The organism is Flavobacterium sp., assembly GCF_025352015.1.
Taxonomy (GTDB): domain Bacteria; phylum Bacteroidota; class Bacteroidia; order Flavobacteriales; family Flavobacteriaceae; genus Flavobacterium.
In genome coordinates, this window is record NZ_JANXUG010000097.1 from 1 (window position 1) to 52,714 (window position 52,714).

Sequence of the window (52,714 nt, forward strand, 5' to 3'; positions counted from 1 at the left end):
ACTTTCTGTGATTACATTTAACACAATGAAAGCCGTCTCTCCACTTTATTTCTGCCAAATAGCCTAAACAATCTAAATCAGTTTTGAATCTGTCTGTAAATTCTAAAATACTTTCTCCTGTAAACTTTTCCATTTTTAAAGGCACAAAAAAATATTAGTAATTATCAGAACACCTCAATATTTTTTTACACAAAGAGTTTTGGAATATGGTCAAATCAATGACTGGAGATTAATAAAAGAATTGTATAGAATGGAGGCAATAAAAGAAGCTTCGTTAAATGCAAGAAGTTTAGACGCAGTAACACTTTCGTTTGTATCAGCAATTTTTAATATAAAAATAACCGAATTTAGATGTTACAAACACAGACAGTTGTTCCCGACCTTATGGAACTCTTAAAAAAAATAATGACGGAAGAACGTTTCTCGAGTTATTATTTGGTTGGTGGTACTTCATTGGCATTACAAATAGGTCATAGAAATTCGATAAATATTGACTTATTTGGCGATAAAAATATTGATTTTGAGCTGTTTATTTCTATTTTAAATCAAATGGGTAAAACTATAGTTTCTAAAAATTCTACTAATATTTTAAAAGCAGAGGTCGATAACGTTAAGGTAGATTTTGTTAATTATCGCTATCCATTATTAGCAAAGCCATTAACAATTGATGGAATAAGAATGGTTTCCAAAATAGACATTGCTGCAATGAAACTTAATGCTATTGCAGGGCGTGGCTCTAAAAAAGACTTTATTGATTTATATTTTTTATTAAAAGATTTTACACTACAAGAAATGCTTGATTTTTACAATAAAAAATATTTTGACGGTTCACTATTTATGGTTCAAAAAAGTTTATCCTATTTTAAAGAAGCTAATTTGCAACCAGAACCTAAAATGTTTCTGAAATTTTATTGGGACAAATGCAAGGGAAAAATAATTGAGGAAGTTATAAAACTTCAATAAAAAAACCCAAAATCTAAATTATTAAAATAGAAAATGGGTTTTGTACGATTATAAAATAAAACTATTTTTTAGCTTCTTCTTCTTCTTTTTTTGAATTAGCAACAGCATCATCTTCTCCTTTTGAGGCTTTTTTAAATTCGTTCACCCCTGAACCTAAACCTTTCATTAATTCTGGAATTTTTTTTCCTCCAAAAAACAATAAAATAACAATGACAATAACTATAAGCTCTGTTGGTCCTAATCTTCCCATAATATATAAATTTATGCTTTCGCAGATTATTTTAAAAACTAATACAAAGGTAAACAGAAAACAAGTTCCTTTTGAATTTTGTGCCTAGAAATATAAGTTAAACATCGTTTGTGGTAAAAAAGATAAACACAACTTATTTTCTATATTTGTAACACATTACAAAAAAACATGTCTGAAAAACGACTTAAACGAAAAAGAATCAAAAAAAAACTTTTTACAAAAAACCGCTTGGTTATTTTGAACGAAGACACCTTTGAAGAAGTATTTTCACTACGATTAACCTTGATGAATGTATTTGTAGTAGCCACTATTGGAGCATTGCTAATTATTTTTATTACTACTTATATCATCGCTTTTACTCCCCTACGCGAGTTTATTCCGGGTTATTCATCCACAAAATTAAAAAAAGATGCTACTGAATTGGCACTCAAATCGAATGCTTTGACAAATGATTTGAAGAAAAATGATGCCTATATTCAATCTATAAAAAAAGTACTAACTGGCGATTTGGACTATGCAAAAATCAATAAAGATTCTATCATTGGTAAGACTTCTATAAAAGTTTGCGACAGCGAGTTGCAACCTTCACAAGCTGACTTAAAATTGAGAGCAGAAGTAGAAAGAGAAGACAAATACAATCTTTTTGAAAAAGCAAAACCCAAAGTTACCGTGGTACTTTTTGCTCCTGTAAAGGGAATTATAACTTCAAAATTTAGTCCCAAAGAAAAACACTATGCCGTGGATATTGCTTTGGCAAAAAACACACCTATAAAATCTATTATGAGTGGTAAAGTGATTTTTGCCGATTGGACTTCCAACACCGGAAACGTAGTTATCATAAGGCACAACAACGGGTTCATTTCGGTGTATAAACATGCATCATCTGTAACGGTCTCGCAAGGAGATGCTGTTAAAACGGGTGAAGTAATTGCTCTAGCAGGCACAACAGGTCAAGAATCGACTGGCGTGCATTTGCACTTTGAGTTATGGAAAGATGGGTATCCAATTGATCCTAGTATTTTTATTGAATTTGAATAATATGTCTGTAAAATCAATCGCTGCCAAAATATTCGCTACTATAATTCACAAAAAAACGCAGCGTTGGGTTCAAAATCCCATTGAAACACAGCAGAAAGTTTTTCAAAATCTTATAGCTTCAGCTAAAGAAACACAATTTGGTAAAGATCATAATTTTGCTGCGATAAAATCCTTTAAAGATTTCGCCGAGCAAGTCCCAATAAGAGATTACGAAGCACTACGACCGTATGTTGACCGCGTTGTCAAAGGCGAAGAAAACATTCTCTGGAAAGGAAAACCGATTTATTTCGCCAAAACTTCGGGCACAACTTCGGGTGCCAAATACATTCCCTTAACCCAAGAATCGATGCCGTTTCATATAGAAGCTGCGCGAAATGCTATTTTGAATTATATCTATGAAACAGGAAAGACAGATTTTGTAAATGGCAAAATGATTTTCCTGCAAGGAAGTCCAGTTTTAGATGAAAAAAACGGGATTAAACATGGACGACTTTCTGGAATTGTAGCCCATTTTGTTCCGAAATATTTGCAGAAAAACCGAATGCCAAGCTGGGAAACCAATTGTATTGAAGATTGGGAAACCAAAGTGGATGCGATTGTCGGGGAAACTTTCAACGAAAACATGACCGTCATTTCGGGAATTCCGTCTTGGGTTCAGATGTATTTTGAAAAATTGGAACAAAAAGGAAACAAAGCTGTTGGCGAGATTTTCAAAAACTTCAATTTGTTTATTTACGGCGGCGTTAATTATGAACCGTATCGCTCTAAATTCGAAAATATAATCGGAAGAAAAGTAGATTCCATTGAATTGTTTCCCGCGTCCGAAGGTTTTTTTGCCTACCAAGATTCACAGAAAGAAAACGGAATGTTGCTACTCTTGAATTCGGGTATTTTCTATGAATTTGTTAAATCGGACGAATTCTTTACCGATAATCCAAAACGCTATACCATTGGCGAAGTTGAATTGAATGTCAATTATGTTTTAATTATTTCTACTAATGCCGGACTTTGGGCTTACAATATTGGCGATACGGTTCAGTTTACAAGTTTGAAACCCTATCGCGTCATTGTTTCGGGCCGAATTAAACATTATATTTCTGCTTTTGGTGAGCATGTCATTGGTAAAGAAGTTGAATGTGCTTTGAAAGTAGCTATGCAGAATTCTAATATTCGTGTAAACGAATTTACTGTTGCGCCACAAATAGCACCAATTGTAGGATTGCCGTTTCACGAATGGTTTATAGAGTTTGAAAACGAACCTGAAAATCTAGAAGAATTTGCCATTAAAATCGACAACGAAATGCGCATACAAAATAGTTACTACGATGATTTGATTGTTGGCAAAGTATTGAAAAAACTAGTCATTTCAAAAGTTTCAAAAAAAGGTTTTCAGGATTATATGAAATCAATAGAGAAATTGGGAGGACAAAATAAAATTCCGAGATTGAGTAACGATAGAAAAATTGCTGATTTGTTAAAAAGAACAGAAAAAAGATGAAAGAAAACAGATTGTTATGGTTGATGTTGTTGATGATTTCTGCTGCTTCAGCTCAAATTAAAGGAATTGTAATTGATGAAAATAACAAACCAATTCCCTATGTAAATATTGGGGTTGAAAATGAAAATGTTGGAACTACTTCTGAAGAAAACGGTACGTTTTTTTTAAATGTTGCCAAAACAAAATCCCTTGTTTTTTCTGCATTAGGTTACGAAAAAAAAACCATTAATGGTACCGAATCGCAAAAAGTAATTTTAAAAGAAGCTGCTTTTAAGTTGGATGAAGTTGTAATTGCCAAACGTTTTGAAACGCGGGAATTGGAAATAGGAAAAGTGAAGATTGAAACCTATCAAGCGTTTGACAACGGACCACGAATTGATGCTAAATTTTTCCCCTATATTTTAAAATATAAAAAGACAAAATTTATCAAAAAAGTAGCAATTTTGACCGATTGTCAAATAGAAAATGCGACTATTAAAATTCATTTTTATTCGGTTTCAGACAATGGTTTTCCTGGGAAGGAACTGCAGGTAAAAGATTTTTTGGTTTCGGTAAAAAAAGGAGTGAAAAAAACTTTTTATGATGTAACCGATTTGAATTTAAGAATGCCCAAAACAGGCATTTTTATTGGTTACGAAAAACTGATAATTGAAAAAAATAAACTTGAAAAAACCATTATTGATTCAAATACCAACACAACGATACTGCAAAAAACGTATTATCCGTTTATGCTTTATAATTATGTGCATAGAGAATTTATTTTTACCTTTTATGGCGGAAAATGGAACAAACAGACTAAACAAGACATAAATAATCCGTCAGATAAAATGATGGTTTATGAACCGGCAATAAACCTAATTCTAACCAATTAACGACAAAAAAACTATATTTGCAGGTTAGAAAAACAATTTAATGAAAGAAATTAAAAACATTTCGCGCTCAAGAGCGCAAGAATCGTCGGCTGCTATCGAACGATTGTACATTACCATGAGGCATTTATTCAACAGAGGTTTCTACAAACCAATGGGTGTTTCTGGAGAAACTTTAAGAGAAGCCTTGCTATCGCTTCGACCAGAAATTTACGGAAGTATTGCCGAAGAAAAAGTGGAGCTAAGCGGTTTGCTATATGTAATTGAACGACTTCCGGGTGGCATTGAAGAATGTCGTTTTATCAACTTAACTTCAGATGAAGGCTATTCAAAATCACAATTTAAACCGATTGTTCCGCCTAAAAGGAGAAGAAATTGTTATCGAATTGATGACGAGCAAATGAATGTTGAAATTACACGTGGCCGTTCTGACATTTATGATATTTTGACACACTTGACTTTTATTTTTATAGAATCCCATAAGATAAAAAATAGAGTTTTATTAGACGAAATTGAAGTTGAAGTAACCCGTGATTGGGAAAAATTGGGTGAAACTGTTTTACAAAACAAGAAACTTACTTTAGTAGAAAAAGAAATCGCAATATCGCACGCGGCGAATGTTTTAGGAAGAAGTTTTTCGGAAGTATTGGATATTTACGAAGATTTTGCCACCAAAGAAAAACCAGATCGTTTCCTTCATGTTATTTATTGGCTTGGAAAATTAGCCATTGAGGAAGTCGTTGAAAACAACAAAAGGACGATTACGTTCAGCCCAATTTTGAGAGAAAGATTAGGGCATCATATACACGGAGAAATTTGGGCGAACAATATTAAAGAAGTATTGAAAGCCAACAACCTGCTCGAAAGACCTATTCATGTAATTAGTGCCAACATGCACAGTGTGATGAATTCGATTTTTGCGACTACTGTTTTGAAAACTAAATTCAAAGACAAATCAGATTTCTTTATTTATGAAGAATTGAGTAAATCGGGTGCCAATGATGTTCGTAATAAAGTAGAAGATGTTGCGTTAAAGCAAGGAATGATTTCACTTCCGGATGATGCTTCAGGAACGAATATTGATGTTCAGATATTTGATACAGCAAAAATTGATTGGGCAAAAACCAGTTTTCCAAATGCGAAAGTTGGTAAGGAGAGTCCAGTGTTAATCGTAATGGATTATGCATTTGGCGAACAGGCATTTGAAACCATTGACGAATTATTGAAACCTTATAAAGAAGGAAAAAATAGAACTTTCATGAATGTTGAATCGGTTTCGATAATGGGAAAAGCTGGAATCCTCGAAGGTGGAAAGGGCGATATTATGATTCCATCAGCACATATCAATGAAGGAACAGCAGATAATTATCCTTTTGAAAACGAATTGACAGAGGAAATGTTTGAAGGAAACGGAATTTCGGTTTGTACTGGGCCAATGGTTACCGTTTTGGGAACTTCGCTTCAGAATAAAGATTTATTGAAGTTCTTCCACGAATCAACCTGGGAAGTTATTGGATTAGAAATGGAAGGTGCTTATTATCAAAAAGCTATTCAATCGGCATCAAAAATCAGAAAAAGTATTCCGCAAAATGTGAAAGTCAGGTATGCTTATTATGCTTCGGATAATCCGTTGGAAACAGGGAGCACATTGGCTTCTGGAGGTTTAGGAACCACGGGAGTGAAGCCTACCTATTTGATTACTATTAAAATATTAGAACAAATTTTTAACATTAAATAATTATTTTTTATGAACACAACACCTCAAAATAATACTGATAATCAAGAGATTGATTTGTCAAAAATTTCAAAAAAAATAGGAGGTTTTTTTGAGAACATTTCAACTAGTATTTTTAAGGGATTTTTGTTCTTTAAAAGAAATATTCTTTGGGTTGGGATTTTGATTATTCTTGGAGTTGGTATCGGATTGTATCTTGACAAAACCACGAAAGTATATGATAATGAAATTATTGTATCACCCAATTTTGGGTCTGTCGATTATTTATATGCAAAGATAGATCTAATAAGTTCTAAAATTAATGACAACGACACGGTTTTTCTAAAAAAAGTAGTAGGGATAGAGCAACCTAAAAAACTTAAAAAAATTGCTATACAACCAATAACTGATGTGTATAAATTTATTGATAATAAAGCGCAAAACTTTGAACTTATAAAATTAATGGCAGAAGATGGCGATATTAAAAAAATAGTCAACGAGTCATTAACTAGTAAAAACTATCCGTATCACTTGATTTCTTTTACGACTGATAAGGAAACATCAAACGAAAAAACAGTACAGCCCTTATTGAAATACCTCAATAATTCTGACTATTACGCTTTGATTCAAAAAGAATATGTCAATAATATTAAAATAAAAATGACAGCAAACGATACCATTATTGCACAAATAAACGGACTTTTAAATGCTTTTTCATCCACAACAAACGGTTCTCAAAAAAGCGATAAATTGGTTTATTATAATGAAAATTCGCAACTAAACGAAGTTATAAAAACCAAAGACGGTTTAGTTAACGAACAGGGATCTCACCGAATAGAACTTGTTAATTTAGACAAAATAATAAAAGACAACAGTGCTACATTAAACATAAAAAACACGCAAGTAGTGAACGGTAAAATGAAAATAGTCCTGCCGTTTTTATTTTTATTTTTATTTGTAATGGCTGGATACTTGAACTCATTCTATAAAAATCAAATGGCAAAATTGAAAAAGTAGATTATGAAAGGAATTATTTTAGCTGGCGGATCAGGAACAAGATTGCACCCATTAACGTTAGCAGTAAGCAAACAGTTGATGCCTATTTATGATAAACCAATGATTTATTACCCATTGTCAACATTGATGATGTCTGGAATCAAAGAAATTTTAATTATATCAACACCGCACGATTTACCGTTATTTAGACAATTGCTGGGCGACGGAAAAAGTTTAGGATGCCGGTTTGAATATGCTGTTCAAGAACATCCCAATGGGCTTGCAGAAGCATTTATTATTGGAAAGGAATTTATTGAAAACGATAAAGTAGCTTTAGTTCTTGGAGACAATATTTTTTATGGCACTGGACTTTCGGAATTATTGTTAGCCAATAACAATCCTGATGGCGGAATTATTTATGCCTATCATGTTCATGATCCAGAGCGTTATGGAGTGGTCGATTTTGATACCAACGGAAAAGTACTTTCAATAGAAGAAAAACCCGAAAAACCAAAATCAAATTTTGCAGTACCTGGAATTTATTTTTATGACAATGATGTTGTCCAAATCGCAGCGAATATAAAGCCAAGTCATCGTGGAGAGATAGAAATCACCGATGTTAACAAAGAATATTTAAGACGAGGCAAACTCAAGGTTAGTATTCTAGACAGAGGAACCGCTTGGTTAGACACGGGAACATTTCAATCACTGATGCAAGCAGGACAATTTGTTCAGGTGATCGAAGAACGTCAAGGATTGAAAATCGGCGCCATAGAAGAAGCTGCTTTTAGAATGGGATTTATAGATGCAAAACAGTTAGAGAAATTAGCTCAACCTTTGTTAAAAAGCGGTTATGGCAAACATTTAATAAGTTTGATTTAATCTTATGAATTTTATTGCCACCAAATTAGAGGGATGTTTCATCATTGAGCCTAAAGTCATTCTTGATGATCGCGGTTATTTTATGGAGAGCTTTAACGAAAACACTTTTCAAAAAGGAGTACATCAACCAGTTCATTTTGTTCAGGATAATCAATCGTTTTCCTCAAAAGGAGTTTTAAGAGGATTGCATTATCAAACAGGAGCATATGCACAGGCCAAGTTGGTAAGGGTATTACAAGGGGAAGTTTTAGACGTTGCAGTGGATATAAGGCCTGATTCAAAGACATTTGGGCAGTTTGAAGCCGTACTTTTATCGGGAGAAAATCAAATACAATTTTTTGTGCCACGAGGTTTTGCTCATGGTTTTTTAGTATTGAGTGAAACAGCTACTTTTTTTTATAAATGCGATAATTTTTATAATAAAGAATCAGAAGGCGGCATTATTTATAATGATAAAACCATCAATATTGATTGGGGTTTTCCAACCGATGATTTAATCATTTCTGAAAAAGATAAAGTGCAACCCACAATTGAAAATGCCAAAAAAGCATGGTAGTTTTAATCACGGGAGCTAATGGACAATTAGGGCAAAGTTTGCAATTTATTGCGTCAAATTATCCTGAACTTCATTTTGTTTTTTGCGCTTCTGCTGATTTGGATATAACCAATTTAGAAAATTGTCAGACAGTTTTTTCTAAAATAAATCCTAATTATTGTATTAATGCCGCCGCCTACACTGCTGTTGATAAAGCCGAAAACGATCCAGAAAAAGCCCGTTTAATCAATGTAGTTGGTGCTAAAAACCTAGCTGAAATTTGTAAAAAACATTCAACTATTTTAATGCACATTTCCACTGATTTTGTTTTTGATGGCAGTTTGTCACCCCGAGTGCAGTCGAGGGGCTACACCGAAGTAGATTTACCGAACCCAACAGGCATTTACGGACATACAAAATTAGACGGTGAAAAAGCAATTCAAGCTACATTTGATAACTATTATATTATCCGTACCTCATGGGTTTATTCACAATTTGGAAATAATTTCATGAAAACAATGTTGCGTATTGCCTCTGAAAGAGATTCAATTTCTGTAGTGAATGACCAAATAGGAACACCAACAAACGCGGTCGATTTAGCAGAGGTTTTAATTAAAATAATCTGTCATCCCGAGAGCAGTCGAGGGACAACTTCCAACTTTGGCATTTACAACTTCAGCAACGAAGGGCAATGTAGCTGGTATGATTTTGCTAGAAAGATTTTTGAAATCAATAATATAACTATAAATTTACAAGCCATTCCTACTTCAAGTTTTCCGACACCAGCCAAAAGACCGAAATACAGTGTTTTAGATAAGACCAAAATCAAGAATATATTTGGAATTACAATTAAAAATTGGGAAGAGAGCTTAAAGCCATATATTTTTCGGTTATAACAGAAAAAAAACAGTAGAATTTTCTGTTACGGTAGAAGATTTACTATTTTTGTAAAAAAACAAGATGATTGTTCGACAGACAATAGAAAACATTAGAAGAGAATTTTTTCAACAGAAAGCTATAATTTTATTGGGCGCTAGACAAGTCGGAAAAAGCACCTTGTTAAGGTCTATTTTTAAAGACCAAGTCAGCGTTTTGTGGTTAGATGCTGAAAATCCGGATGTTCATAATGTTTTTGAAAACGCATCAGCAACACGATTGAAAACCTTTTTTGAAGACAATAAATTTGTAGTAATTGATGAGGCTCAAAAAATAGAAAATATTGGTAGTAAGTTAAAATTAATAATCGATCATTTACCAGAAATTCAAGTAATTGCAACAGGTTCGAGTGCATTTGAACTCCGAAATAAATTAAATGAACCACTAACGGGAAGAAAATTTGAGCATAAACTTTTTCCACTTTCTTTTATAGAAATGAAAACGGAAATAGGTTTGCTGGAAGAAATTAGAATGTTGCCGCACCGAATGGTTTATGGTTATTATCCAGAAGTAGTGACAACAAAAAACGGCGAAGAAAAAATACTCCGACTCCTTTCGGATAGTTATTTATACAAAGACATCTTACTGTTTAACGGAATTAGGAAACCCGAAAAAATGCAACAATTGCTGAAGGCATTAGCTTGGCAAATAGGGAGCGAAGTAAACTATAACGAATTAGGAAAATTAATAGGATTAAAAAGTGAAACCGTAGAAGAATATATTCGTTTACTAGAGCAATCATTTGTAATTTATAGATTGAATTCATTTCATTCTAATCAAAGAAAAGAAATGAAAAAAGGCAAAAAAGTATATTTTAACGATTTAGGAATTCGAAATGCAATTATCAACGACTTTTCACCTTTTGAAACCAGAAAAGACAAAGGAAATTTATTTGAAAATTTTATTGTAAATGAATTTATAAAGCAAAATGAATACCAAGAAAAGTTTGAAAAAATGTATTTTTGGCGCACCCATGAGCAGCAAGAAATAGATTTAATCATAGAAAAAAACGGACAATTAAAAGCATTTGAAATAAAATGGAATTCAAAAGCAAAAGCACGATTGAGTCAAACTTTTGCAAGACAATATCCAAATCACACTTTCGAGGTTATCAATTCAGATAATTTTTTCGAGTTTATTAAATAAACAATAAGCACTAGCCAATGGATAAAACCAAAATCAAGAGTACTTTTGGGCTTGAAATTAAAAGTTGGGAAGAGAGTTTAAAAAAGGCATTATAAATGAAAAGCACAAAAAAAATTTATTGTTTAACTCCGATTTATAATGATTGGGAAAGTTTTAATATACTTTTAACCCACTTAGAAAAGCTACAATCTGAAAATGCTACGGAATATAATTTTTCTGTTATTGCTGTTAATGATGGTTCTACAGAAGAACATTTACTATCAAAAAATAAGGCAGGAATTGACATAACCATTATTAATGTAAAAATCAATATTGGTCACCAAAGAGCCATTGCAGTTGGGTTACAATACATTCATAACGAAATAGCAGACTATGATTATGTCGTGGTAATGGACAGCGATGGCGAAGATAAACCTGAACATATCATTTCGTTATTATCTAAAACTAACGCTTCCGGTAAAGAGAAAATAATTTTTGCACAAAGAAATAAAAGGCAGGAATCTGCAGGTTTTAAAATAGGATATTATTTTTATAAAAAGTTATTTAGTTACTTAACTGGACAAAAAATAAGCTTTGGAAACTTTAGTTCAATTCCGAAAGGACTTTTAGGGAAAGTCGTTCATCAAAATAATATTTGGAATCACTATTCGGGCGGAATCATCCAATCAAAAATCCCATATGATATGGTTCTTTTAGATAGAGGGAAACGATATAAAGGCGTTTCTAAAATGAATTTCAACAGTTTAATTCTTCACGGATTGAGTTCGATAGCTGTTTATTTTGATCAGATTTCGATAAAAATCTTAAAGTTATCTTTAACCGGAATCGTTTTGTGCTTTTTATCGGTAACTTATATCCTAATTGAAAAACTGTTCACAGATTATGCAATTCCGGGTTGGGCATCGAGCTTAACGCTAATTATTTCAGGAATTATTCTTCAGTTATTTTCGGTCACATTAATCGTATTGTTATTGCAGTTAAGCACCAGAAAGAACATTATTGCACCAAACACAAAAATATATTTAGATTTCATTGAAAATATAGAAAAAAACCAAGCTTTATGAAAATAATAAAGGTACTGAAAGAGAATTATCTACTTGTTCTTATCCTGGCTTTAGGAGCTTTCTTAAGGTTTTATAAATTGGATTTTCAAAGTATTTGGTTGGATGAAACTCATACTATGATTGAGGGAAATCCGAATATATCATATAAAGAATTTTATGATATAATGGTATTTCGCGAACAAATGCCGTATTTCTATTTTCTTTGTGTAAAAGCATTTAGTTTTATTTTTGGACATACCACTTATATCGTAAGACTTCTGTCGGCAATTTTTGGATTGATTTCGATACATGCTATTTACCTTCTTGGAAGAGAAATTTATAACAAAAAAACAGGGCTTATTTCAGCCGCTTTATTGTCGGTAAATTATTTTCATCTGACTTATTCTCAAGAAGCAAGACCATATATTTTATTATCATTATTTGTTATCTTATCCTTTTACAGATTAGTTGTTTTTATCAAAAACGCAAATATCAAAAACGCAATTCTTTATGCTCTTTTTGCAAATCTGATGATAAACACACATTTTTTTGGTTTGTTTATTTTGGTTTCTCAAAGTTTAATTATCCTTTTTTTCCTTTTCGATCTTCCTAAAGAAGAAAGATTTAAATTTTTTAAGCTTTCAGCATTATCCGGAATCATAACGTTGCTTCTTTGGTATCCTTCTTTAAAAATATTTTTATTAGTTACAGAAATAAAATCATTCTGGATATTGCCTCCAGCACTCGACGTTTACACCCAGATGTTCAAAGAATTTTTCGGAAATTCAGAAGCAGTTCTTATGCTTGTATTTTTAGCAACTACATTCTATTTCATTAGATTGTTTGGTCAAAAGAAAGAGCCAACAACGTCAATTAAAGAAAACAAGATGTTATTTAGCTTTGTTATAATAGCAACATGGATTTTCATTACTTCATTTATTCCATTGGTTAGATCCTATTTGGATATACCAATGATTATTAGCAGATATTTTATAGGTGTTTTACCAGCAGTAATTTTAATCATTGCTATTGGGATGAGTAGCATTAATAGTAGTTTGGTTCGAAGAATAATCGTTTTGCTTTTAATAATCGTTTCATTGACAGACATTGTTGTTATCAAAGATTACTATAACAAAACTACCAAAACGCAATTCAGAGAGATTGCAGAAATTATTATAAAACGAAATAAAAACAAAGAAAAAGTGGTTTCTTCTTTTGGATGGAATATGAGTTATTTTTTTAATCAAGACCCTACAAGTACACCATTGCTCAATAGTCCATCAGAAAAAAACATTACTGTTGACAGTTCGTTACAAAACTATATCATGTTGATGAAAGATAAAACAATTCCAATGGAATCCTTTTGGTATATGGACGGAAATTCAAAGCCATATAAATTAACACCAGAAGAGGAAGCGTTTTTAAATGACAATTTCACGCTTGAAAGTAGCATAGAAAAGGTTGACGCCTGGACAAAACATTATGTATCAAAAACAATTCAAAACAACGACAACCAAAATGTAGCTTTCGGCATTAAAAATTTCCAGCCATCAAACCTTGATCAAAATGGAAACATGCTTATGTTTGAAAACGGCACAATCAAATCGCCGGCGCTTTATTTGGAAACAGGAAGCTATGTTTTAAAAATCAATGCAAACAGCTTACCTGAAAAGCCTCTAAATGGAGAAAATGCACATATAATAATTAAGATTGGCGACAAAGAAATCGGCAACTATTATTTGAGTGAACTTCCGGAAAAGAAAGAAAAAATTATATCTTTTGAAAACACGGTGAATCAGCACTGCAAAGTAACATTGACATATGACAACGATTTATCCGTTTATAATTTAGACAGAAATCTTATAATTTATAATATTCAAATTAAAAAAAAAAATTTGTAAAATACTCTTTATTAACTAATTTTGCCAAATAATTTTAAAACTTAAACATGAAAACAAAACTTTTTATAATAGCTTCTCTTTTGTTGCTTTTGAACACATCTTGCAAGAATAAAGAAGAAAACAAAGAAGCAACAGATAAAGAAACAACAGCTGCTCCAGCAAAACAAAATTTTAGTGTTGAAGTTGATGTTGCTGCTTCAAAAAAGGATGACTTCACGCTATATTATACAGAAGATAACACAATAAGCTTCAAAGGAGAAATGGCAGTTTGGCATGGTGTTGAAGGAAATAATAAAAGAGAAAAAGTAGTTTTCGATTTATCAGGAGAAAAAATCCCAACAGATATCCGTTTAGATTTTGGAATGAATAAAGAGCAGGAATCAGTTACTGTATACGGAGTTAAAGTTGCATTCTACGGAAACGAATTATACATAAAAGGTTCTGACTTTTTCAAATATTTTATCGAAAGCAAAGATTTTAAAACAGAATTCGGAGGAGATGGTTCTTTAAAAATCCTAAAAAACGGACCGGAGTATAAAACACCATTCTATTATCCGAGACAAGAGCTAGTAGATGCTCTTAAAAAGTTAACAACTACAAAGAACTAGTTATAAACGCTCAATATAACAAGGCTACAAATAGATTTAGTTCTGTTTGTAGCTTTTTATTTTATCCAATTTCTATGCTTAAATCAATAGCAGGATTAATCAAAAATTCAAAGCAATTCAATAACCTTATTATATACGGTATTGGGCAAGGGTTTAATTTAATTACACCCTTACTTGTTGTGCCTTATATCGTGTCTATATGTGGAGAAGAAGGTTATGGGAAGATAGGGGTTGGGATGGCACTTGCTTTTTTTATCATGGTTTTTATTGATTATGGTTCCGAGATTGTTGGCGTAAAAGATGTAGCAGTTAACAGAGAAGATAGAGATAAATTAGAAGGCATTTTTATTACAACCTATACAGCCAAGTTCATTTTACTTTTGGCAATTTTAGTTATCGTTTTTGTTTTATTCTATTTTATTCCTTATTTCAATAAAGAAAAAACACTTTTCCTTTTAAGCTTATCAATGGTAATTGGTCAATTCATTAATCCAACCTGGTTTTTGCAGGGCATTGAAAATTTTAAATGGATAACAATCCTAAACATACTTTCAAAAATAATTTATCTCGTGGGGATTTTTCTATTTTTAAAAAAACCAGAAGATTATGTTTACAGTAATCTTATTTGGGGAATAGGAATGATTGCTGCCAATGGCATTTCTTGGTTTTACATTGTTTATAAATACTCGTTTTCATTTTTGGATCTTAAAAAAGACGAAGTTACAAAATTGATAAAACACAACTTCTCTATTTTTTCATCACAAATATTTGTTTCGCTCCAAATGTATTCGCCCATTGTTTTAATTAGTTTTTTTGGTGGTAATAGTATGGCTGGGCAATACAAAATAGTAGATCAAATCATTGTGATTTTTAAAACCTATCTTTTGTTATTTTTCAATTTTGTTTATCCCAGAGTTTGTTATCTTTTAGACAAAAGCAAAAAAGAAGCGCTTCATTTTTGGAAAATATACAATGGGTTGAATGGTGTTTTTATTATCATCTCAATGATAATAATTGCTTTATTTTCAACAAAAATTGTCACCTTTTTTAATCCAAAAGAGATTATTGAAATAAGCAATTTGTTAAAAATAGCGATTTTAATTCCCATACTTCAAAGTGTTTCTATTCCATTGAAGCAATTGGTTTTGGGTTCCAACAAACAAAGAGAATATGTAAAGATAGTTATGATAATTACAATAATAAGTCTTTCAATTATTGTTGTAATCACTCCTTTTTATCACGTTTTCGGAATATTATTTGCCTTAATCATAACCGAAATTATTACTGCGCTACTTTTTTATAGCATTATTAAAAAAGACCTATTTGTTCGCACAAGTTAAAAACTATTGTATTTTTGAAACTTGTAGAAAATTTGTTTTTGAATGATTAAAAGACTTTTCCAAAAAATGCTTATTAAAACTGGAAAAACCTATCAGATAGATGATAGAATTCCCAGCAAGTTGCTATATTCTGTTTTCTATAATCGCGCCATAATGATGGTTAGAGGTTATTTAAAAACAGGGAGAAGAGTGTTTGTAGGCAATAATACCAAAATACTAAATTCTAGTAACATCATTTTTGGCAAAACCGTTACTATTGGCAAACAATGCTTATTGGATGGATTCTCATCAGAAAAAATAATTTTGGGTGATTGTGTAAAAATTGGAGCTTACTCTACATTAACTTCTACTAGTCATTTCTCAAAATATGGAAAGGGTTTAAAAATTGGAAACAATTCAGCAGTTGGACAATTTACAGAGTTTGGAGCAGCGGGTGGAATTGAAATAGGAAACGATGTGATAATGGGTTCTTATGTTAGTTTTCATTCGGAAAATCATAATTTTTTAGACGCCTCACAACTTATAAGATTGCAAGGAGTTACTTCAAAAGGGATAAAACTTGGAAACAATATTTGGGTTGGTGCAAAAGTTACTTTTCTTGATGGTTGTGTAATAGGTAATAATTCAGTAGTTGCAGCAGGTGCCGTTGTAAATGGTGTTTTTCTAGATAATGAAGTTATTGGAGGTGTGCCAGCCAAAGTTTTAAAAAACATAGAATAATGGCAACAGTAATTAAAAAAGTATACTTATATCAACTCCTGTTTGCATTTTGTTTAATAACTCCTTACTTTAATAATTTCGAATTAACCTTTGCTGTTTGGTCTATTTCAGCACTAATTACTGTTCAAAAGAACTATTCGTTAAGTATTTTAAAACAAGTATCTTGCTTTATGGCTATTCTTTTTATATCCATAATTGTTATGTTCAATAAAGAGCACCATTTTTATTTCATAATAAGAGATTTTACCTATTTAATAAAACCAGTTTTAGGATTGTTAATAGGATATCAATTATGTAAAAAATTCCCTCAAAAGGCTTTTCAAACCATTATTTACATATCATTATTTATAGCCGCTTATCATTTTTATTTAATATTCTCCGGCATTTTATTCTTTAAAGCGTTAACAGTAAATGATATTCGTTTTCGTGCAGGATATTTTAGTGATTTTGAAGTTTATGCGTTAATAATACTGTTATTCCATAAAAAATTTGAATTAAATTTGAATAGAAAAAAAATCTTATTCTACTCCATTTTCATTGGGTTTTCAACATTCATGTATTTGGCGCGAACCAATTTCATACAGTTTATTATTTTATTTTTAGCACTCAAGGGATATTTTGAAGTGAACAGAAGGCTGATTATCGTATTGCTCTCAATAATTATAGTAAGCGCCATAGGTTATTCAGCGATACTCTATATAAATCCGAAAAGAAATGGAGCAGGGATTGAGGCTTTTTTATATAAAATAAAAGTGGCACCAATAGAGCCTTTCAAAACAAAAATTAATAGGGAGAATTGGAAAGATCTTAATGATAATTATCGTTCTTATGAAAATATTATGACGGTAAGGCAAGTCTCAAGAGACGGATTTTATTCGATTATTTTTGGTCAAGGACTTGGTTCTCAAGTAGACTTGAAACAAAAAATTTGGCTTGGTGACATGAAATTAAGATATATTTCTATACTTCATAATGGCTTTATGACCGTTTTTCTTAAATCAGGTTTATTAGGTGTTTTTTTTGTGATAATTTCAATTTTTCTTTTGTTTAAAAAGCAAAAAACGGACATCCCAATAGTTAAACAAATCAATTATTTGATGATAGGCTCTGGTTTGTTTTTAATAGCTTCCTATTGGGTTTTTATGGGTTATTATTTTATTGCTGATACGAAAGCGATTTTTTTAGGATTTTTAATTTGTTATAGAGAATTGGCTCTAAAAGACAATATCAAACTTTTGCAAAATGACTAATATCCTTTTTATCCATCAATCAGCAGATTTATATGGTTCAGACAAAACCCTGTTATTGCTGCTTACAAAACTAGATAAATCGAGATTTAATCCAGTTGTAGTTATTCCGCTTGATGGTCCTTTAAGAAAAGAATTAGAAAAAGAAAATATAAAAGTCATTATTGCGCCTGTTTTAAAACTTTATCGTAAAATGTTTACCCCGAAAAACATTTTACTTTTCTTTAAACAAATAAAAAAAGCAGTATCAATTTTAGATGAACTCAACTCGCAGTATAACTTTGATATTATTTACTCAAATACTTTAGCAGTTTTATTAGGAATGGTATATGCCAAGAAAAGAAAAATAAAACATATTTGGCATGTACATGAAATTATAGTCCATCCCAAAAAAATTGCATCTCTATTTCCAAAGCTCTTGAATAAATATGCAGATGTTGTAGTTTGCAATTCACAAGCAACAATGGATAATTTAGTTAAAAGACAAAAAGAATTAGTGAACAAAACGCTAATAATCCACAATGGTTTAAAGCCCTTAAATGATGATTATATAAAAATTAATAGAGAAGATTTAGGATTTGAAAAAGATGATTTTATCATCACCTTGATAGGAAGAATTAATAGACTAAAAGGTCATAAATGGTTGTTAAACACATTTATTAATAATTTGCAACAGGATAAAAGCATCAAACTCTTATTTGTAGGCTCTCCGGTGAGTGATCAAGAGTATTATCTTCATGAAATAGAAGAATTAGTACAAGAAAATAAGCTAGAGAATACTGTAAAAATAGTAGGATTTAAAAAAGATTTAAGACCCATTTTAAATCTATCTGATATGCTTGCAGTTCCTTCAACAGAAGCGGAATCTTTCGGTTTAGTGGCTTTAGAAGCGATGCTTGCAAAAAAACCAGTTGTTGGTTCTAATCATGGTGGACTCACAGAAATAATTGTTCACAATGAAACAGGTTTTTTAGTTGAACCAAATAATGAAAGTGAACTCGCTTTAGCCATTCAAAAACTTTTAGGCAACAAAGAAATGAGAAATCTTTTTGGCAGTAATGGATATGAAAGAGCCATAAAAGAATTTTCAGAAGAAAAATACATAAGTAGTTTTGAGCGTTTATTTAAATAGAATATAAATCAAAACTATTCCTTCCATTCATGTCAAATTTCGCTACTTTTGCCATTCGGAAAAGAATTTAAGGAATGAAAATAGCCCTACTAGGAACTCGTGGTGTGCCCAATTATTACGGAGGATTTGAGCAGTTTGCTGAATTTTTTTCGGTGTATCTTGTCCAAAAGGGACACGAAGTATATTGCTACAATTCTCATAATCATCCGCATCAAGAAACTACTTTTCATGGCGTAAACATCATTCATCAATATGATCCAGAATACAAATATGGGACCTTTGGTCAGTTTATTTATGATTACAACTGCATTATAAATTCTCGAAAGCGCAATTTTGACATCATTCTGCAATTAGGATACACCAGTAATTCTGTTTGGCATTTTTTACTACCAAAAAAATCCATAATCATCACCAATATGGATGGTTTGGAGTGGAAACGAACCAAGTATTCTAAACCAGTACAACAGTTTCTGAAGTTTGCTGAAAAATTAGCGGCAAAGAACAGCGACTTTTTAATTTCTGATTCCTTGGGAATTCAAGAATTTCTTAAAGCAAAATATAAAAAAGAATCAAGTTATATTGCTTATGGCGCTTTTCCTTTCTTAACTCCAAATGAAGCAATTTTAAAGGAATATAATCTTGAAAAAGAACACTATAACATGATTATGGCGCGCTTTGAACCAGAAAACAATTTGGATATGGTGCTAGAAGGCGTTGCAATGAATGAAGATAAAACGCCCATTTTAGTTATTGGTAAACACCAAACAAAGTATGGCGACTATTTGAAAAACAAATTCAAAGAAAATTCCAATATATGTTTTATAGGAGGACTTTATAATCTGGAACACCTCAATAATCTTAGGTATTTTTCTAATCTCTACTTCCACGGTCATTCCGTAGGCGGAACAAATCCTTCATTATTAGAAGCCATGGCTTCAAGTGCCCTAGTTATTGCCCATAATAACGATTTTAACAAAGGAATTCTAAAAGAAAACAGCTATTATTTTTCTAATCCTACTGATGTTAAAAATATTCTAAATACAATCAAAAAAAATGATAACTTGCAATTGGTTCAAAACAATTTTGACACTATTGTAAATGAATTTAATTGGGAAAAAATAAATGGGGAATATTTACAACTCTTCAAAGAATGTTATTCAAAATCTGATAAAAGAAAATAAAAGTAACAGCTCTTTTTTTCCATTACTTTTATTCCTTTCTACCATTCCATTGAGTTTTGCGATAAACAATATCGCTTTGGGAATATTTTTGTTAGTTGCTTTTATTACTTTTAACAAAGAAACATTTAAGCTTAAAAAAGAATTGCTTTTTCCCATTCTACTATATTTTTTGATGGCAATATCCTATTTTTGGTCTATAGATTCCATAGAAACTCTGGGTGCATTATCAAAAGAGTTGTCATTGCTTTTGGTTCCACTTGGCTTTTTGATTTTTCAAACAAATACTTCTGAACAAAAGAAGAAAATTATCGAATATTACAGTTATGTAATCGTTGTATTTGTATCTTATTATTTAGTTAGAGCCCTAATTCGTTATATTATATTTGGCGATGCAAGAATGTTTTTTTACCATGGAGAAAATGATAAAGACTACGGATTAGTTCCAAAATTATTGAACGCCATTCACATGTCAGTGTTTGTTGCGATTGCATTTTTTAATTTTTTTAGTAAAGAAATAAAATCAAAAGCTGATACCTTTTTCACCATTTTGCTTCTTGGATTTATACTATTGCTATCGTCTAAAAATATCATTATCGTTGTTTTGTTACTGTGTTTGATACACCTGTTCTTTTTTTCAAAAACGGCTCAAAAATTACGATTAAGAAACCTAATTGTTTTTGGTTTACTCATAGCAATACTGTTTTCAATTGGGAGAATAAAGGATCGGTTTAAAGTTGAATTCCAAACCAATACTAACAAAAGTTTGAGTGCTAATGTAGTCGAAGGTATTCCGCAAGGTGTGCATTATGTGAGTATTAATGAAGCGTGGACAAACCCAACTTTTACACCAAATGATTATTTTAATGGCACTGCTTTTAGAGTGTATCAAGCTAGAATTTTTATTGAATTGTTCAAAGAAAATAGGGTCTTTTTTACAGGTTTTGGTTTAAATGCTTCGTATCCTAAAATCAAAGAAAAAGCTATTAAATATAATCTTTATATGGGCGCCGAAAACGATTTAGATAGCGGTTATCAGTCAAAAAACTTTCATAATCAATATATTCAGAATTTTGCTGATTTGGGAGTTTTTGGGTTTATAGTATTGTTAATGATGCTTTTTATTAACATTAAAAATGCAATCAAATCAAAAGATTTTGTTCATTTTGCTTTCGCAGTTCTAATGATAAGTTTATTTTTGACCGAATCATTTTTATGGAGGCAACGAGGCGTTGTGTTTTTCACCATAATGTATTGTCTTTTTAATTCAGGAATTGTTATAAATAATTCCAAAGCACAATAAAATTTATATGAAAAGATTATTAATTACTGGTGCTGCTGGTTTTTTGGGTTCACATCTTTGTGATCGTTTTATCGCAGAAGGGTATTTTGTCATCGGAATGGATAACTTAATTACAGGCGATTTAAAGAATATCGAACATTTATTCAAACTTAAAAACTTTGAATTTTATCATCACGATGTAACCAAGTTTGTCCATGTTCCAGGAGCTATAGACTATATTCTTCATTTTGCATCGCCAGCAAGTCCAATTGATTATTTGAAAATTCCAATTCAAACCTTAAAAGTTGGTTCATTAGGAACACACAATCTTTTAGGATTGGCTAGGGAAAAAAAAGCAAGAATTCTGATTGCATCTACTTCCGAAATTTATGGCGATCCATTAGTACATCCTCAAACCGAAGATTATTATGGAAATGTAAATACCATCGGTCCGCGAGGTGTTTACGATGAAGCCAAGCGTTTTCAAGAATCAATTACAATGGCGTATCATACTTTTCATGGTGTAGAAACCAGAATAGTTAGAATCTTTAACACTTACGGACCAAGAATGCGGCTAAATGATGGTCGTGTAATTCCAGCATTTATAGGTCAAGCATTGCGTGGCGAAGATTTAACTATTTTTGGAGATGGAAGTCAAACCCGATCATTTTGTTATGTGACCGACCAAGTAGAGGGTATTTTTAGATTGCTGCATTCAGATTATTCACAACCTGTAAACATTGGAAATCCAAACGAAATTACCATTAAAGATTTTGCAGATGAAATTATTAAACTCACAGGAACAAATCAGAAAGTAGTGTATCATCCGCTACCAATGAATGACCCCATGCAGCGACAGCCCGATACTACTCGTGCTGCAACCATTTTAGGTTGGGAAGCCAAAGTTTCACGAGAAGAAGGAATGAAATTGACCTACGAGTATTTTAAATCACTTTCATCGGAAGAACTTTTAAAAGAAGAACACAAAGACTTTAAAGGATATATCCATTAATAGTAGTATATGGTGGCACAACAAACAGGTAGATACTCAAAATATATTAGACCTATAAACATAGTTTTCGATCTAATTGTTGTTACCTCATTGAGCTTATATTTCTTTCGAGAATTAAATCTTAATCAGTTCTATTATTTGTTGTACCAAACTTTTATCTGGATTTTAATTGCCATACTTGTAAAATATTATGAGGTGTATCGATTCACAACGCCAGTAGAAATAATAACCAAATTAGTAAAGCAATTTATTTTCTTTTTATTAGTAGTTATTGCTTTTTTTCCTTTTGCTAAAACTGTCATTTTCAGCGGAAAAGCTGTAGCTATTTTTATAACCAGCAGTTTTTGCATCATAGTAACGTTCAAGTATTTTTTATTTTTTTACTTAAAGAAATATAGAATTGTAACAGGGAGCAATTTTAGAAACGCCATAATTATAGGATACACACCCGAAGCTATAAGGCTAAAAGAAGTATTTGACACCCGAAAAGATTATGGCTATCGGTTTTTAGGTTTTTTTTCAGACAAAAAACAAAACCCAGAAGTAAAAGGGAAAATAGAAGATATAAAAGAATATGTTATTGCCAATAAAGTAGATGAAATCTATTGTTCTTTGAACGAAATCTCAAACGATATTTTAAAAGAATTAGTCGAGTTTGTTGACGCAAATGCGAAAGTCATAAAGTTTATTCCGGACACAAAAGAAATTTATTCTAAAAATTTAAGGCTAGATTATTACGAACTTTTCCCTGTATTATCGCTACAAAAAACACAACTTCACCATCCGTTTATAAAAGGAATCAAAAGAGGTTTCGACATTATATTCTCCTTGTTTATAATTATATTTTTTCTCTCTTGGCTTATACCATTGTTAGCACTACTTATAAAATTAGAGTCTAAAGGACCTGTTTTTTTCAAACAAGGAAGACCAGGAATGGATGAAGAAGAATTTTATTGTTACAAATTCAGATCTATGCAAGTAAATGGATATACCGAACAAGAAGCGTCAAAAAATGACCCAAGAGTCACGAGAATGGGAAAACTTATGCGAAAAACAAGCATGGACGAATTACCGCAATTTTTTAATGTTCTCTTTGGCGATATGTCGGTAGTGGGTCCAAGACCTCACTTATGGTCACAAAATAAAGCTTATGCTAGTAAAATAAAGAAATATATGGTTCGCCATTATGTTAAACCTGGCATTACTGGTTTGGCTCAAGTGAAAGGATTTAGAGGTGAAATTGAAACCGAAGAAGATATGATTAACCGAATAAAGTTTGATGTCTTTTATATTGAAAACTGGTCCTTAATAATGGATATTAAAATTATTTTTCAAACGGTTTTTAATATTTTCAAAGGGGAGGATAAGGCCTATTAAAAAACGTTTTTTTCCATCAAATAACTCATTTGATAATCTAAATCAAATTCTTTCTGTGCAATACTAAATATTCTTTTTTTCATTTCCTCCAATTCAGATTTATGAAGTCTTGAAACAACTTTTATCGTTTCATTTAACCCTTGATAATTTTCGACTGGCACAACCCAACCTAAATTATTCTCTTCAATAATAGCTTCACCTTCGCCACCTCCAAAATAAAGTATTGGAAATCCTAATGCCGCATATTCAAATATTTTTGAAGGAACAGAGCCAAAAATCCTTGTCTTAAGGGGCACGATAGCAATATTAAATGATTGTAATTGAGAATGCAATTCTTTTCGCTCTAACATACCATGAAAAATGATATTTTGCTTTTTTCGTTCGGAAATTAAAGTCTCTATTTTACTTCTTTCTGCTCCATCTCCAAATAAGTGTAACTCAATAGGTAAACCTTCCAACTCAATTTTTTCACACAACTCAAATACACCTTGTGCAATACCAAGAAGCCCAGCATAAAAAATTTTTACAGGCTTATCTTCAGTTGTGTTCAAGGCTATTGTAGAAACTTTGTGTTCAGGAAAATTGCGATATAAATAACAGTCCTTTTTAGGGAAAATTGAATGAATGTGTGTGATGATTTCGTTGGATTGTCCTAAAATTAAAGTTGCTTTTTTATAAATAAATCGTTCTAAAAAAAGAGATATTTTATGCGAAAAAGAATTTATTTTTAAAGCCGATAATTCAATAGCTGCCAATGGCCACAAATCAGAAATGTTTAAAATTATTTTTTTATTTTTTAGCGAAAGTATTAGAACAGAAATAAACGAAAGCAGTAATGGTGGCGATTGAACAATAACTTTTTTAGGAGTCTTTTTAAATACTAAATAAAAAAACAAACTTAAAGAAAATGATAATACCGAAATTAAACGAACGAACAAATTTTTACTAACACTAGGATAAATCCAAAGACGTTTAACTGTAATGGCATCCTTAATTTCAGTGACCAAAAATTTGCCTTTATACTCAAGAAACAATTCCCCTTTTGGATAATTTCCTAATGGGCAAACTACGGTAACGGTGTATTTTTTTTGATGTAATTTTAAAGCCAATTGTTCAATCCTATTGGCAGCAGCTCCTTTTTCGGGCGGATAATAATTAGATATTATAAGTATTTCTTCCATTTATGCTGAATTTATTTCAGCTTCTGCCGATAGTTGGTTAACAAAATATCTATAATCCGTTCTGAAGCTTTTCCGTCCCAAAGCTCTGGAATTCCTGCTTTTCTCGGGCCATTTACTAGAAATTCTTCAAAGATTTTCTCTAAATTTTTTACAGAAGTTCCTACTAAAGTATTCGTACCAATAGTTTGGGTTTCTGGTCTTTCGGTGTTATTTCGCATGGTAAAACAAGGAATTCCTAGCACCGTAGTTTCTTCAGATATTCCTCCAGAATCAGTAATAACCGCAAAGCTGTTTTTAATCAAATACATAAAATTTAGATATCCCTGTGGTTCTACAAATAAAATATTCTTCAGTTCTATGTTTGTTTCGCCCAGGATTGCTTTTGTTCTTGGGTGAATGGGGAAAATTATTTTTTTAGTACCAACCATTGTATCAATGCCTTTCAATAAATCTATCAATGATTTTTCTTCATCTACATTCGCTGGCCGGTGCAATGTTAAAATGATGTAATTTCCTGTTACTAGATTAAATTTATTCCAAAACGAAGGAGCTAAAATTCTATCCAGATTTTGATATAATGTATCAATCATCACATTGCCCACAAAATGGATGGTTGATGGTTCGGCACCATATTTTTTTAAATTTTCGCCTGCCCACGTTGACGTGGTAAAAAAATAATCCGAAATGCTATCAGTAACTATTCTATTAATTTCCTCAGGCATAGTCATGTCTCCAGAACGAATTCCGGCTTCTACATGCGTTACTTTTATATTCATTTTTTTGGCAACTAGAGCACAAGCCATTGTCGAATTGACATCACCAACTACCAAAACCATATCACATACATTCTCCAATAATTCTTGTTCAAAGGCAATCATAATAGCTGCTGTTTGCTGTGCTTGCGATCCGCTTTTTACTTCCAAATTCGCATTTGGATGAGGTATTTTTAATTCTTCAAAAAAGGTGTCACTCAAGTTTTTATCATAATGCTGACCCGTATGTACTAATCGGAACGAAATAGCTGCCCCTTCATTTTGCTTTTTCTCAATCGCTTTAATGATAGGTGCTATTTTGATAAAATTGGGTCTCGCTCCGGCAACTAGTGTTATTTTCATTTATTCTGAATTTATTTCAGAATCTTTTCATCATCTGAATTGTAATGTAAATTTTGTTTCAATAACTTATCAATTTCAGATACTTATTATTTTTTGTAACCTATTTTTGTTCTTGGTTTTGCGTTTTCTTTTTTGTCTGTTAACTCATCTAAATAGCAAAAAACCAATTCGATATTTTTGTCATGGTTTTCTAGTTTCTTTTGATTTGTAAAACATCTATTTTTAAATTGGTTGTGTCTAAAAGCATTTCACGTACTTTTGTAAATATCCTCATAATTTGAATATTCGTTTGAATCGCTTTATTGCTATTCAAAACACTTGATAACATTAATACGCCGTGTTCTGTAAAACCATTGGTAAATAGCGTAAACCCATCTTTTCAGAATTGGAGGTCACAAATTGTGACCTCCAATTTTCGAATTCTGTTATATCAAGTTCAAACATAAAACCATACGTAAATCTAGAAATATTTCTTCTAACCGCTTGTTTTAAAACCCTCGTTTCAATTCCATAAAGTACGGCTAAATCACGAACAAACATTACTTTTTGGTTTCTAATAAAGTAAATTTTATAAGAAATTAATTCTTCCGAAAAAGTTATATCGTTACTCATAATTTAATTTACTAAAGAAATAAATTGTTTCAATTTACCACTCTTACTTCGCTCTAATTTTTCTTTTCGTAGGAATGAAAAAGTTAAACCACTTTCTAAATAAGTAGTAATGGCTTTTTCAATCTTCTGAATTTGAGCCGACGTCAATGCTATTTCGCTAACATATTCGATGTCAAAAGTATCAATTTTGGTTTGTTTTATCACAAATTCTTTTACATTTCCGTCATCCTCAATAATACTTTTTGTAACGTAATAAAAAGTCAATCCTGGAGATTTTTTGCCACTTGGCAAAATGGCAATATCATTCGTTCTACCAATCAGTTTCTTGAGAATAGGTTTTTTAAAGGTGCTTTTTTCGTCAAGAATCCCAACATCACCAATATCGTATCTTATAAATGGATGTGCTATATTATATAATGAAGTAATCACAATTCTACCTTCTTTGCCGTTGGGCATAACGTTGTTTGCTTCGTCTAAAATTTCTACAAACAACGTTTCCGAGTTTACTTGCCATTCATCATTTGGGTTTTGAAATGCAATTAAATCTAGTTCAGAAGCACCATATTCATTTATAACAGGAACGCCAAATTGTTTTTCCATCAAAATTTTATCATCATCAAAAAGCATTTCGGAAGTTACTATACAGCATTTTAATGTTGGGCAAACCGCTGTTAAAACAATATTTTTTTTCTGTAAAAATTTGGCAAATAAAACGATGGAAGATGTGTAACCGTTGATGTAGTCGAATTTCTTGTGCTGAAATTTTAGCAACACTTTTTCAAGAACAATATCCGATAAATCGAAAATAGTAAAACGATAGCGGTTACTTAATAAATCTTTGATGCGTTCCTTTTTGTTTCCCATAAAATCTAACGGAATTCCATAAAAACGAGCTTGAAAAGACGAATTAAAATCAATGTCGAACCAGCCAAATCTAAAGATAATGTTTGCCCAAGTTAGAGCATGACAAAATTTATCTTTGGCAAAAATAAAAGGATCACCACTTGAACCAGAAGTTTTGTTGACGTAAACCATTTTTGGAGTGAAACTGCCAGAAAGTCTTTCTGATAAAGGTTTTTGAAACGCTTTTTTAGTCATTATGGGCAGTGCATCCCAATTTACAAAACTAGATTCCCCAACAAATTCTCGATACGAAACATTGTTTTTTAAATGATAAGTAACGATTTCTTTTTTCTTTAGACTTACATAGTCTTCAAAATCAATTTCTGAAATAGCATCAATTTTTTCTAATTTAGCAATAGCTTCCTTCATTGGAAAACCATTTAGTTGTAACGAAAGATTAAAAAACGTGAAGATAGACATAAAAAAAAGGGCTAACAAAAGTCAGCCCTAAAAATACTATTTTATTTGCAATTAATTTTTAAGAATTTTAACTACCTCTTTTTTGTTGTCAGCGTTTAAGGTAAAGAAATAAGCACCTGTAGCAAAAGTAGAAATATCTACTGTGTTTTCTAAACCATTTAATGATTTAGTCATCACCACTTTACCCGATAGGTCAGTTACTGATAATTGATAAGCAGTTACATCAGTCGCAGCAATAGTTACAAATGATGAGGCAGGGTTTGGATAAACACTGAATTTTGTTGTTGCAAAACTTTGATTTGATAATGTACCTGTTAATTTAAAAATACCACCTGTTAAAGGATCGGTACCGCTAAAACCAGCACACCAGCCCGTTGTGGCGTTTAAAAAAGCAGAAGCTCCTCTTTGTGTTGTTCCCGAAGGCTCTAAATCTGTCCAATTTGAACCGTTATCTGTACTAACAGAAGTTCCAACAGGTGCAGATTGTGAAGTTGCAACAATTGTAGTTGTGCCAGGAACATAAGTAAGAATTCGTCGTGTTCCCGAAAAAGTTGTACCTGCAGACCAAGTTTGACCGCCGTTTGAAGTGGTGTAAAAAGTATATACTGGTGAAGCCGTTGTACCCGATGTTTTTAGTAAACAACCACTACTAGGAGAACTAAAATCTACACTTCCATTATTTCCTGGTAAAGCAGCTCCAAAATCTGATAATGGTGCTTGATAAGCATTCCACGTAACTCCTTTATCGGTGGTTCTGAATAATCGGCCCTTATTAGTAGTAAACCACATAGAATCACCAGAAGCAACATAACCGCCTGTGTAACCATATTCTCCGCTTAAAGGATTTGGTAAACTTGCAGCAGCAACCGCTGTCCAAGTTGTTCCACCATCTGTTGTTCTGTAAATTTCAAATTCACCAACTCCTGTCCCAATAGGGTCACCAACAGTTATTCCTATGCTAGCATTAAAAAAATGCACAAAATCGAAATATGAAGCAAGAGTTCCTGCAGTGGTATAAGCAGTAGCATTTTGCGCTGTCCAAGCACCACCACTATTAGAGGTTTTAAAAACACCGCCACCACCAGCGGCACTATCTACTGCGCCTACCCATGCAGTAGTTGCACTTACAGGAGAGATATTAGTGATTTTTAAGGTAGTATTACCAACATCAATAGTTCCTGAAGTCCAAGAAGCACCAGCATTGGTTGTTTGTGTAAACTCTTGAACATTTGCGCCTGTAGTTGCAGGTGGCACTGGGGCTGCTCCGTCATAAGCCAATGCCCAAACAGTATTTGCATCTACTATTCTAATTTCGCTTAAACCTCTACTGGCAGCACTAAATCCTGTGCCTTGTGCCGTCCACTGTGCATTTATAGTCGTAGCTACGGCAACTAATGATAAAGAAAGTAATAGTTTTTTCATAATTTTTTAGTGTTAATTATTTTTAAGAGCACTAAATTAATCAAAAAACACAAATAAAAAAATAAACAATCTATTTTTGTACAAAGATTAACAACAAGACGATGAAAATTCTGTTATTAGGTTCGGGAGGCAGGGAACATGCTTTGGCTTCAAAAATGGTTCAAAGCTCAAAATGTTCAACACTTTTTGTAGCGCCAGGTAATGCAGGAACAGCTACAATAGCACATAATATTGCTGTATGCCCCACAAATTTTGAAGCCATAAAAAAACTTGTTCTTCAAGATAAAATAGACATGGTAGTGGTTGGTCCTGAAGATCCTTTAGTTTTAGGAATTTATGATTTCTTTAAAATGGATTCGGCATTACATCATATTGCTGTTATTGGTCCCTCAAAAGTGGGCGCGCAACTAGAAGGGAGTAAAGAATTTGCTAAAGAATTTTTAGTCAATCATAAAATCCCAACAGCAGCCTACGAAAGTTTTACGGCAGCAACAATCGAAAAGGGATGTCACTTTTTAGAAACATTGCAATCTCCTTATGTTTTAAAAGCCGATGGATTAGCTGGAGGGAAAGGCGTTTTAATTCTTCACGATTTAGTGGAAGCAAAATGCGAATTGCGAAATATGTTAGTGCATGCAAAGTTTGGGAAGGCCAGTTCAAAAGTCGTCATCGAAGAATTTCTCGATGGTATCGAATTGAGTTGTTTTGTTCTGACCGACGGCAAAAACTATAAAATGTTGCCAACCGCTAAAGATTATAAGCGAATTGGAGAAGGCGATTCAGGATTGAATACAGGCGGAATGGGAGCAATTTCCCCAGTGCCATTTGCGAATGCTGTTTTACTTGAAAAAATAGAAACGCGAATAGTAAAACCAACCATCGATGGTTTGCAAAAAGAGGGAATAGAATACAAAGGATTTATTTTTATTGGATTAATCATTGTCAAAGGAGAACCGATTGTTATTGAATACAATGTTAGAATGGGTGATCCAGAAACCGAAGTCGTAATCCCAAGAATTAAATCAGATTTGGTCGAATTGTTTCAGGCTGTGGCCGACGAAAAATTGAATGAAATTGTTTTAGAAATAGACAATAGAAGCGCCGCTACAATTATGATTGTTTCGGGAGGATATCCTGAAGAATATGAAAAAGGTTTTGAAATTTCAGGAATACAAAACATCAAAGATTCTTTGGTTTTTCATGCAGCGACAAAATTTGAAAACGGAAAAGTGCTTACCAATGGCGGCAGAGTTTTATCGGTAACTTCTTTTGGAACTGATTTTCAAGAAGCCATAAAAAAATCTTACCTAAATATAGAAAAGCTACATTTTGATAAGATGTATTTTAGAAAAGATATTGGCAATGATTTAAAATAATTTTTCTTTTCTCCATTGGAGATTAAGAGGTTTTTATTTTAAAAAAGAATGCGCCGTAGTATCTTGATTTTCTTCATTGTTATCTTTGTGTGACTTCAGTTCTTTACACCAAAAGATGATGTATTTAAAACAAATTAAAACTAAAGCCCAACTTACGATGTTAGCCAACCACCAATTGCTTAGTTCTAATGAACGCAAAAAATCAAGTGGTTTGAATAAAAAATCTACAAATAAAGTTTGAATGCCTTCAAAAAATGCTTTCATTTTATAAAATGTTATATTTACAGTGCAAATGTATAAAATATCCTTATGATAACAAGTGTTTTTAAAAAATCTACGATAGTTAATTATACTTTGATTGGCGTTTTGCTGTTGATGTTCTTTTTTTTATATCAAAAAAGCGGTTCCCTAATGATTCATTCGGAACCTAACTTTTCAAAAACGGGAACGAATATACTGTTGCTGCTGTCTTCTTTTTTCATGGTAAATTTTACTGTTAAGAAGAATAATTTAACCAAAGACAGCAGCTATACTATCTTATTTTTTCTTTTGTTTATGATGATATCTCCGTCGGTTTTAAAAGACAATAACTTGCTTTTTGCCAATTTTTTTCTGCTTTTAGCGATAAGAAGATTGATTTCGTTACAAACTTTAAAAGCGCCAAAAGAGAAAATTTTTGATGCATCTATGTGGATTTTTATTGCAGCCTTATTTCATTTTTGGTGCATTCTTTTCATCATATTGGTATACATTTCTATAATTTTTCACGTCTCAAGAGATTATAGAAATTGGCTGTTACCGTTTGTGGCTTTTTTTGCAACGATAGTTATATTTATGGTTTACGCTTTGGCATTCGATAAAACATGGATTGCACATATCTTAAGTCAAACCCAAACTAATTTTCAGCTGGATTATTTTACCAATAATTATCAAAATATGGCACTTTCATTCTTTGCGGTAATTGCATTGTATTTTGTATTTTCAATGGTTTTTTCTTTAACAAATAGACCACAGATTTTACAAGCATCTTATAAGAAAATGATATTCGGCTTTTTGATTGGAGTTACTGTGTTTTTGATTTCGCCCCAGAAAAACAATGCCATGTTACTGTTTACTTTCATGCCATTATCACTTATGTGCACTACAAACATTGAATATTCCCAAAATAAAATGTATCAGGAGATAGTGTTATTGTTATTAATTTTGGGAAGCTTTTTCAGTTTCTTTTCCCAGTTATAATTTGCTTCCGTAAGCCAAATCCCCTGCATCGCCAAGCCCAGGAACGATATAATTTTTTTCGTTAAGTTTTTCATCTATAGCTGCTATCCAAAGATGGCAACTGTCAGGAAGACTTTTTTGCAAATAATCAATACCTTCTGGAGCCGCAATTACAACGGCGATATGAATTTCTTTTGGTTTTTGTTCCAAATGCAGTTTTTGTAAAACGGCCACCATCGATTGTCCCGTGGCAAGCATGGGATCAATCAGAATTAAATTTTTATTTTCAAAAGAAGGAGCTGCTTGATATTCGACTAAAATCTCAAAATCAGCATCGTTGTTATAATGATGACGATAGGCAGAAACAAACCCGTTTTCGGCATTGTCAAAAATAGTCATAAAGCCAGTGTGCAAAGCCAATCCGGCCCGAAGAATAGAACATAAAACCACATGATCGGCAATGGTGGTTGTGCGCTTTATGCCTAACGGAGTTTGAACATCAATAGCTTTATATTCTAAAGTTTTACTCAATTCATATGCCATAATTTCGCCAATGCGCTCCATATTTTTTCGAAATCGCATGCTGTCTTTTTGGATGTTGACATCGCGTATTTGTGCCAAATAATGATTGAGGATGCTATTGTTTTCGGAAATATTATGAAGATGCATGAATAGAATAATTTATATTTAGGTAAATGTATAAAAACTATCTTTGCACCCGAGACCTTTAGGTCGAATTTTATGACCCGAGCCATAAACGCGAACGGATCGAAGTTAAATAAAATAAAAAATTTAAGTTATGTTTTCACAATTTGCATTTCCTATTTTCGAACAAAGCATTAAAGATTATCATGTCATAGATGATGTGTATCAACCTACTTTAAACCCTTATACCAAAGGAACTATCGAATATTTATTGTATGCCAAAAATTGGGTAGATACCGTGCAATGGCATTATGAAGACATCATCCGTGACCCAAATATTGATCCTGTAGCAGCTTTGGTTTTGAAGCGAAAAATCGATGCGTCAAATCAGGTTCGTACGGATATGGTGGAATATATCGACAGTTATTTTTTGCAAAAACATGCAGTCGTAAAGATAAAACCGAATGCTAAAATAAATACTGAAAGTCCTGCCTGGGCGATAGATCGTTTGTCTATTTTAGCCTTGAAAATTTATCACATGAACGAAGAAGCCAATCGTGCCGAAGCTTCAGCAGAACATCGAATGAAATGTCAGGAAAAATTAAACGTTTTATTGAATCAAAAAAGCGACATGTTCATCTCCATCAACGATTTGTTGGTCGATATTGAAAACGGAGACAAATTTATGAAAGTGTACAAGCAAATGAAAATGTACAACGACGACGATTTGAATCCAGTGTTGTATCAAAACAAAAAATAATACTCCATTTGTCATTCTGACGAAGGAAGAATCTAAAACGCTATAATTGATATTTTACTTCGTTAGAATGAAAATAATAACTTGATCTAGTTGCAAAAACCAATCCAACATATAGCAGTCATTCGATTGTCTGCCATGGGCGATGTAGCGATAACAGTTCCTGTTATCAGAGCGTTGGTACAGCAAAATCCGAACGTAAGAATCACTATGGTTTCGCGACCATTTTTTCAATCTTTTTTTGATGACATTCCAAATGTGGATTTCTTTGCAGTGGATGTAAAAGGAAGACACAAAGGTTTTTTAGGGTTACTAAAATTGTATACTGACTTGAAGCAATTAAATATTGATGCCGTCGCCGATTTGCATAATGTGTTACGTTCTCAAATCATTCGTACGTTATTCGTTTTAAACGGAAAAAAAGTGGCATTTACCAATAAAGGCAGAGCCGAAAAAAAAGCATTGACGCGTGCCGAAAACAAAATTTTCAAACCAATTAAAACCATGGTCGAAAGACATGTTGAAACTTTTAAAAAGCTGGGTTTTAACGTTGATTTATCTAGTCCAAAATTTCCGAAAAAAAAGAATATATCAAATGAAATTTTAAAAGTTTCGGGTGAAAAAAGAAAAGATAAATGGATTGGCATTGCACCTTTTGCGCAATATGAAAGCAAAGTCTATCCACAGGATTTGATGCAGCAAGTGATTGACGATTTAGCATCTGACACAAAAAATAAAATCTTTCTTTTTGGTGGCGGCAATAAGGAGATAGAAATCCTAAACACGTTTGCAAAAAGAAAAGAAAACGTTATCAATGTCGCAGGAAAATTAAATTTACCACAAGAATTAGAGTTGATTTCCAATCTTGATGTAATGCTTTCTATGGATTCTGGAAACGCACATATTGCCGCAATGCTTGGTACAAAAGTCATTACGCTTTGGGGCGCAACGCATCCATTTGCAGGATTTGCACCATTCAATCAACCCATAGAAAACGGTTTGGTTTCTGATAGGGACAAGTTTCGCTTATTACCAACATCCGTTTATGGAAATAAGAAAGTGGAAGGCTATGAAGAAGCAATGAGAACGATTTCTCCCGCAATTGTTATTGAAAAAATAAGAGTCAAGATTGCTTAACTGTAAAAATCACAACCAATTTCTGAACTAAAAAAATCACTCTTCTTTCCTATTGCTTCTTTTCTCTTTCTTCTTTTCGCTAACTAAACATCATCATAATTTACGTAAATCTCTGGAGATGTTGGATGTGCCTGACATGTTAAAATTAATCCTTCGGCTATTTCGCCATCAGTCAAAATAGAATTCTTTTTCATTTTGACAGTACCTTTTGTAATTCGCGCCAAGCAGGAACTACAAATTCCACCCTGACAGGAATAAGGAGCATCAAGCCCTTGTTTTAAAGCCGCTTCGAGAACGGTTTGCTTTTGCGACATTTCAAAAGTCGTTTCTTCATCATCAACCATTACCGTAATTTTGGTATGACCATTATGATTTTCAGCTGCAGTATTTTCGTTGGCTGTTGAGGTAGAAAACAATTCAAATTTGATATTTTTTTCAGCAACATTATGTTCTTTTAAAACAGTAGAAACTAAATTAATCATTTCTTCGGGACCACATAAATAGAATTTATAGAATTCTTTTTCCTTGTGTTTGTTGTTTAAAACATAATTCACAGTCGACTTGTCAATTCGTCCAAAAAGTTCGCCATCGGCTTTAGCCTGACTGAAAACATAATGAACAAAAAAGCGCCCAACATATTTGAGCTGCAATTCGTGTAACTCGTTGTTAAAAATGGTTTCATCAGGCGTTTTATTTCCGTAAACCAAAACAAATGTACTTTTTGGTTCGTTTTCTAAAACCGATTTTAAGATAGACATAACGGGTGTAATTCCGCTACCAGCAACAAATCCAGCATAGTTTTTTATACTAGAAAACGATGGCTCGAATATAAATTTTCCTTCTGGTTGACCAACTTCGAGTAAATCTCCAACCTTTAGATTTTCATTTGCAAATTTTGAAAAATGACCGTCTTTTACAGATTTAATGCAAATGCGCAATTCGCCACTAGTAGGCGAAGAGCAAATGGAATACGCACGGCGGATTTCCTGTCCGTCCAACGTTAATTTTAGGTTTACATATTGACCGGCTGTAAATTGATAAGCTGATTTTAATTCGGCTGGAATATGGAAAGAAACCGAGATAGCTTGTGCAGTTTCGTGTTTTACTTCCTTGATTTGTAATTTATAAAAGGCAGACATGAAGTTTAATTTTTGGTAAAGTTACTAAACCTAATACAGTTTGAAAAATTAAAATTTTATACATAAGTATATTAGGCATATAGCAAACTTATGTATATTTGTTTTCTTAAAAGAGGATGAAATGAAAAATTCCCAATTGTACAAAGGAAGTTTAACCACAATTATGATGAAACTTTTGGAAGAAAACGGACGCATGTATGGCTATGAAATTACCCAAAAAGTAAAAGAAATTACCAAAGGCGAATTAAAAATAACAGAAGGCGCTCTTTATCCTGCGCTACATAAACTGGAAGCCGAAGGCGTTTTAGAAGTAGAACTAGAAAACGTAAACAATCGATTAAGAAAGTATTATAAATTAACCGAAAAAGGCACTGCCGAAACCGTAAATCGCTTGACAGAATTGGTAGATTTTATTCGAAATATGCAGGCGTTGGTTCAACCTAAATTAAATTTTAAAATATGAAATTATCAAATAAAGAACTTAAATTTATTGACACTTATTTAGAAAAATCGGATGTTATTTTTGTTGACCTTCGTGCTGAAATGACAGATCATATCGCAACAGGCGTTGAAGAAAAAATGGAACATGAAAAGATTGATTTTTATGATGCTTTTAAAGAGTATATGATTAAAAACAAACGTGAACTTTTGAAATCACACAATAAAATGACCGGCCATTATTTAAATTCAATAATACAATTTTCAAAGACATTTTATAAATCATACAATATAATTTTAGGATTATTGATTATAATAGGCTATCGTTATTTCAACGAAGACAGTATATTAAAGACAATTCATCAAGCATTATTTTTAACAATTATTAGTTTTAGTGTCCTTCAAGTAGTAGTAAATCTTGTCATTAGAAAACGTTATTTCTACCTTGAAAAAACATCAATTATTCTTGTTGTAATTTATTATTTAGATCTTTTTATTAATGGTTTTTACAAAGATTTCTTTGGAAATTATATAACTGTTGGCGTAACTTTTTTTTTATATGTTACATTTATTATTCATTATTTTTTTACAATAAAAAAATTTAGAATTCAATATTTGTAACATTTTTCTATCTTTCAAAACTAATTCAGTAACTAAAATCAATACTTATGTTCAAACAGTTCATCAAACTCGAGTGGAAATCTTTTTTACGCTCGGCTTCGTTTGCCACAAATTTAGCATTGAAAATCGTAATGGGGTTTGTTGCACTTTATTTCATGGTTGTTTTTACTGCAGCCGGAGTTGGCGTTTTCTTTTTGCTCAAAGAAGACATGCATTTAGACCCGCTGGCAACGGTCAATAAATTTTTGATTTATTACTTGTTTGTCGATTTGGTGATTAGGTATTTTTTTCAAAAAATGCCCGTGACAAATATTAGACCTTTATTGACTTTACCTATAAAAAGAAAAACGATTGTTCATTTTTCATTAGCAAAGACAGCCATTTCATTTTTTAATATCCTGCATGTTTTTTTCTTTCTGCCTTTTACGGTTGTATTGTTTACTCACGGCTATGGTTTTCTGGTTGTTTTTTGGCTTTTTGGCATTGCCGCATTAATTTATACCAATAATTTTATCAATGTTTTCATCAATAATAAAGACAGTGTTTTTTATGGTTTATTGGCAGTTGTGGCAAGTTTAGGCACAGCGCAGTATTACCATGTTTTTGATATTACAAACTACACACAACCATTCTTCGCGGGAATGTACACTACAAATTATTTGTTTTTAGTTCCTATACTTTTGGCAATTATTACCTATTATTTATCCTTTGATTATTTCAAAAAGAACTTAAATTTAGATACTGGTTTGGCAAAAAAAAGCGATCAAGCCAAAACAGAAAACTTTACTTGGTTAAACCAATTTGGTACACTTGGAACATTTCTCAAAAACGATATCAAGCTTTTGAAAAGAAACAAGCGCTCACGAACCACCGTCTTAATGAGTTTTTTGTTCATTTTTTACGGATTATTATTTTTTACTAATTCAATCGAGGCATATAACAATCCAGCCATGCACGTTTTTGCTGGTATATTTGTTTCAGGCGGATTTTTATTCACCTTCGGACAATTTGTCCCTAGTTGGGACAGCGCTTATTATCAACTGATTATGAGCCAAAACATTCAATATAAGGATTACATCAGTTCAAAATGGTGGTTGATGGTTATTGCTACCGTAATATCCACAGTAATTGCTTCTTTTTATTTATATTTTGGTTGGCAAACGTATATGTTAATTGTAGTTGGAGCCATTTATAATATTGGAGTCAACTCGCATTTAGTCATGCTTGGTGGCGCTTTTGTTAAAACCCCAATTGATTTGACTTTGGCAAAAAAAGCTTTTGGTGACAAGCAAGCCTTTAATGTAAAAACGATGTTGATTTCGATTCCTAAACTAGCTGTACCAATGATTTTATATGCAGCAGGTTATTCCTTTTTTTCAGCAAATGTTGGATTTCTATTTGTTGCCATAGCTGGAATTTGTGGTTTTACTTTCAGAAATAAAGTATTTGCCATAATTGAAAAAATCTATAAAACCGAAAAATACGCAACTATTGAAGCATACAAACAGAAAAATTAAATTTAAACATACTATAAAATCATGATACAAGTAAATAATTTAACCAAAAGATACAATTTAGGAAAAATGGTTTTAAACATACCAAACCTAGAAATTCCAAAAGGACAAAGCTTTGGACTGGTAGGTAATAACGGCGCGGGGAAAACCACTTTTTTTAGTTTACTTTTAGATTTAATTCAGCCAAGTACTGGTCATATTTTTAACAATGAAATTCAAGTAGATAAGAGCGAAGCTTGGAAGCCTTTAACGGCAGCATTTATTGATGAGAGTTTTTTGATTGGGTATTTAACTGCCGAAGAATATTTCTATTTTATTGGTGATTTACGAGGTCAAAACAAAGCAGATGTTGATGCGCTACTGGCAAAACATAACGATTTTTTTAACGGAGAAATTTTAAACAGCAAAAAATATTTAAGAGATTTATCCAAAGGAAACATGAAAAAAGTTGGAATCATAGCCACACTTATAGGAAATCCGGAAGTGATTATTTTAGACGAACCTTTTGCCAATTTAGATCCAACAACAGTAAATAGATTAAAGAAAATCATCAAAGAGTTAGCCGATAATCCTAATGTGACTATTTTGGTTTCTTCGCACGATTTAGTGCACACCGTTGAAGTTTGTGATAGAATTGTTGCTTTGCATTTGGGCGAAGTGGTAAAAGACATTCAAACTTCACCAGAAACATTAAAAGAGCTAGAAGCATTTTTTGCAGTCTAATTTTTTGCTATATCAAAAAGAAACGTATTTTTACCCGTTAGTTATACTATTTATAACTTTTATGCGTTACATCATTAAACGTTTTGCTTTGAAAACCAATACCATTAAATACTTCATCTTTTCGGGATTATTGATTTTGTTGATAGCATGTTCTACCAAAAGAAACACATGGCTTTCTAGAAATTCGCACGCCTTGAGTACTAAAGACAACATCTTATATAATGGCGGAACTGCATTAAATAAAGGAATCATTGAAGTTAAACTTCAAAATATAGATAATTTTTGGGAAATTCTTCCTGTTGAAAGAATGCAAATCAAGGCGGATAATTTAGCGCCTGGCAACACTACAAACGCCAACTTTGATAAAGCAGAAACCAAGTCTACCAAAGCTATTCAAAAACATTCCATGAACATCAATGGTTCAGAAAAAAACCCACAAATGGATGAAGCCTACCTGATGCTTGGCAAAGCACGTTACTATGATCAAAGATTTGTACCAGCTTTAGATGCATTCAATTATGTTTTGAATAAATCTCCCGAGAGCGACAAAATATATGAAGTAAAAATTTGGAGAGAAAAAACCAATATGCGTCTGGATAATGATGCTTTGGCGGTTAATAATCTTCGGAAATTATTGAAAGAAATCAAATTTAAAAATCAAATTTTTGCTGATGCAAATGCTACTTTGGCCCAAGCATTTATCAATTTGCAAGAAAAAGACAGCGCAGTTACAAAACTTAAAATTGCAAAAAAATTCACGAAATCTAATGAAGAAGTTTCTCGCTACAATTACATTTTAGGACAATTGTATGAACAATTAGGTTACAAAGACAGTGCTAATGCAAGCTACCAATCGGTAATTGATATGCATAGAAAAGCGGCAAGACAATATATAATTCACGCTCATGTTAGACAGGCCAGTCAATTTGATTATAAAAAAGGAGATACGATTGCATTTCTAAAAAAATATAATGATTTATTAAAAGATAGAGAAAACAGACCTTTCCTAGATGTTTTACATCATCAACTTGCTATATTTCGTGAAAAAACAAACAATAGGTTATTGGCCAAAAAAGAGTACAACCTCTCTTTAAAAAAGAAAACACAAGATACTTATCTTATTGCATCAAATTATAGAAACCTTGCCGACATTTGTTTTATCGAATCAAAATTTGTTAATGCGGGTAAATATTTCGACAGTACTTTGGTTCAGTTAAAACCAAGAACGCGCGAGTATAATTTGATAAAAAAGAAAAGAGAAAACCTAGACGATGTTATAAAATATGAAGCAATAGCGCAATCCAACGACAGTATTATTTCTATTTACAATATGTCAAGTTCAGAAAAGACAGTCTATTTTGAAAAGTATATTGTAAAGCTTAAAAAAGAGGAAGAAATCAAGAAAAAATTAGCCGAGAAAGCAGCTATCATAAAAGTAAATCAAGAAAAGAACAACGGTGATATTAACTCCAAAGATGGCGTTGGTTCAAGTGCAATTAAACCGAAAATAGAACCGAAAGTTAATAGCGATATTGCATCAGCGGGAGCAGGGTCTTTTTACTTTTATAATCCTTCAACGGTGGCTTACGGTAAAGCAGAATTCACAAAAATTTGGGGCAAAAGAGCCTTGCAAGATAATTGGCGCGTGGCATCAATCACAGAAAAAAACAGCTTGAAAGGCACCGATTCAGAGGTAAAAGATTCAGAAAATGATAAGGATTTTAAAGATATCAAAGTTGTTGACGATAAATATACAGCTGATTACTATAGAAATCAGCTGCCCAATTCAAAGAAAGTTATAGATAGCTTAAGTAAAGAAAGAAATTTTGCCAATTATCAATTGGGTATAATCTATAAAGAAAAGTTTAAAGAATTTCAATTGGCAGTAAATCGATTCGAAAAATTACTAAAAGATAATCCCGAAGAAAGATTGGTTTTGCCATCAATGTATAATTTGTATAAACTTTTTGAAGTTTTGGATAAAGAAAAAGCCGAATCCATAAAAGCGAGTATCATCAGGGAATACCCAAATTCTAGATATGCTCAAATTTTACAAAATCCATCAAGTGAAATTGAAGTAGCAAGCGATTCGCCTAACGCGGTTTATGTAAATATTTATAAACAATATAAAAACAGAGAATACAAAGCCGTTTTAACTGCAACCAATAATGCCATAAACCGGTTTACAGGAGACGAAATAGTTCCAAAATTTGAATTATTAAAAGCCAATGTAATAGGTAAATTAAGCGGTCTTTCGGAATATAAAACAGCACTCAATTTTGTGGCGCTTACTTATCCTAATGTAGAAGAAGGCAAAAAAGCAGAAAAAATGATAGCTGTAGATTTACCAAAACTAGAAGCATTACAATTATCAAAAGCTAGTTCAAAAAATTGGAAAGTGTTATATAGTAGTAAAGATTTAGATGAAGCGGTTACAAAAGCACTTCGAGATAAAATTCAAAAATTTATTACTGACAGAAATTTGACAAAACTTTCTATTTCTTCAGATATTTATACTATGACTGATAATTTTGTGGTAATTCATGGAATGACTTCAGAGGATTTAGCCAAAGGTGTTGCCACGGTTTTAAAAGAATTTAAGGAATACAAAGTTCAAGAAACACCGATAATTATTTCGACCGAAAATTATACAGTGGTTCAAATAAAAAAGAATTTGGCTGATTATTTATCTGGAAATATCCTCGCAGATGCTCCGCAACCCAGTTGGGATGGCACTTTAGATAAAGCCCCAGAATCACAACAACCAAAACCACCCGTTCCGACAAATAATAATCAACAAACGGGACAGCAACCTACGCAAGATTTAAAAAACAATGCTAAAGGAAGAGAAGAACCATCAGGAGGACAAGAATACGGACCACCACCATCACCTGGAAGTATAGACAAACCTGAAAAAAAAGGATAATAAATGTTTGAAAAAAGTCCAAAATCGTATACAGATCTTTTAGGGAAAACCAACAGAATTGTTGAAGGAAGTTCTATTCTTGGCGATATTATTTCACCATCAGATTTTCGTTTGGACGGTCATTTGATTGGGAACTTTCAATCCAAAGGAAAAATTGTTATTGGTCCAGCAGGAAGTGTAAAAGGTGACATTATATGCAAAAATGCTGATATCGAAGGCAAGTTTGAAGGCAAAATACAAGTACAAGAAATTCTGAATGTAAAATCGAAATCACACATCATTGGAGAAGTAATTTGCGGAAAACTTTCGGTTGAACCTGGTGCCGAATTTAGCGCTTCGTGTATAATGAAACCGCACGTAAAAAACATGATTACCGATGGAAGACCAACAGAAGAACAAACAGCGTCGTAATAAATGGTTAGCACTTATTAATATCCCCATCCAAATGGGAGTTATCGTTTTTTTGTTTTCCCAACTTGGTTATTGGCTCGACGGTAAATACCACAACAAACATAATGTGTATGTAAAAGTTTTAACTTTAGTTGGTGTTGCAATTTCTTTTTATAACATCGCTAGACAATTGAAAGAAATTAATAAATCTGAAGAAGAATAATGAATTTCAAAAAATACACTTCACTCTTTATAGTTTTTATTGCAGCGATAGGTGGACTTATCGTTCATAAAGCAGTAACGCATTTCATTATTCCTGCAGCATATGAAGACCACTTTGTATATTCAACACCCGTGCTCTATAGTTTTTTTATGCTTTTTTCATTAATAATTGTTTTTATACTAATGAAAGTCAAAGAAGTAATGATAAATTCGGTGGGCTATGCTTTTTTTGCTTTCACCACTTTAAAGATGGCAATGGCTTACTTGCTTTTGCGACCAATTATCCAAACACACCTTCCAAAAACACCAGCAGAAAAAATGAACTTTTTTGTCGTGTTTATTTACTTTTTAGCAATAGAAACGATTCTAACCATCAGAATTTTAAACAATAAGCAATAAATTGTTTTAGAATCGATAATTCCGTCAAAAAAATTAAAACTTATACTTTTTAATATTAATTAAAAGTGTACTTTTGCACCAAATTTCAGAAATAAAATTTAGATAAATCATAGTTATGATGTTTTCGAAAAAATCATTCCTCTTTAGCATAGTCGCGTTTATGGTTTTTTTACCTGCGGTTGTATTGGCAAATACTGCTGAAACAGCTACAGTAAAAGCTGAAAATAAAGACCCAAAAGCTGAAATCAAAGCTCAAATAGAAGAAGTAAAAAACCATCACGTTTTAGACGCGCACAGTTTTACTTTTTTTGGCGATGCAGCAACCGGAAAAGAATATGGCTTCGCACTGCCAATTATACTGTGGGACAAAGGTCTTCATGTATTTTCCTCTTCAAAATTTGATGATGGAAAAATCGCAGAGGCTGATGGGAATTTCTATGTTTTACACCACGAAAAAATCTACAAAACAGCTGCTTCGGGATACCTTTCTATGAAAGAAGGGGCTGGTTCTTCTGGTGAAGAACATCATCCGATTAATTTTGCACCTTTAGACTTTTCAATCACTAAAGGAGTCTTTACAATGCTGGTTATTGCGCTTTTAATGTTCTTATTATTTAGAAGTTTAGGAAATTCCTATTCTAAAAATGGCGGTGTAGCTGTTGGAGCTGGAAGATTTTTTGAACCTATTGTATTGTTCATCCGTGACGAAATTGCAATTCCTAATATTGGAGAAAGACACTATAAAAAATACATGAGTCATTTATTGACTGTATTTTTCTTCATTTGGTTTTTGAATGTGGTTGGTATGACGCCATTCGGAATCAATGTTACGGGTAATATTTCTGTAACTTTTGGATTGGCAATCATCACCTTTATCATTACAACCTTTACCGCCAAGAAAGATTATTGGATGCACATTTTCTGGATGCCAGGAGTGCCAGTTCCAATGAAATTTATTTTGGCACCCATTGAACTTATTGGAGCTATCATCAAGCCGTTTTCCTTAATGATTCGTTTGTACGCCAATATGTTTGCTGGTCACCTCGTTTTGATGAGTTTGATAGGAATGATGTTTGTTTTCAAAAGCTGGATAGGAAGCCCTCTGACATTCGGATTATCCTTTATCATTTCCCTTATTGAAATATTGGTAACGCTTTTACAGGCTTATATCTTTACTATGTTGACCGCTTTATACTTTGGATCGGCTGTTGAAGAACACCACCACGAGGAAGCACATTAATTGTCGAAAGTCGAAAGTTGTAATGTCAAAATGACTTGGGGCTTTAGGCTATAAAACTTTAAGACTCAAAAAATGAATGTTAAATTAAATATATATATATTATGGAAGGAAATCTTCACCTTATTGGAGCAGGATTAGTAGTTATCGGAGTAGGAATTGGTATTGGTAGAATCGGTGGTTCTGCATTAGATGCAATTGCTCGTCAACCAGAAGCTACTGCAAAAATTCAAACAGTGATGCTTATTGCAGCGGCACTTATTGAAGGAATTGGATTTGCAGCGTTATTCGCAGTATCTTAATCCAAAAAAACAATAAACTAAAAGCTGCAACGGTTGGTTGTAGCTTTGGTTTATCTTAAAAAAGAATTAAAATTTTTACCTATATAATTACCAAATTAAATTATGGAAAAGTTAATAAATGATTTCTCGTTCGGATTGTTCTTTTGGCAAACCTTAATTTTCTTGTTATTGATTTTCTTGTTGAAAAAATTTGCTTGGAAACCAATTTTGGATGCCGTTAACGAAAGAGAAGAAGGAATAAAAAACGCCTTGCTTTCGGCTGAAAATGCAAGAAGAGATATGCAAAACCTAAAATCGGATAATGAAAAATTATTAGCCGATGCCAGAGTAGAAAGAGATGCTATGCTCAAAGAAGCAAGAGAGATTAAAGACAAAATTGTTGCCGAAGCGAAAGATGAAGCGCAAGTTCAGGCAGGAAAAATGATTGAACAAGCAAAAGCAGCCATCAATAGCGAAAAAAATGCTGCGATGGCCGAATTGAAAACTCAAGTTTCAAGCTTGTCTATCGAAATTGCAGAAAAAGTATTAAGAAATGAACTGTCTGACAAAGCCGCTCAAACAAAATTGGTTGTTCAACTGTTGGATGATGTTAAATCAAATTAATCGGTATGTCAAGAGCTGCTATTAGATATGCGAAAGCAATTTTAGAGACTGCGGTTTCAAGCGGAAAAGCCAATCAGGTGAATGATGATATGAAATCAATCATTGCTGCGGTTAATTCGAGTGCTGACTTGAATGATTTTTTGGCGAGCCCAATCATTACTTCTGATTTGAAAATGAAAGCGTTGTCCGAAGTTTTTGCTTCAGTTCAAGGAGAAACCAAATCACTTTTCAGATTGCTACAAGAAAACAAAAGATTTGAAATTTTACTGGCTATCGCGATACAATTCAACACTCAATTTGATGAGATGAACGGTGTTGAGGTTGCAAAAGTAACTACTGCTTTTCCGCTTACGGCTGATTTAGAAGCTCAAATATTGGCAAAAGCAGCAACCATTTCAATTAAAAAATTAACTATTCAAAACACAGTAGATGCATCAATAATTGGTGGATTTATTTTAAGAATAGGCGACAAACAATATAATGCTTCTGTTTCAAACAGATTGCAAGAATTAAAAAGAGAGTTTAGTAACTAGATTACCATTAAAGATATATCAAAATGGCAGAAATTAATCCAGCTGAAATTACAGCAATATTAAAGAAACAATTATCTGGTTTCGAATCAGGTGCAACATTAGAAGAAGTAGGAACTGTTCTTCAGGTAGGTGACGGTATTGCTCGTGTATACGGGTTATCGAATGCACAATACGGTGAGTTAGTACAATTCGACAACGGATTGGAAGCTATCGTTTTAAACCTTGAAGAAGATAATGTGGGAGTGGTACTTTTAGGACCAACTACCGGAATTAGAGAAGGTTCTACAGTAAAAAGAACTCAACGTATCGCTTCGCTTAAAGTGGGCGAAAAAATCGTAGGTCGTGTGGTAAACACACTTGGGGAACCCATAGACGGTAAAGGACCAATCGGTGGCGAACTTTACGAAATGCCATTGGAACGAAAAGCTCCTGGAGTTATCTTTCGTCAACCAGTGACAGAGCCGTTACAAACGGGAATCAAATCTATCGATGCGATGATTCCAGTGGGTAGAGGACAAAGAGAACTTGTTATTGGTGACCGTCAAACTGGGAAAACAACAGTTTGTATTGATACTATTTTGAACCAAAAAGAATTTTACGATGCAGGTCAACCTGTGTTTTGTATCTATGTTGCTATTGGACAAAAAGCTTCGACTGTAGCGTTAATTGCGAAAACATTAGAAGAAAAAGGCGCCATGGCTTACACGACAATAGTTGCGGCTAACGCTTCTGATCCTGCGCCAATGCAAGTTTATGCGCCAATGGCGGGAGCTGCAATTGGTGAATATTTTAGAGATTCTGGTCGTCCTGCTTTGATTATTTATGATGATTTGTCAAAACAAGCGGTGGCGTATCGTGAGGTGTCTTTGTTGTTAAGAAGACCGCCGGGTCGTGAGGCTTATCCTGGAGACGTATTTTATTTGCACTCTCGTTTGTTAGAAAGAGCTTGTAAAGTAATTGCGGATGATGGCATTGCTAAAGACATGAACGATTTGCCGGATACGTTGAAAGGTATCGTAAAAGGCGGCGGCTCGTTAACGGCTTTACCAATTATTGAAACACAAGCCGGTGACGTTTCTGCCTATATTCCAACTAACGTAATTTCGATTACGGATGGACAGATTTTCTTGGATGGCGATTTGTTTAACTCAGGAGTTCGTCCTGCGATTAACGTAGGTATATCGGTGTCACGTGTGGGAGGTAATGCCCAAATTAAATCGATGAAAAAAGTTGCTGGTACCTTGAAATTAGACCAGGCACAATTTCGTGAATTGGAAGCATTTGCAAAATTTGGTTCTGATTTAGATGCGGTTACATTGAACGTAATCGAAAAAGGAAGAAGAAACGTTGAAATCTTGAAACAAGCGGTTAACGATCCCTATACTGTAGAAGATCAAGTGGCGATAATTTATGCAGGTTCTAAAAACTTGTTGAAGAGCGTTCCTGTAAATAAAGTTAAGGAATTTGAAAGAGATTATCTTGCTTATTTGAATGATAAGCATAGCGATGTTTTGAAAGCATTGAAAGCAGGTAAACTGGATGATACCATTACCGATATTTTGGAAAAAGCAGCTAAAGAGATTTCAGCGAAATATTAATTAAAGTCGAATGTCTTAAAGTCCAAAGTCCAAAGTCAATCAAGCGTTGACATCTTAACGGACTTTACGACTTTATGACTTGCGACTTTAGACTAAAAAAAATGGCAAACTTAAAGGAAATACGTAATAGGATTAGTTCTGTTTCGTCTACGATGCAAATTACATCGGCGATGAAAATGGTTTCTGCGGCAAAGCTAAAAAAAGCGCAAGATGCTATTACAGCGATGCGCCCTTATGCCGAAAAGCTGACTCAACTGTTGCAGAATGTAAGCGCTGCTTTGGATAGTGATGCTGGTGGCGAATTTACCGCGCAACGAGAAGTGAATAAGGTTTTGATTGTTGCCATTACTTCCAACAGAGGTTTGTGTGGCGCCTTTAATACCAACGTTGTGAAACAAGTAAAAGTTTTGGCAGATACCTATGCCGGAAAGCAGGTTGACGTTTTTGCTATTGGCAAAAAAGGAGGCGATGTATTGAGAAAAACGGTCACGGTGCTTGGACATCACAATGCGATTTATGATAATTTGACGTTTGACAATGTTGCCGGTATTGCAGATGATTTGTCCGAAAAATTTGTTTCGGGGGAGTATGATAAAATTGAAATTGTTTACAATCAGTTTAAAAATGCTGCGACCCAAATCGTTCAAACAGAACAATTTTTGCCGTTAGCAACAATTGCTTCAGAGGTGCCGGCTTCAACAGGGGATTATATCTTTGAACCATCAAAGGAGGAAATTGTATTGACTTTGATTCCAAAATCATTGAAGACACAATTGTATAAAGCTATCAGAGATTCGTTTGCCTCTGAACATGGTGCGCGAATGACTGCCATGCACAAGGCTACAGATAATGCTACTGATTTGAGAAACCAGTTGAAGCTAACGTATAACAAAGCACGACAAGCCTCTATTACGAATGAGATTCTAGAGATTGTGGGCGGCGCAGAAGCATTGAAAGGGTAATAAATTCTAGTTTTATAATTTATAAAAGCTAATTTTGTTGTAAAACGGAGTTAGCTTTTTTATTTTACGAAAATTATTTCAGCAATAGTCGCATTCAATTCTTTAAACTTGTTTTAAAAATTATTTAAGATGGCAGTAGTAACAAAATTATCTGATTTAGATTTAACCAAAACGTATACTTATGACGACTATTTATTGTGGCAATTTCAAGAACGTTTGGAACTCATAAAAGGAAAAATTTTTGAAATCAATCCTGCTCCTTAAAGAAAGCATCAAGAAGTTTCGGGTATTTTATATCGGTATTTATACAGATATTTAGAACATCATCCTTGTGGACTATACTTTCCGCCTTTTGATGTTCGCCTTATAAATTTTAAAAAAAGCAGCGAGGACAAAAAAGTATTATCTGTGGTGCAACCCGATTTATGCGTTGTTTGTTATAGAGAAAAACTGGATGACCGAGGATGTATTGGTGCACCCGATTTAGTAATTGAAATATTATCTCCTAGGAATTCTAAAAAAGAAATGGGGATAAAATTTGATTTATAGGAAGAAAACGGGATAAAAGAATATAAGATAGTAGAACCTGCAGAAAAGGCAATATTTGTGTACACATTAAAAGACGTAACCTATAGCGGTTTGAAACCTTGTATTGAAGGACAAAAAATCACGAGGACCCTTTTTCCTGAACTAGATTTTGTTGAAAAAATATTTCAATAATACGATTTCCCACCTCCATTACTGGATTTGCCGTTTCCATCAATGGATTTGCCATTTCCATCAATGAATTTGCCATTTCCATCAATGAATTTGCCGTTTCCATCAATGGATTTGCCGTTTCCACAAAACAGGATGTGACGATGCGTTCGGTGAGTATCTATAATATGCTAGGGCAATTGGTGCAAGTACATACAAATCCGACGGGAAGTATTGATGTTTCGGGATTGCAAAGTGGGAGTTATTTCATGAGGATTGCCAGTGATAAGGGAAGTGCTAGTGGGAAGTTTATAAAAGAGTGAACATTTGTTCGCTCTTTTTTTTTGGAATGCATTTAATAGTTATTTTTGTTGGGTACCAAAAAAACTTTCCTTGAGCCTTTATAAAAATCTTTTTAAACAAACACTTATTTACGGACTGGCAACAGTTTTCCCTAGGATAATTAGTTTTATTCTCAATCCGTTGTTTGTTTATTATTTGCCCGATAAAAGCAAAATGGGCGAGGTTTCAATCATTTTTGCGTATTTGGTTTTCTTTAATGTTGTACTTTCTTATGGCATGGAAACGGCTTTTTTTAGGTTTTATAATACCGAAGTAAACAAGAAAAATGTTATTTCAACAGCTACCGTTTCGTTGTTTTGGTCTTCTATAGGTTTTTTGTTTTTAGCTTTATTGTTTCGGCACACACTGGCACACTGGTCTGGTATCAGTGTAGAATACATCACTTATACTATATGGATTTTAACTTTGGACGCCTTGGCAATCATTCCGTTTTCAAAGCTTCGTGCCGAGCGGAAGCCAATGAAATATGCTGCCATAAAGATGACGAACGTTTCGATAAATCTATTGCTGAATGTTTTCTTTTTGGCGTTGTTACCAAAATTGGTTGCCAATAATCCTAACGGATTTTTAAGTACGATTTATATTCAGAGCTTTCAGATTGGGTATATTTTTGTTTCCAATTTGGTGGCTAGTTTAGTCACGTTGCTGGTTTTAATTCCTAATTATACGAGTATTTCATGGAAATTTGATGCTGTACTTTGGAAAAAGATGATGCACTACGGACTGCCTATTTTGTTTGCCGGAATTGCTTTTGCCATCAACGAGCATTTTGACAAAATCCTATTGGACTGGATGCATGTTCCGTTGTCAGAAATTGGGGCTTATGCTGCCTGTTATAAAATAGGGATGTTTATGGTGCTGTTTAGAACTGCTTATACATTGGGGATTGAGCCCTTTTTCTTTAGTCATGCCAGCAATGAAAATGCGCCACAAACGTATGCCACTATCACCAAATATTTTGTGATTTTTGGTTCGTTTATTTGCTTGTTTGTGATTGCGTTTATCGATTTGTTGAAAGTTCCTTTGGTACCAAAAGCGGTCTATTGGAACGCTATTAAAGTGGTGCCGCTCATTGTTTTGGCCAATTTCTTTCTCGGAATTTATACCAATCTTTCGGTGTGGTACAAACTGATTGATAAAACTAAAATTGGAGCGTACATTTCGTTGGTTGGTGCCGCAATAACCTTGCTTTTGAACTGGCTTTTAATCCCTTCGATGAGCTATTATGGTTCGGCAATTGCGACTATTGCCGCTTACGGAAGTATGATGATTATATCTTATAAATTGGGGCAAAAACACTATCCAATTCCATACGATTTTAATAAAATTTTCAGTTATTTGGGCATGACAATATTGTTTTCGGTAGTATCTTTTTACGTTCCGTATCTACGAGAAAATTACTTTGTAAAAATAATATTGTTGACCGTATTTTTATATTTCATTTATTTTAATGAAAAAGAAACATTGGTACGCATTATAAAAAAGAAAAAATAAACAAGAGGATTCAATCGCAAGGGTCTTCGTAATGATAACAAAATGGTCATAAAAATAATCAACACCTCTGGACACGAATTGCCCAACTATGAAACAATTGCCTCCGCAGGAATGGATTTGAGGGCAAATTTGGTTGAACCAATAGAACTAAAACCATTAGAAAGAGCCATCGTTAAAACGGGTTTGTTTATGGAGTTACCCATAGGTTACGAAGCCCAAGTTCGTCCTCGTAGCGGATTGGCGGCCAAAAAAGGCATCACGGTTTTAAACGCACCTGGCACAGTTGATGCTGATTATAGAGGGGAAATTGGTGTGATATTAGTAAATTTATCGAATGAAAATTTTACCGTAGAAAATGGTGAAAGAATAGCCCAATTAATCATAGCCAAACACGAAAGAGCAGAATGGATTTTAGTTGAAACTCTCTCTGAAACATCAAGAGGCGAAGGCGGATTTGGTAGTACAGGAGTGAAATAGTTGGCAGTATTCAGTGACAGTAAACAGTTAAATAATAGTAAAAGAGTTTAGTTTTAATACTTAATACTCAAATCTTAATACAATAAACATGAAAATAATAGTTCCAATGGCGGGTCGCGGGTCAAGACTTCGCCCACATACCTTAACAATACCCAAACCATTAATCCCAATTGCTGGCAAACCAATTGTTCACCGCTTGGTAGAAGATATTGCAGGCATTTTGAATCAAAAAATAGAGGAAGTAGCTTTTATCATTCATGAAAGTTTTGGCAAAAAAGTAGAAGAAGATTTGATTGCCATTGCTGAAAAATTAGGGGCAAAAGGTACCATTTATTATCAAAACGAAGCCCTTGGAACGGGTCATGCAATTATGTGCGCCAAAGATTCTTTGAGTGGCTCGGCAGTAATTGCGTATGCTGATACATTAATTCGTGCCGATTTTGATATAGATACCACAGCAGACAGTGTCATTTGGGTAAAACAAGTAGATCATCCGGAAGCTTTTGGGGTAATAAATTTGAACGAAAACAATGAAATTGTTGAGTTAGTAGAAAAACCCAAAGAATATGTTTCTGATTTAGCGGTAATAGGAATATACTATTTTAAGGATATTTCCGTTTTAAGAGAGGAACTTCAGTCTGTTTTGGATAATAATATCATTCACGGTGGCGAATACCAAATTAATGACGGCATAAAGCAAATGATGACAAAAGGGATGAAATTTGTTCCGGGAAAAGTAGATGAATGGATGGATTGTGGGAATAAAGAGGTAACTGTGGAGACCAATTCCAGAATGTTAGGTTTTTTGCATAATGATGGAGAACATTTGGTAGATTATGATGTGAAATTTGAAAACTCGAATATCATTCCGCCTTGTTATATTGGAAAAAATGTAATTTTAATTAATGCAACGGTAGGTCCAAATGTTTCATTAGGCGATGGTTGTCATGTTGAAAATTCCGAAATCAAAAACAGTTTGATTCAGAATCATTCACACATAAAAAATGCTCATTTAGACAATGCTATGATAGGAAATCATGCTAGCTTTGATGGCGATTTTACCAGCATCAGTATTGGCGATTATTCGGTTTTAGAATAAATCATTTACTGAATTAAATTCATCATAAAAATGAAAAGACTTGTATTATATGCTTTGTTATATGGAATGTTTTGCGTTCCCAATAGCAGTGTGGCGCAAAAAGAAACCGATAATGAAGTTGTTACTTTAGACGATGGATTTCAGGATTATTTTTATGAGGCCATTAAGCAAAAGTGCATGGAAAACTATGACAAAGCTATTGAAGCTTTAGAAAAAGGGAAAGCCATTGAACCTGAAAACCCCATAGTTTATTTTGAATTAGGTAAAAATTATTTAGCTCAAAAAAAGTATAAAGACGCGTACGACAGTTTTGAAAAAGTCACCAAAATAGATTCCGAAAATCGCTGGGCATGGGTCGGAATGTACGATGTATGTTATGAAACCCATGACTACAATCAGGCGATTATTGTGGTTGAAAAATTAGTGACATTTAAAGAAGATTACAAAGAAGATTTAATGTCGTTGTACATGAATACCCAACAATTTGGAAAAGCATTGGATCTTATTAATGAGTTAAATGAAAAA

55 protein-coding genes and 2 pseudogenes are annotated in these 52,714 nt (G+C 33.0%); 46 read left to right on the forward strand and 11 right to left on the reverse strand.

Features of this window, described 5'->3' with window-relative positions; translation table 11 throughout:
* A pseudogene (locus Q0Q96_RS09710) lies at window positions 1-133 on the reverse strand (IS1595 family transposase); the annotation flags it as partial.
* Between the two features lie 218 nt (window positions 134-351).
* On the opposite strand from Q0Q96_RS09710, the gene Q0Q96_RS09715 reads away from it, so the two are divergent.
* The gene (locus Q0Q96_RS09715; RefSeq protein WP_293874300.1) at window positions 352-963 is read left to right on the forward strand and encodes a nucleotidyl transferase AbiEii/AbiGii toxin family protein; all 612 of its coding nucleotides are present in this window, start codon (window positions 352-354) and stop codon (window positions 961-963) included.
* 61 nt (window positions 964-1,024) lie between these two features.
* Here Q0Q96_RS09715 and tatA read toward each other — a convergent pair whose 3' ends face one another.
* Window positions 1,025-1,213, reverse strand: a complete 189-nt coding sequence (gene tatA / locus Q0Q96_RS09720) for a twin-arginine translocase TatA/TatE family subunit (RefSeq protein ID WP_293874301.1) — start codon at window positions 1,211-1,213, stop codon at window positions 1,025-1,027.
* Window positions 1,214-1,381: 168 nt separating this feature from the next.
* Here tatA and Q0Q96_RS09725 point away from each other — a divergent pair, with 168 nt between their 5' ends.
* From Q0Q96_RS09725 to Q0Q96_RS09820, 20 genes are all read left to right on the forward strand, one after another.
* On the forward strand, window positions 1,382-2,251 hold the full coding sequence (locus Q0Q96_RS09725) for a M23 family metallopeptidase (RefSeq protein ID WP_293874302.1): 870 nt from the start codon (window positions 1,382-1,384) through the stop codon (window positions 2,249-2,251).
* A gap of 1 nt (window position 2,252) precedes the next feature.
* Entirely contained in the window at window positions 2,253-3,749 is a 1,497-nt protein-coding gene (locus tag Q0Q96_RS09730) for a GH3 auxin-responsive promoter family protein (protein WP_293874303.1), read from the forward strand.
* Window positions 3,746-4,621, forward strand: coding sequence for a carboxypeptidase-like regulatory domain-containing protein (locus tag Q0Q96_RS09735; RefSeq protein WP_293874305.1), 876 nt, complete (start codon window positions 3,746-3,748; stop codon window positions 4,619-4,621). Before Q0Q96_RS09730 ends, Q0Q96_RS09735 begins: the two co-directional genes overlap by 4 nt.
* 40 nt (window positions 4,622-4,661) lie before the next feature.
* Window positions 4,662-6,356, forward strand: a complete 1,695-nt coding sequence (locus tag Q0Q96_RS09740) for a hypothetical protein (RefSeq protein WP_293874308.1) — start codon at window positions 4,662-4,664, stop codon at window positions 6,354-6,356.
* Window positions 6,357-6,365: 9 nt separating this feature from the next.
* Window positions 6,366-7,349 (forward strand): hypothetical protein, encoded by a 984-nt coding sequence (locus Q0Q96_RS09745; protein ID WP_293874311.1) that lies wholly within the window; start codon window positions 6,366-6,368, stop codon window positions 7,347-7,349.
* A gap of 3 nt (window positions 7,350-7,352) precedes the next feature.
* Window positions 7,353-8,210, forward strand: a complete 858-nt coding sequence (rfbA, locus tag Q0Q96_RS09750) for a glucose-1-phosphate thymidylyltransferase RfbA (protein WP_293874314.1) — start codon at window positions 7,353-7,355, stop codon at window positions 8,208-8,210.
* Between the two features lie 4 nt (window positions 8,211-8,214).
* On the forward strand, window positions 8,215-8,766 hold the full coding sequence (gene rfbC / locus Q0Q96_RS09755) for a dTDP-4-dehydrorhamnose 3,5-epimerase (protein WP_293874317.1): 552 nt from the start codon (window positions 8,215-8,217) through the stop codon (window positions 8,764-8,766).
* Complete coding sequence (gene rfbD / locus Q0Q96_RS09760) at window positions 8,760-9,641, forward strand: dTDP-4-dehydrorhamnose reductase (RefSeq protein ID WP_293874320.1); 882 nt, start codon at window positions 8,760-8,762, stop codon at window positions 9,639-9,641. Before rfbC ends, rfbD begins: the two co-directional genes overlap by 7 nt.
* A gap of 64 nt (window positions 9,642-9,705) precedes the next feature.
* On the forward strand, window positions 9,706-10,827 hold the full coding sequence (locus Q0Q96_RS09765) for an ATP-binding protein (protein ID WP_293874323.1): 1,122 nt from the start codon (window positions 9,706-9,708) through the stop codon (window positions 10,825-10,827).
* A 95-nt stretch (window positions 10,828-10,922) separates the two neighbouring features.
* Window positions 10,923-11,891, forward strand: a complete 969-nt coding sequence (locus tag Q0Q96_RS09770; protein ID WP_293874325.1) for a glycosyltransferase — start codon at window positions 10,923-10,925, stop codon at window positions 11,889-11,891.
* Complete coding sequence (locus Q0Q96_RS09775; protein WP_293874327.1) at window positions 11,888-13,771, forward strand: glycosyltransferase family 39 protein; 1,884 nt, start codon at window positions 11,888-11,890, stop codon at window positions 13,769-13,771. The genes Q0Q96_RS09770 and Q0Q96_RS09775 overlap by 4 nt, the downstream gene beginning before the upstream one ends.
* 47 nt (window positions 13,772-13,818) lie before the next feature.
* Window positions 13,819-14,379, forward strand: coding sequence for a hypothetical protein (locus tag Q0Q96_RS09780; RefSeq protein ID WP_293874329.1), 561 nt, complete (start codon window positions 13,819-13,821; stop codon window positions 14,377-14,379).
* A gap of 74 nt (window positions 14,380-14,453) precedes the next feature.
* Window positions 14,454-15,719, forward strand: coding sequence for an oligosaccharide flippase family protein (locus Q0Q96_RS09785; protein WP_293874331.1), 1,266 nt, complete (start codon window positions 14,454-14,456; stop codon window positions 15,717-15,719).
* 66 nt (window positions 15,720-15,785) lie between these two features.
* Window positions 15,786-16,439: an acyltransferase gene (locus Q0Q96_RS09790; protein WP_293874334.1), complete on the forward strand. Its 654-nt coding sequence runs from the start codon at window positions 15,786-15,788 to the stop codon at window positions 16,437-16,439.
* Window positions 16,439-17,689 (forward strand): hypothetical protein, encoded by a 1,251-nt coding sequence (locus Q0Q96_RS09795; RefSeq protein ID WP_293874336.1) that lies wholly within the window; start codon window positions 16,439-16,441, stop codon window positions 17,687-17,689. Before Q0Q96_RS09790 ends, Q0Q96_RS09795 begins: the two co-directional genes overlap by 1 nt.
* Window positions 17,682-18,818 (forward strand): glycosyltransferase family 4 protein, encoded by a 1,137-nt coding sequence (locus tag Q0Q96_RS09800; protein WP_293874338.1) that lies wholly within the window; start codon window positions 17,682-17,684, stop codon window positions 18,816-18,818. Before Q0Q96_RS09795 ends, Q0Q96_RS09800 begins: the two co-directional genes overlap by 8 nt.
* Before the next feature lie 74 nt (window positions 18,819-18,892).
* Window positions 18,893-19,999 (forward strand): DUF1972 domain-containing protein, encoded by a 1,107-nt coding sequence (locus tag Q0Q96_RS09805; protein ID WP_293874340.1) that lies wholly within the window; start codon window positions 18,893-18,895, stop codon window positions 19,997-19,999.
* Window positions 19,941-21,299 (forward strand): O-antigen ligase family protein, encoded by a 1,359-nt coding sequence (locus Q0Q96_RS09810; RefSeq protein ID WP_293874342.1) that lies wholly within the window; start codon window positions 19,941-19,943, stop codon window positions 21,297-21,299. The genes Q0Q96_RS09805 and Q0Q96_RS09810 overlap by 59 nt, the downstream gene beginning before the upstream one ends.
* A 7-nt stretch (window positions 21,300-21,306) precedes the next feature.
* Complete coding sequence (locus Q0Q96_RS09815; RefSeq protein ID WP_293874345.1) at window positions 21,307-22,290, forward strand: UDP-glucuronic acid decarboxylase family protein; 984 nt, start codon at window positions 21,307-21,309, stop codon at window positions 22,288-22,290.
* A 9-nt stretch (window positions 22,291-22,299) separates the two neighbouring features.
* On the forward strand, window positions 22,300-23,667 hold the full coding sequence (locus Q0Q96_RS09820; protein ID WP_293874347.1) for an undecaprenyl-phosphate glucose phosphotransferase: 1,368 nt from the start codon (window positions 22,300-22,302) through the stop codon (window positions 23,665-23,667).
* On the opposite strand, the gene Q0Q96_RS09825 is transcribed toward Q0Q96_RS09820, so the two are convergent.
* The 5 genes from Q0Q96_RS09825 to Q0Q96_RS09845 all read right to left on the reverse strand — a co-directional run bounded on the left by Q0Q96_RS09825 (window position 23,664) and on the right by Q0Q96_RS09845 (window position 29,320).
* Window positions 23,664-24,848, reverse strand: coding sequence for a glycosyltransferase family 4 protein (locus tag Q0Q96_RS09825; protein WP_293874350.1), 1,185 nt, complete (start codon window positions 24,846-24,848; stop codon window positions 23,664-23,666). The genes Q0Q96_RS09820 and Q0Q96_RS09825 overlap by 4 nt on opposite strands.
* 11 nt (window positions 24,849-24,859) lie before the next feature.
* Window positions 24,860-25,963 carry a UDP-N-acetylglucosamine 2-epimerase (non-hydrolyzing) gene (wecB, locus tag Q0Q96_RS09830; protein ID WP_293874353.1) on the reverse strand — a complete coding sequence of 368 codons (1,104 nt, stop codon included), beginning with the start codon at window positions 25,961-25,963 and terminating at the stop codon, window positions 24,860-24,862.
* A gap of 327 nt (window positions 25,964-26,290) precedes the next feature.
* On the reverse strand, window positions 26,291-26,575 hold the full coding sequence (locus tag Q0Q96_RS09835; protein ID WP_293874355.1) for an ORF6N domain-containing protein: 285 nt from the start codon (window positions 26,573-26,575) through the stop codon (window positions 26,291-26,293).
* 3 nt (window positions 26,576-26,578) lie between these two features.
* Window positions 26,579-27,892: a phenylacetate--CoA ligase family protein gene (locus Q0Q96_RS09840; protein ID WP_293874422.1), complete on the reverse strand. Its 1,314-nt coding sequence runs from the start codon at window positions 27,890-27,892 to the stop codon at window positions 26,579-26,581.
* Window positions 27,893-27,949: 57 nt separating this feature from the next.
* On the reverse strand, window positions 27,950-29,320 hold the full coding sequence (locus Q0Q96_RS09845) for a T9SS type A sorting domain-containing protein (protein WP_293874357.1): 1,371 nt from the start codon (window positions 29,318-29,320) through the stop codon (window positions 27,950-27,952).
* 101 nt (window positions 29,321-29,421) lie between these two features.
* On the opposite strand from Q0Q96_RS09845, the gene purD reads away from it, so the two are divergent.
* Complete coding sequence (gene purD, locus Q0Q96_RS09850) at window positions 29,422-30,696, forward strand: phosphoribosylamine--glycine ligase (RefSeq protein ID WP_293874359.1); 1,275 nt, start codon at window positions 29,422-29,424, stop codon at window positions 30,694-30,696.
* Window positions 30,697-30,729: 33 nt separating this feature from the next.
* Here the strand turns inward: purD and Q0Q96_RS09855 are convergent, their stop codons facing one another.
* Window positions 30,730-30,960 carry a uracil phosphoribosyltransferase gene (locus Q0Q96_RS09855; protein WP_293874361.1) on the reverse strand — a complete coding sequence of 77 codons (231 nt, stop codon included), beginning with the start codon at window positions 30,958-30,960 and terminating at the stop codon, window positions 30,730-30,732.
* 45 nt (window positions 30,961-31,005) lie between these two features.
* On the opposite strand from Q0Q96_RS09855, the gene Q0Q96_RS09860 reads away from it, so the two are divergent.
* Window positions 31,006-31,935, forward strand: coding sequence for a DUF6427 family protein (locus Q0Q96_RS09860; protein WP_293874364.1), 930 nt, complete (start codon window positions 31,006-31,008; stop codon window positions 31,933-31,935).
* Here the strand turns inward: Q0Q96_RS09860 and upp are convergent.
* Entirely contained in the window at window positions 31,930-32,583 is a 654-nt protein-coding gene (gene upp, locus Q0Q96_RS09865) for a uracil phosphoribosyltransferase (protein ID WP_293874366.1), read from the reverse strand. The two genes, Q0Q96_RS09860 and upp, sit on opposite strands and share 6 nt — an antisense overlap.
* 130 nt (window positions 32,584-32,713) lie before the next feature.
* Here upp and Q0Q96_RS09870 point away from each other — a divergent pair, with 130 nt between their 5' ends.
* Entirely contained in the window at window positions 32,714-33,319 is a 606-nt protein-coding gene (locus Q0Q96_RS09870; protein WP_293874369.1) for a DUF4254 domain-containing protein, read from the forward strand.
* 135 nt (window positions 33,320-33,454) lie between these two features.
* On the forward strand, window positions 33,455-34,453 hold the full coding sequence (locus Q0Q96_RS09875; protein ID WP_293874424.1) for a glycosyltransferase family 9 protein: 999 nt from the start codon (window positions 33,455-33,457) through the stop codon (window positions 34,451-34,453).
* An 83-nt stretch (window positions 34,454-34,536) separates the two neighbouring features.
* Here Q0Q96_RS09875 and Q0Q96_RS09880 read toward each other — a convergent pair whose 3' ends face one another.
* Window positions 34,537-35,592 carry a ferredoxin--NADP reductase gene (locus tag Q0Q96_RS09880; protein WP_293874372.1) on the reverse strand — a complete coding sequence of 352 codons (1,056 nt, stop codon included), beginning with the start codon at window positions 35,590-35,592 and terminating at the stop codon, window positions 34,537-34,539.
* Between the two features lie 121 nt (window positions 35,593-35,713).
* On the opposite strand from Q0Q96_RS09880, the gene Q0Q96_RS09885 reads away from it, so the two are divergent.
* From Q0Q96_RS09885 to Q0Q96_RS12285, 16 genes and pseudogenes are all read left to right on the forward strand, one after another.
* On the forward strand, window positions 35,714-36,055 hold the full coding sequence (locus Q0Q96_RS09885; protein WP_293874375.1) for a helix-turn-helix transcriptional regulator: 342 nt from the start codon (window positions 35,714-35,716) through the stop codon (window positions 36,053-36,055).
* Window positions 36,052-36,651, forward strand: coding sequence for a hypothetical protein (locus Q0Q96_RS09890; protein ID WP_293874378.1), 600 nt, complete (start codon window positions 36,052-36,054; stop codon window positions 36,649-36,651). Before Q0Q96_RS09885 ends, Q0Q96_RS09890 begins: the two co-directional genes overlap by 4 nt.
* Before the next feature lie 47 nt (window positions 36,652-36,698).
* The gene (locus Q0Q96_RS09895; protein ID WP_293874381.1) at window positions 36,699-38,168 is read left to right on the forward strand and encodes a DUF5687 family protein; all 1,470 of its coding nucleotides are present in this window, start codon (window positions 36,699-36,701) and stop codon (window positions 38,166-38,168) included.
* A 21-nt stretch (window positions 38,169-38,189) separates the two neighbouring features.
* A complete protein-coding gene (locus Q0Q96_RS09900) occupies window positions 38,190-38,888 on the forward strand; it encodes an ABC transporter ATP-binding protein (protein WP_293874384.1) in 699 nt (232 codons plus the stop codon).
* Window positions 38,889-38,949: 61 nt separating this feature from the next.
* Entirely contained in the window at window positions 38,950-41,814 is a 2,865-nt protein-coding gene (locus tag Q0Q96_RS09905) for a gliding motility protein (protein WP_293874387.1), read from the forward strand.
* 3 nt (window positions 41,815-41,817) lie between these two features.
* Window positions 41,818-42,225: a polymer-forming cytoskeletal protein gene (locus Q0Q96_RS09910; protein ID WP_293874389.1), complete on the forward strand. Its 408-nt coding sequence runs from the start codon at window positions 41,818-41,820 to the stop codon at window positions 42,223-42,225.
* The gene (locus tag Q0Q96_RS09915) at window positions 42,191-42,427 is read left to right on the forward strand and encodes an AtpZ/AtpI family protein (protein ID WP_293874391.1); all 237 of its coding nucleotides are present in this window, start codon (window positions 42,191-42,193) and stop codon (window positions 42,425-42,427) included. The genes Q0Q96_RS09910 and Q0Q96_RS09915 overlap by 35 nt, the downstream gene beginning before the upstream one ends.
* Entirely contained in the window at window positions 42,427-42,825 is a 399-nt protein-coding gene (locus tag Q0Q96_RS09920; protein WP_293874393.1) for a hypothetical protein, read from the forward strand. The genes Q0Q96_RS09915 and Q0Q96_RS09920 overlap by 1 nt, the downstream gene beginning before the upstream one ends.
* 115 nt (window positions 42,826-42,940) lie before the next feature.
* Complete coding sequence (gene atpB / locus Q0Q96_RS09925) at window positions 42,941-44,065, forward strand: F0F1 ATP synthase subunit A (RefSeq protein WP_293874395.1); 1,125 nt, start codon at window positions 42,941-42,943, stop codon at window positions 44,063-44,065.
* A gap of 101 nt (window positions 44,066-44,166) precedes the next feature.
* On the forward strand, window positions 44,167-44,364 hold the full coding sequence (atpE, locus tag Q0Q96_RS09930) for an ATP synthase F0 subunit C (protein ID WP_264520066.1): 198 nt from the start codon (window positions 44,167-44,169) through the stop codon (window positions 44,362-44,364).
* Between the two features lie 102 nt (window positions 44,365-44,466).
* Window positions 44,467-44,967: a F0F1 ATP synthase subunit B gene (locus Q0Q96_RS09935; RefSeq protein WP_293874399.1), complete on the forward strand. Its 501-nt coding sequence runs from the start codon at window positions 44,467-44,469 to the stop codon at window positions 44,965-44,967.
* Window positions 44,967-45,500: an ATP synthase F1 subunit delta gene (atpH, locus tag Q0Q96_RS09940; protein ID WP_293874426.1), complete on the forward strand. Its 534-nt coding sequence runs from the start codon at window positions 44,967-44,969 to the stop codon at window positions 45,498-45,500. Before Q0Q96_RS09935 ends, atpH begins: the two co-directional genes overlap by 1 nt.
* A gap of 23 nt (window positions 45,501-45,523) precedes the next feature.
* Window positions 45,524-47,098, forward strand: coding sequence for a F0F1 ATP synthase subunit alpha (gene atpA / locus Q0Q96_RS09945; RefSeq protein ID WP_293874401.1), 1,575 nt, complete (start codon window positions 45,524-45,526; stop codon window positions 47,096-47,098).
* Between the two features lie 101 nt (window positions 47,099-47,199).
* On the forward strand, window positions 47,200-48,060 hold the full coding sequence (atpG, locus tag Q0Q96_RS09950) for an ATP synthase F1 subunit gamma (RefSeq protein ID WP_293874404.1): 861 nt from the start codon (window positions 47,200-47,202) through the stop codon (window positions 48,058-48,060).
* 129 nt (window positions 48,061-48,189) lie between these two features.
* On the forward strand, window positions 48,190-48,324 hold the full coding sequence (locus Q0Q96_RS12280; protein ID WP_366069200.1) for a hypothetical protein: 135 nt from the start codon (window positions 48,190-48,192) through the stop codon (window positions 48,322-48,324).
* Between the two features lie 15 nt (window positions 48,325-48,339).
* A pseudogene (locus tag Q0Q96_RS12285) lies at window positions 48,340-48,609 on the forward strand (Uma2 family endonuclease); the annotation flags it as partial.
* Between the two features lie 118 nt (window positions 48,610-48,727).
* Here Q0Q96_RS12285 and Q0Q96_RS09960 read toward each other — a convergent pair.
* Complete coding sequence (locus Q0Q96_RS09960) at window positions 48,728-48,904, reverse strand: hypothetical protein (RefSeq protein WP_293874407.1); 177 nt, start codon at window positions 48,902-48,904, stop codon at window positions 48,728-48,730.
* Between the two features lie 10 nt (window positions 48,905-48,914).
* Between Q0Q96_RS09960 and Q0Q96_RS09965 the strand changes: the two genes are divergently transcribed.
* The 5 genes from Q0Q96_RS09965 to Q0Q96_RS09985 form a co-directional block, all read left to right on the forward strand.
* Entirely contained in the window at window positions 48,915-49,079 is a 165-nt protein-coding gene (locus Q0Q96_RS09965) for a T9SS type A sorting domain-containing protein (RefSeq protein ID WP_293874410.1), read from the forward strand.
* 70 nt (window positions 49,080-49,149) lie between these two features.
* Entirely contained in the window at window positions 49,150-50,613 is a 1,464-nt protein-coding gene (locus Q0Q96_RS09970; protein WP_293874413.1) for a polysaccharide biosynthesis C-terminal domain-containing protein, read from the forward strand.
* A gap of 42 nt (window positions 50,614-50,655) precedes the next feature.
* Window positions 50,656-51,090: a dUTP diphosphatase gene (gene dut, locus Q0Q96_RS09975; RefSeq protein ID WP_293874416.1), complete on the forward strand. Its 435-nt coding sequence runs from the start codon at window positions 50,656-50,658 to the stop codon at window positions 51,088-51,090.
* 88 nt (window positions 51,091-51,178) lie between these two features.
* Window positions 51,179-52,189, forward strand: coding sequence for a sugar phosphate nucleotidyltransferase (locus tag Q0Q96_RS09980; RefSeq protein ID WP_293874418.1), 1,011 nt, complete (start codon window positions 51,179-51,181; stop codon window positions 52,187-52,189).
* A gap of 30 nt (window positions 52,190-52,219) precedes the next feature.
* Window positions 52,220-52,714: tetratricopeptide repeat protein (locus Q0Q96_RS09985; RefSeq protein ID WP_293874420.1), on the forward strand; the 495-nt coding region annotated here is incomplete at its 3' end.

Excerpts from the sequence above, each read along its gene's own strand:
- Q0Q96_RS09715 (WP_293874300.1), top strand. The coding sequence starts at position 352 with ATGTTACAAACACAGACAGTTGTTCCCGACCTTATGGAACTCTTAAAA.
- tatA (WP_293874301.1), bottom strand. The coding sequence starts at position 1,213 with ATGGGAAGATTAGGACCAACAGAGCTTATAGTTATTGTCATTGTTATT.
- Q0Q96_RS09725 (WP_293874302.1), top strand. The coding sequence starts at position 1,382 with ATGTCTGAAAAACGACTTAAACGAAAAAGAATCAAAAAAAAACTTTTT.
- Q0Q96_RS09730 (WP_293874303.1), top strand. The coding sequence starts at position 2,253 with ATGTCTGTAAAATCAATCGCTGCCAAAATATTCGCTACTATAATTCAC.
- Q0Q96_RS09735 (WP_293874305.1), top strand. The coding sequence starts at position 3,746 with ATGAAAGAAAACAGATTGTTATGGTTGATGTTGTTGATGATTTCTGCT.
- Q0Q96_RS09740 (WP_293874308.1), top strand. The coding sequence starts at position 4,662 with ATGAAAGAAATTAAAAACATTTCGCGCTCAAGAGCGCAAGAATCGTCG.
- Q0Q96_RS09745 (WP_293874311.1), top strand. The coding sequence starts at position 6,366 with ATGAACACAACACCTCAAAATAATACTGATAATCAAGAGATTGATTTG.
- rfbA (WP_293874314.1), top strand. The coding sequence starts at position 7,353 with ATGAAAGGAATTATTTTAGCTGGCGGATCAGGAACAAGATTGCACCCA.
- rfbC (WP_293874317.1), top strand. The coding sequence starts at position 8,215 with ATGAATTTTATTGCCACCAAATTAGAGGGATGTTTCATCATTGAGCCT.
- rfbD (WP_293874320.1), top strand. The coding sequence starts at position 8,760 with ATGGTAGTTTTAATCACGGGAGCTAATGGACAATTAGGGCAAAGTTTG.
- Q0Q96_RS09765 (WP_293874323.1), top strand. The coding sequence starts at position 9,706 with ATGATTGTTCGACAGACAATAGAAAACATTAGAAGAGAATTTTTTCAA.
- Q0Q96_RS09770 (WP_293874325.1), top strand. The coding sequence starts at position 10,923 with ATGAAAAGCACAAAAAAAATTTATTGTTTAACTCCGATTTATAATGAT.
- Q0Q96_RS09775 (WP_293874327.1), top strand. The coding sequence starts at position 11,888 with ATGAAAATAATAAAGGTACTGAAAGAGAATTATCTACTTGTTCTTATC.
- Q0Q96_RS09780 (WP_293874329.1), top strand. The coding sequence starts at position 13,819 with ATGAAAACAAAACTTTTTATAATAGCTTCTCTTTTGTTGCTTTTGAAC.
- Q0Q96_RS09785 (WP_293874331.1), top strand. The coding sequence starts at position 14,454 with ATGCTTAAATCAATAGCAGGATTAATCAAAAATTCAAAGCAATTCAAT.
- Q0Q96_RS09790 (WP_293874334.1), top strand. The coding sequence starts at position 15,786 with ATGCTTATTAAAACTGGAAAAACCTATCAGATAGATGATAGAATTCCC.
- Q0Q96_RS09795 (WP_293874336.1), top strand. The coding sequence starts at position 16,439 with ATGGCAACAGTAATTAAAAAAGTATACTTATATCAACTCCTGTTTGCA.
- Q0Q96_RS09800 (WP_293874338.1), top strand. The coding sequence starts at position 17,682 with ATGACTAATATCCTTTTTATCCATCAATCAGCAGATTTATATGGTTCA.
- Q0Q96_RS09805 (WP_293874340.1), top strand. The coding sequence starts at position 18,893 with ATGAAAATAGCCCTACTAGGAACTCGTGGTGTGCCCAATTATTACGGA.
- Q0Q96_RS09810 (WP_293874342.1), top strand. The coding sequence starts at position 19,941 with ATGGGGAATATTTACAACTCTTCAAAGAATGTTATTCAAAATCTGATA.
- Q0Q96_RS09815 (WP_293874345.1), top strand. The coding sequence starts at position 21,307 with ATGAAAAGATTATTAATTACTGGTGCTGCTGGTTTTTTGGGTTCACAT.
- Q0Q96_RS09820 (WP_293874347.1), top strand. The coding sequence starts at position 22,300 with ATGGTGGCACAACAAACAGGTAGATACTCAAAATATATTAGACCTATA.
- Q0Q96_RS09825 (WP_293874350.1), bottom strand. The coding sequence starts at position 24,848 with ATGGAAGAAATACTTATAATATCTAATTATTATCCGCCCGAAAAAGGA.
- wecB (WP_293874353.1), bottom strand. The coding sequence starts at position 25,963 with ATGAAAATAACACTAGTTGCCGGAGCGAGACCCAATTTTATCAAAATA.
- Q0Q96_RS09835 (WP_293874355.1), bottom strand. The coding sequence starts at position 26,575 with ATGAGTAACGATATAACTTTTTCGGAAGAATTAATTTCTTATAAAATT.
- Q0Q96_RS09845 (WP_293874357.1), bottom strand. The coding sequence starts at position 29,320 with ATGAAAAAACTATTACTTTCTTTATCATTAGTTGCCGTAGCTACGACT.
- purD (WP_293874359.1), top strand. The coding sequence starts at position 29,422 with ATGAAAATTCTGTTATTAGGTTCGGGAGGCAGGGAACATGCTTTGGCT.
- Q0Q96_RS09855 (WP_293874361.1), bottom strand. The coding sequence starts at position 30,960 with ATGAAAGCATTTTTTGAAGGCATTCAAACTTTATTTGTAGATTTTTTA.
- Q0Q96_RS09860 (WP_293874364.1), top strand. The coding sequence starts at position 31,006 with ATGATAACAAGTGTTTTTAAAAAATCTACGATAGTTAATTATACTTTG.
- upp (WP_293874366.1), bottom strand. The coding sequence starts at position 32,583 with ATGCATCTTCATAATATTTCCGAAAACAATAGCATCCTCAATCATTAT.
- Q0Q96_RS09870 (WP_293874369.1), top strand. The coding sequence starts at position 32,714 with ATGTTTTCACAATTTGCATTTCCTATTTTCGAACAAAGCATTAAAGAT.
- Q0Q96_RS09875 (WP_293874424.1), top strand. The coding sequence starts at position 33,455 with ATGGGCGATGTAGCGATAACAGTTCCTGTTATCAGAGCGTTGGTACAG.
- Q0Q96_RS09880 (WP_293874372.1), bottom strand. The coding sequence starts at position 35,592 with ATGTCTGCCTTTTATAAATTACAAATCAAGGAAGTAAAACACGAAACT.
- Q0Q96_RS09885 (WP_293874375.1), top strand. The coding sequence starts at position 35,714 with ATGAAAAATTCCCAATTGTACAAAGGAAGTTTAACCACAATTATGATG.
- Q0Q96_RS09890 (WP_293874378.1), top strand. The coding sequence starts at position 36,052 with ATGAAATTATCAAATAAAGAACTTAAATTTATTGACACTTATTTAGAA.
- Q0Q96_RS09895 (WP_293874381.1), top strand. The coding sequence starts at position 36,699 with ATGTTCAAACAGTTCATCAAACTCGAGTGGAAATCTTTTTTACGCTCG.
- Q0Q96_RS09900 (WP_293874384.1), top strand. The coding sequence starts at position 38,190 with ATGATACAAGTAAATAATTTAACCAAAAGATACAATTTAGGAAAAATG.
- Q0Q96_RS09905 (WP_293874387.1), top strand. The coding sequence starts at position 38,950 with ATGCGTTACATCATTAAACGTTTTGCTTTGAAAACCAATACCATTAAA.
- Q0Q96_RS09910 (WP_293874389.1), top strand. The coding sequence starts at position 41,818 with ATGTTTGAAAAAAGTCCAAAATCGTATACAGATCTTTTAGGGAAAACC.
- Q0Q96_RS09915 (WP_293874391.1), top strand. The coding sequence starts at position 42,191 with ATGGAAGACCAACAGAAGAACAAACAGCGTCGTAATAAATGGTTAGCA.
- Q0Q96_RS09920 (WP_293874393.1), top strand. The coding sequence starts at position 42,427 with ATGAATTTCAAAAAATACACTTCACTCTTTATAGTTTTTATTGCAGCG.
- atpB (WP_293874395.1), top strand. The coding sequence starts at position 42,941 with ATGATGTTTTCGAAAAAATCATTCCTCTTTAGCATAGTCGCGTTTATG.
- atpE (WP_264520066.1), top strand. The coding sequence starts at position 44,167 with ATGGAAGGAAATCTTCACCTTATTGGAGCAGGATTAGTAGTTATCGGA.
- Q0Q96_RS09935 (WP_293874399.1), top strand. The coding sequence starts at position 44,467 with ATGGAAAAGTTAATAAATGATTTCTCGTTCGGATTGTTCTTTTGGCAA.
- atpA (WP_293874401.1), top strand. The coding sequence starts at position 45,524 with ATGGCAGAAATTAATCCAGCTGAAATTACAGCAATATTAAAGAAACAA.
- atpG (WP_293874404.1), top strand. The coding sequence starts at position 47,200 with ATGGCAAACTTAAAGGAAATACGTAATAGGATTAGTTCTGTTTCGTCT.
- Q0Q96_RS12280 (WP_366069200.1), top strand. The coding sequence starts at position 48,190 with ATGGCAGTAGTAACAAAATTATCTGATTTAGATTTAACCAAAACGTAT.
- dut (WP_293874416.1), top strand. The coding sequence starts at position 50,656 with ATGGTCATAAAAATAATCAACACCTCTGGACACGAATTGCCCAACTAT.
- Q0Q96_RS09980 (WP_293874418.1), top strand. The coding sequence starts at position 51,179 with ATGAAAATAATAGTTCCAATGGCGGGTCGCGGGTCAAGACTTCGCCCA.